Source organism: Salinimicrobium catena (assembly GCF_900102915.1).
Taxonomy (GTDB): domain Bacteria; phylum Bacteroidota; class Bacteroidia; order Flavobacteriales; family Flavobacteriaceae; genus Salinimicrobium; species Salinimicrobium catena.
Genome location: NZ_FNGG01000003.1, coordinates 294,459 through 352,129, shown reverse-complemented (window position 1 = coordinate 352,129; position 57,671 = coordinate 294,459). Strand labels below are relative to the sequence as shown.

Sequence of the window (57,671 nt, the reverse complement as noted above, 5' to 3'; positions counted from 1 at the left end):
TGGAAGAATGTTTTCCAGGACAGGTCCCAAGGTCATTACATAAAGCTTAAGGAAAGAAAAACAGGTAATATCCAAAATCATTTTATTCCCGATAACGCCTATGCTTTATTAGTAAAGGAAGGCACTACTGAAGGAAAGGTTTTTCAGAATATTAAGTACTCCAAAATTACGAGGCCTTTGAAAGAATGGTTAAGCGCAGCCGGGATAGATAAAAAAATATCATTCCATAATTTTCGTCATACATACGCAACATTACAATTATCAAAAGGGACTGACATTTATACCTTATCAAAAATGCTGGGACATAAAAACGTTGCCACAACCCAAATCTATGGGAAGGTGATGGACCGACAAAAAATTGAAGCTTCTAAGAAACTAAACCTGGAATTTGATGGACTATAAAAATATTTACCTGAATGCCTTTAAGAAGAATATAGAGGAAATAGATGCAGATGTTATTTCCGAAGTAATAAAAGTCAAAGAAAGAAATAAAGATTTTACCGCTGTAGCAAACGGTATTGAGAAGAACTTGCGTGAAAAAGCAAATCACCTAAGATCTTCAGTTCAGCACAGCTTCCCCGACTTATACAATAGATTTGAAAACAGGTTTAAGGAGTATTATTCGGATCACCTGACTTGCTATTTTAACTATGATTTCCCCGATTTAGAAGAGAAATATGGTGATTTAGCTTTGAAAGAATGTGCAATAGAGCTTGGTACTTTGGAAAGTTATTCGTTAGCTGCTAATAATTTCCCCAACTCCAAAACCTATTTAGAAACCATTTATGTTCTAAACAAAAATTACGATCAATACACGTTGAATTTTGATCCAAATGACAGCCCAGAGAAATCGGAGTTGTTTTACAAAATGCAAAAGGAACGGTTTCCCGGATATGGTGAAGAGCCGGGCTGGGAAGAAGTAGCCATAAAAGAAATAAAGAAAAAGGATACCGAAAAAGAAGATGGAACTGAAAAGGACAGATTAGAAAAAATAAAAGTCAAACCAGGAGACCTTTTTGAGCAGGCTGAAAAGCTCTATATACTTCACCTTCTTCATGAACTTATCAATCAAGGGTCAGAAATGACAACAACTGAATTTCTTCGAATACTGCACCTGACAGTGGATGTAATAGATACTTCTGCTGATTTAACAGGAAACCCTCCTAACTATAGAAGAATTAATGATGGGTTTTTGAAAGAGGAAACACCAAAGAAAAAAGTGGAAGTTATTGAAGGAGCTATTTCAAAACTTAATAGGCATGAAACACCCAGATTAAAGCAAATTTTGAAAGACAAATTAAAAGCGGTAACGAAAAAATAAAAGAACATTCCTCATTGTATTCCCTAAAGCAGCTACAAAAATAGCTGCTTTTTTTAATGGTTATCCCCTCTACTTTACCTCATTAACCATTAAAGATCAAACTCTTACTCTTGCAAACAAATTTTCAAGCGATCAGCAAAACCAAGAAGCTCAGCGACTATATTTCAGTTCTTCGTACCACAATAAATATTAAAATAAGTAAGAATATGAGAAAAGTAGTTTATGAAGTAACTGAAGAAAACGCACACCTAATTGCTAAGATGCTCCTGAAGTATGTCCGGGAGGAAGAATTATTGCAGGAAGATCAATATTTGACTATTGATGAATTATGCGAATTGATCGGCTATAAAAAGACTTCAATTTACGGCCTGGTCCAAAAAAAGAAAATACCGTTTCACAAAAAAGGAAAACTCTATTTCCTTAAATCAGAAATAATGGATTGGCTAAAGAATGGGAAAAAAACCACATCTGAGGAAATCCAACAAAGGGCAAATGACTATCTAATTAAAAACCATATTTAAACGTTAATCATACGTAAAATTTACGCTTATGGATAAATATTTATACGATTGTGATTACTGTGGAAAGAGCTATAAGCCGAAAAGAAGAGGTGTTCAACGCTTTTGCAGTGACAGTTGTCGAGTCGGTTCACATAACAGAAAAAAGAAGTTGAATACACCAATGCAATCTCAAAAAGACATTGTTGAAAATATTAACAAAGAGAAAGAGGATAAGAAAATTACCTTAACCGGTATTGCTGAGGCTGGTTTAGGGACTATTGCAGCCGATGGCATAAAATCTCTTTTTACTAAGCATGAAGATAAACCGGTGACAAAAGGAGACTTAAGTGCTGCCACCGAACAAATTGTACAACAAATTAGAGCAGAAAGTTTACTAACGAGGTTAAGTCAGCCTAAAAAAGTTGATGATGATTTTGGAGCGGATTGGGTTTGAGAAAATTGAAGTTAAATAAACGAAGGTAGCCCCTAAAACCGGTTGTAACGGCAGCAACGTTTTCAACGGCGAATTGATCTCTCAACGACGCTACCACCCTCTTAAAAATTGGCTGGCCCCACCTATTTGAGATCCTATTAATTGTTAATTGAAAAGTGACAGTGTACCATGAGAGGCCATCACCGCCGCATTCCTTTTTGCCCTGGCAACCGGACGATCCGGCGGTGTTCCAGACTCGTTGTCAAAAAAGATCAGCTTAGGTGCTCCCTGCTTCCGGAGGTAATTACTAAGGATCTTATTGGTGTGGTAAGTAGCAGTTTGCCGCTTTAAAAAAACTTCGTAATCTTCTAATTTGCTTATTTGAGTTTCGGCATCAATAAATCCGAAACCCTGGTACTGACCCTCCTTGACCAGCACAAAAGCTTCTTCTTTAAAGCTTCGCCCCTTCTCCCTTATAACGAAGGTCGACGATTCTTCGGTTAAAGAAGCTATGGCTTTCCTTACTTTCTTATTGTAAGCCTCCACCTCCTCTTTTCCTGAACAAATGCCTTCACAGCTAACAATGCTGTAATGTGAACATTCCTCCACATTTGATTGCAAACTGCAATACTTTGGACATAGGTTAAATTCCCTGCACAGCTGTTCCAGCTTTTCCTGGGCCAAATAGCGGCTGTAAAAAATACCGACAGCTTCCCTGTTCTTATTCGTCTTTTCCATTGCCAGCTGCAGGATACCACGCTGATTGGTATAACTCACAAGCTGGTACACCGGACCCGGCCGTTTCTGCGCCCTGTTGAACTTGGGATAGTATTTCCTGATGCATTCGGCCTCCAGAAGAAGGGCAATTAATTCGTTGCCCGTAGATTCATGATCGATGTGGAAGGTTTCCTGGCCCAGCTGGTATTCTTTGCTCATGCGGTCATAGAAATGAGAGACCACTCGTTTTTTAATATCAACGGCTTTGCCCGCGTAGATCACCTTATGCTGCCGGTCTTTGAACAGGTAAATGCCTGGCGATGCAGGCAGCTCGTTGATCTGTTCTGCTTCAATATGCGGAGGTAAGGTAGCCTGACGCGAGCGGGCGTGCAGAAAAGAATTGATAACCTTAAAATTATCATCCAGAGACAGCAACCTTTGAAAAAGGATCACTGTGGCGTCTGTATCCCCTTCGGCCCGGTGCCGGTTGATAATAGGAATGTTGATGGAGTCACACAACCTTCCCAGGCTGTAAGAAAATAAACCAGGAATCAGTTTTCGGGAAAGACGTACGGTACAAAGCTTTTTACGGGTATATTCAAACCCCAGTTCCCGGAATTCATTCCGCAGCACATTGTAATCAAAATTCACGTTATGGGCCACAAAAATGGCATCACGGGTAAGCTCCTCTATGTTTTTCGCCACCTCATGAAATTTCGGCGCATCTTCCAGCATAGAGTTGTCAATTCCGGTAAGAGCGGTGATGTAACGGGGGATCTCCTCTTCAGGATTGATGAGGCTCGTAAATTTATCTATGATTACCGGCCCTCGAAGTAGCACAATGCAGATCTCGGTCAGACGATTTCCGTTTATACCTCCGCCCGTGGTTTCCACATCAATAACCGCAAATAACTGATTTTCCATAGCTCCACTTCCTAGGCAGTAAATTTAGAAATTTATATGAAATTGTAGGAAAAAATCCAATTAAATGGAAAAAATCCTATATAGAGGGGGCTTTACATACCAATGATAGCCTATCCTTTTCATTAAATATAGACTGGCCCTTTTCCTTAAATAGTAGTAAGTATTTATACATGACTCAGGGTTAGATAAATAGCTTTAAGTTACGCTTCAAATACGTAATTTCGCAAGGCTTACATTTTCGCCATCTTTGATCTACATCTCCAATACAAAAGCGACCTTCTCTTTTTTCAAAAATGTCTAATCCCCGGCCAAGGATAATTTTGAATCCATTATTCGCCTCAATGTATCGATCATGGTGTCTTTCGAGTGTATAAGTTAAATTAATACCCATCTCCTGTACAACGGCAGCTATTTCTTCAAAGCTTTCTATACTTTGGCTCTGAAAATCCTTAGAATTCCAGGAAACCACCTTGAGATTTATTGTCTTACCTGATTCATTACTATTCCCCAGCATAACGCAGAATTCCAACAAGTTACTGAACTGATAAGGCAATCTTATCCATGGATCCTGTAGCTTGATAATATCTGCTCCCTTCAAATGTCCTTCAAAAAGTTTCTTATAGGTGATATTTGTTTGATCCTGTTTAATTATACGCTGCTTCTGTAAATCAGTATCTAAATTGGGGACCGAAGTAAAAGATATAAGTTCAGGTTTTGAATATGAAGATTTTGGAGTTTTTTTATCAGCTTTCATCTCTTCAGGGATGGTAACCTTTTGTACTACAAAAGGTTTAAAGTCTACACCTGTTCCTCCCGTGGAAATGTCTGTTAAGTACCTATCCTGGGGATCACTCGAAATAAGTAGGTCTGCAGCATTCTTGGATTCCCAAATCCGAAAATATTGATCAGGATTTATGAAAGTATTAGCTGGAATCTTAAGCCACATAACTTCATCTTGCTCCACTAATATAATGTTCCACTCTTTTTTAAAGTTAGGTCGCTTGATATTCATCCACCAAGCAGCTCTGGTACCACTTACACTGACACTGGCAAAGGTAGTGTTCTTAGTATTTAATTCATCCACCTCTATTGTATTGTTGATAAGCTTTATTGCCTCTTTCTTTACCATCTTCAAAAATTTACTAATGTCTTTAGGGGAATTAAATAGAAATTTAAAAAAAAATGAAGACTGTCGAGGAATTAAACTAATAAAATGTCTGAATTTGGAATTTTATAAAAGCAGCAGCAAAATTGATTGGTATTGCCTTAACAAAGCAAGAAATTAGAAACGAGTGCAACTTCTGACTCGGTGGTCCAAACAATGGTATGTGAATGTTTAGGGACGTGAAGCTACAGTAAAGCGGCTAAAATAATGGTGAGTTTTAGAACCCTAAAAAATTATAATACTTCTTTCCTCTTCAATTCTTCCCTATGCTTCCTTAAATATTTCTTCATGCCTTCATTAACTTCAATCTTAGTGCTTAATGGAAGGTTTATAATTTGGAGATTTTTATCATCAATTTTATTTGAGAAAATAATTGATCCGTCATCTTGGAAGGAAATTAGATGCTTATCGAAGAGAGCATCAACAAAAGGTGAAAGGAGTATACCATTATCAGGATCTAATCTTTCTTCATCTGTAGCTTTGCTCCAGGGTACAATATGAGATGCAATAAGAATTTCAGAAATATCACAACGAGTTACTGGGCATCTCTTTTTCCATTTTTCAAAAATTTGATCCCTATAAAATCCTTGTCCGACGCGTGAAGTTATAAGTCCCCTTCTTTCTGTCTTGTTTGGTTTAGTCCTGGTCGAGCGACTTTTGCTATTAAAAATTATGGGATCGGGAGAATTACCACCACTTCCTGGTCTCCAGGAATATATTTCTTTTAGTTTGGGATTAGTAGTTGTAGCATCAAAATCTACACTTTTAAAGAGAATATGAACCGGTTTGGACGTTTCAGGAATATGATTTAAGAACTCCAATTTTCCGCAGTAAATATATGGTTGAGTAATACCTTTTATTCTTGAATTTAACCTGACAAATAAGAGCGGTACTGAATCACCCCTAGTTATTCTTTCTATTCCTGGGGTTTGCATATGTTCCCGATTTTCAGAATCCCAATGAAAGATTTCTCCTTCGAAAAAATCATTATAATGTAAATTCTTAGCGGTAGAACTCTTATTTAAATTAACGAACAGTAAATCATAACCCATTCCTTTAAGATGGTAACGACCTTTTTGTACACCTTTAATTTCAGGTACCTTAAATACAGAAACAAGATCCTTTTTTGAATATGGTGCTCCGAGAATTAAATCATTGGACATAGAAAACTATTTTTAAAAGTTACGACAACCTGCTTCAAGTAAAACCTTATATGTACTATCTAATAAGGAAGATTGGGGAACAAAAATCACCAACCCATCCCTTCCCCTGGTTAAAAGGACCCGATAGCATTCTTTTTCAGATTGTCAGGATCTTTGGCTTTATAATTTGGCCCTTTGTTTTTCCATCCATTGTCATAGATCCAATCAGCCTCCCAAGCAACTATGGGCATATCGAGCTCTAAACCCTGGCAACCGAATTCAGTCACTACCATATTTAAGTTGCAACAATAAGACCCGCTTGAAGAGTCAACATAATATGCCGGATTAAAACGGGTTGAATTGAAATCATTTTTGACTCCAAATCTTGGCAGTAACTGGGATTTTGAACTGGCCATTAAACCAAAAGTCTTATCATTTTCTCCTTCATATTTCTGCTTTACGTAGGACTTCGCTTTTTCCAAGTCACGGGTAACATATAATGGATAACCTTCTTTAAATAAATCAGCAGACAATAAATACGATTCTTCAGGTTGATTCTCTAACAATGCTTCTACCCACTGTTGAAGGGTTAGCGCTTGGTGTGTTCTGAGGGAAGTTGTAAGATTAAAATCTTCATCTGTGGAAACTGGTGATCCTAAAAAATGGTCAGCAAGCTTCTCTGGACAATGAATCTTCCATTGATTATTAGATACTGAAATTGCCTCTGTCCACAAATCCATTCCACTCTCCTCCCCCAGATGTATTTCTTGTCCTTCTCCAATAAGACCAATTAAAAGACAGTTCTCTTTTCGATCTCCAATATTTATGAAATCGACAGGTTCCGAATTGTTTCCCTCTCGATGGGAAGCGATTACTCTTTCAGCATCCCATGCACGTTGAGCTTCATCATAAATGATTACATCCTCTTTTGGCAGTTGTTTGCTATGAGCATATTGTTTTAAGAAGCCGTTCACATCTTGCACAAAGTGTGTGCTTTTTAAACTTTTCTGAAGAACTTGCACCAACGGTCTATTGCCAGATAAAAAAACTGCTGTTTGATCATTTTCCTGAACGTATTCCTCAAATACGAATTGGAGCCCTACTAAAGTTTTACCTGCACCTGGAACCCCGGTAATAAGAGCAAGATGGTGGTCTTTATTCTTTTTTGATTCTCGTAGAATTTGGTGTAGCTTTTTTAGGGTATTGGGTATTCCTGCACTCTGAGATCTTTTAATTTTGGGGAAACTCTTCTCTTTATATAACAGCTGAGCTGCTTGAACAAGGGACGGAAGTGGAGAGTATTCACTCTCAAACCACTTTTCAATTCGAACAAACGGATCTTTGATTAAAGAAAGAAGGAGGTGGCATAGTTGATCTCCCGTAACAATTTCTACTCCGTCGATATTCTTGTGAATACCGGTTCCTTGACCTAAAACTAAAACTGGAATTACCTGAAGATTTCGAGACTCTAAATGATAATGTTCAAGGTCCCGAGCGTAATGTTTTACCTGGTCTACTTGTGCCAGGCTTTCCCTGGCATAACCTTTAAATTCTAAAACTATAAGATTATTACCGCTCAGCATTAAAACATCAGGACGCCTACCTCTTTCTCTTGGCAACTCGTATTCAAATATCAAATGAGCTTTGGGTGAATAATCTTCTAATGTTTTAAAGCACTCTCTTAGAATATTGAAACAGTCAAACCACGCCTTGCGCTGCGGACCATTCGCTGCCTGTTGCATGCACTGCAAGTGATGCTTCTTAAGTCTTTCTCCCCAGGTCGCAACATCAACTGAGAGAAATTCGTTTATAGAATATACAGTTTGTTCAAATGCTGTTTCTTTCATTTAAAGCTTTTGCTATCGGAATATCGGCTGGTGCTAATTGATAGTCCAGTAGGTTTTCGACTTTGACCCATTCAATTTTATCATGATCATTAAGACAAAAATTTTCAGGTTCTTCTACCTTACAGAAATAGGATTTTAGAGTGATGTTTTTCTCCTTATATTGGTGATGATTCAGCATAAAGAAATTTATGACGGAAACATTTATTCCCAACTCCTCCATCAGCTCTCTTCTTAGACAGTCTTCTTCTTTTTCGTTTTTCTCCACCTTTCCACCAGGGAATTCCCAGTAGCCAGCTAAATGTTTGCTAGCCGCACGACGAGCAATAAGAATCTTATTCTCCTCCCCAATTATAATGGCCGCAGTTACGAGAAAACCTTTTGCCATATTAAGAGCTAATGTACTTTTTAGCTTCATTCCAGTTCTCTTTTAAGATAGGCTTAGAAACAGAAGTATTCCCATTAGAAGATTCTCCAGAAAAATGGCAAAACTTTTCACTGTAGTCCTTGTCCTTATACCTGTTCCACTGGCGAAATGCTTTATCTGAAAGAGGCTTTTTAGGGTTAAAAGGTATTTCTACACCTGTTCTGATACAATACCCTGTAACACCGTTGACTTCAGCTTGAACCCCTTTTGATCGAGGTTTTACCTTCTTCTTTTCAGTATTTAAAATTTGCTCAGATAGCTCATCGACTTCTGTTTCAAAGGCAACATATTTTTTAAACACTTTACTTAACATGCCCCCGTCCTGATAAACAGGTTTGTTCGAAAAGACAGTTCTACTGTTCCCTGTGACTTTTTGAAAATATTCTTGTGCATCACGATCTAAAGTCAAACCCGTCAAATTATTTGAAATATCTCCCAATAATGAAGACTCAGTAAGAATCCCAAACTCAATATTGTTGTTCTGGGAAAAATCATAAAGGTTCATGGAGCTTAAAATTGCTGTCTTTTCATTTGCATAATACTTCGCATGAAGCCTCTCATTATACTTAATGGTGATGTTAGGTAATTCTTTTAAGAAATTAAATTCTTCAGGACCCAGGCTTTTCTCTAATCTTTTTTCATTTTTTCCAAAAACTACGGTAATTGCAATTTTATGAGGATGTTCTTTTGACTTTAACTCATCCTTTAATCTGGAATGTAATTTAATGAAAGGTGAAATTATAACTAATTGTTGATTAGCTTCTCTAAAAACTCTTCCTATCTCTGCATTTAAATTATCATCATGTAAAAATGTTGCCATTATATATTATATTTAATGTTAATTTTCGTCTATCCAGCCATAGATTTGCCTACTTATTTCCCTTTGCCAATAACTTATATCTGAAAATGATTTTTGAGTTATAACCGCACATTCTTTCTCTCCTAAACTCTGAAAAGATTTTTCATAGTAAAATCCCGATTTAATTTTCGAATACTCTCCTGGGTAAACTAATGCTACTTTTTTGGAATGAAAATATTCTTTATAAACATATAGCTGTCTTAAATCATCTGCTGAGGGATTTGAAGCTTTTAGATTCTTCCATTTAGTATCCACTACTACACAGGACTCTTTCCCTTTATTAAGTACAATATCTGGTCTAATAGTAGTTTTATAGCCTAATTTAGGTTTCCAAAAGTTTTTCTGGTTTTGTGCTGTAACTGTATCTCCCTTTCTAAGGTTTCTTTTCAGGCTCACATACACGAATTTCTCCCAGAGTAGATTCATATCAAACATTAATGCTAGGACATTATTTCTACCCTTACTTACGTCGGGATGGAAATTTAAAAGGATAAGTTTTGCAATATCTAAAGCATTACGATAGATTTCAGTTTTTCTAGTTAATTGAAAATTAAAATGTTCTTCTGTGACTTTTATATCTGCTACTTCTGGAAAATTCAAACCAAGAGATCCTAGTCGACTTTTTAAATCTGAATTATCATTTATTCTTTGTAATAGACGGACCGTTTTCTGAAGAATCTGATGTATTAGATGATCCTTGTCATAAACAGTTTTGGAGATATAGAATCGCTCCTGATGAACAATGTTTAAGCGGGTATGTTTAGCAAATTTTATAGGCCCTTTGAGAGCCGTTGAATTTTTCTCAATTCTCCTGTACTTTTTGATTAACCCTCTGTGAATTAAATATTCAACTTCATTCACAAAAAGCTCAAAGTACAAATCTAGAATTGAATTACTTTTCAACTTTAAAGTTGAAGATGAGGGTGCATGAACTTTAAATAGTCCTACGCTCTTCAACATATTTATAAGAATATCATGCCAATCTTTACGGTTGCTCGATTTATCTGCTTTAGGAAGTACTTCAATGGTCAAATTACCCACCTTTATTACTCCTACATATTCTGTGAACTGAACTCCCTTATGAATGAGTTTATAATAAGGAACGCCTTTTTCACCATAAAATTCCTGCAACATTTTTAATTGAGCTTGGGAAAGTTGATCATCCTTTAGACCAATCTTAAGCTTTTCATGTTCAAAAACCTGTATTGGGAAATTTGCGTTCACCATTATTGGATTAAATTCTTTAAAGCCAAAATAAAGGCTTGATCATCCATTTTCTTTACATTCTTCAAATGATAAACAGGACGCTCATTGAAACCATTTTGATAATCAAAGTCAGCAAAAATATCGTCGTCATCTTCATTGGAATCAATTACTTCAAAAAAACTTTTACCTATAACCAATCCAATTTTCCCGAAGTCTCCAAAGAAATATTCTTGTAAAAGCGGCAGTATCTTATTATGAAAAACAAGTTTCAAATCTTTGACAGAATGTAAATTCATAAAAAAACTATGACCAATCATGTGGTCTTTATCCAGTAATTTTTCTATCCTTTTGTTGATTTTATCTAAAAGAATATTCAGTTCTATTTTGTCGATTTCTATCAAACCATTTCCCTCTTTTATTATTTCAGAATTTGGCGGTATTTCTTCAAAGCTAAAACGTCTTCTTAATGCAGTATCTAAGGCTTCAACACTTCTATCGGCTGTGTTCATTGTCCCCAGAATATAAAGATTAGGTGGCACTCCGAATTGTTCCTTACTGTATGGTAATTGGGCAACCAAACCTTCCTCTCTTCCTAACCTTTTATCATCTTCAATTAACGTGATCAATTCACCAAAGACCGCAGAGACATTACCCCTATTAATTTCATCAATTATAAGAACATAGTTTTCACCATCCTTTCCTTTATAGTCAGATTTCTTAAGCTTCTTTACAATTTCATACTTATCCTCCCAATCAATAGTTCGTGCCTTTGCTTGTTCAACATTTTTAAAGTACTTGTTTCTTATCTCGTTTAAAACAGCCCAATTGACTGTTGAATTACTACCTCCAATAATTTCCCTAAATTCTGAATCAATATTGTTTACACTGCCTAGATCTGGTAACCCATTGTGCAGTCTAGAAAGCCGAGACTTGGAAACTGTATATGTAAGATCTCTACCGGGATGTTTAATGTTGAAGTTTCCTTGTTGAGAAATTGAATCAACGATAACCTTCCCTCCATTCTTAGTGGCTAATTCTACTGCTACTTCTTTAGAAAGTTTTTCTTCTACATCATCTTTAAATTTGTCAAAAGCTAAATTGAAATCAAGAAGGTTTTCGGTTTCTGATGATTTGTCCTTTTCAGCTAAAGCAAAAGAAGCATTGACAGATATTTTCTTAAAGATACCGGGTTCGATTTTAAAGATAACCGGGTGACCTTCTTGTGCTGGTTCTTGAGGTTTAATTCCTTCGATAAAATCTTCATAGGCCATGCTTTGATGAAAAGTGGTGAAGACGATTCTTTCCTTTTTTACAAGATTGTCAAATTCAATTATGGCTTCTTGCCTTTGAGCTGGCACTTCAACACCACAGATCTCTAATGCCTTGTTAATTGTGTTATACGTCTTACCAGTTCCAGGAGGACCAAATAAAATCCTATTTAAAGGCCTTTTTGCTCCCTTTCTTTTATTGTCAAGATCTTTCGCCATAGTAGATTCATTATTTCCAGATTCATTCCCTAAAACATTTTCAATTTTCTGGATTAAATTATAGTCCTCCAGAGGATAAAAAGTTGTATTTCTTCCCGTTTTATTTTTAAAGGGAGGATCAAAAACCTTCCAATCAACACCTTTCTCGTGTGCAAAGTCTTCTGCCTCATTATAGGTATAACCTTCCGTCACTTCTCCTATTCCATATATATTATCCCCATCTTGTGCTAGAACAATGTCACCGATACTTAAATCGTTATAAAAGGCAAAGATTTCTCCTGCCTTCCGACTGGTTAACTGGTTATTTTTCAACTCTATTTTTTTCTCCTTAAAAACGTTGTAGAGTTCCTTTTGGGATTGAACATTAAGGTCATCTAGATCCCCTAGATTAGACCAACCAATCGCTACTCTATTCTTTTCTTTCATATTAGCCCAGTAGCTGGTATCGTCAGCTTTAGTACCAATTCTCCAGTATCTCCTATTCCTACCAATATTTCGATCAAGTACCCCATACAAAATATCTTGAGCAAGAATTAAGTGATTCGGATCTTCAAATACCCCCTCTGGCAGCTTTGCTTTAAAAAGCTCTAATAATTCTTGATCTTCTTTGATGTAATCTTCTATAAAACCTTCCACCAATTCAAGGTAATGAACAAACTTTTCTCCCTTTGGCTTAGGTTTTACTCCAATCAGTTTACAAAGCTGAACGTAAAATGAATTCTTATAAAAGGTATATTTTTCTGGATTATGAAAAGTCAGTAATGTCGAAATCGTCCTTTCATCTTGGTGATGTCCCAATTTTTTATCTGGAACAAGTTGTCGGTATAATGCTAAAGATTCTCTATCGTATCTGATCACCCTTTCTTTTAGATCCAGAGATTCATCAAATAGCATGAGTAACAGAGCTCGAAAATCCTCTTGTCTATCCTTCGCTAAATGAGACATCGCCCTATAGGCATTGTAATATAATAGATTAGCGAAATCAACAGATTTGATTTCATTATAAAGATTACCAGCATGAGGATTGGGTTTACCTTTATATTGTGCTAACAATTTCCATTTATATTCTTCGTCTTCTAATCCATTCTTTCTTATGTAAGCTTTGTATTTTTTAATTACGTTAGCAAGTGGATCGTTATTCTGCCCTTTATCGAATATTTCAAAGCCCATTCTCTCAAGGAATTTATTTGTCGGTGGTCCACCTCCATATCCCCACCAATCTTCACCATCATATTCTTGACGGGCAAACCTCATGACCTCCTTTGGGGGATAATGTTTACCATTAATCACTACATCCCATCTTGTAGATGGATTTAATGATGGATTATCATTATCTATTCTTTCAATGCCTTTTAAGACATGTTCTTTTTGTATTCGTTTGGGATGGAAGCTCATGCTAAGTTAAATGGGATGATTAAATTAATTGACCTTTAAAAACTTTGTCCAGAATACTTTTCTTCAAAGCCTTTAAGCTTGTGATTTTTATTTCAGTTTCTTTTTGTAAAGAGGTGGTGTGCATCTGAATCTTTCGAATCCGGTCCACTTCTTTTCGTTGAACCTTTAAGTCTGGTAAAGGAATTTTCCAATCTTCAAGAAATTTCTTAGGCACTCTTTGTAAACCACCTGAACCGGTCATGTTTTCCTTTCCAGTCACTCTAAATTGTTCACTTAAAAGAGCAAAATATATCCATTCTGCTAAAACTCCTTCTTTAGGTCTTAAAACGTAATATTCGGAAGAGCCGAACCCAATCCCATTGACAAGATTAGTGGCAAGACCTGCTTTTCCATTTTCAAAACAGGGGGTAACTTTTGCTAAAATCACATCTCCTTCAGCAAAATAAGTATAGCCTTTGTACACTTCAGATAACTGCTTTACCTCTTGAGGTCGAAAATTTATGTTGTGCTCGTTCAAATCTTTCATAGGCAAAAAAGAAACTTCTATATCTGATTCTAGATGACTGATCTCTGACTTTTTAGGACCAATTACACATGCATCTTTTAACGAAACTCCATTAGACATATAGATTCTGTTCAAAATACTGCCCATCAAAGCTCTACTATTCTCAATATTTTCCTCAAGTAATTTTATTGCTTTATCAACATTTTCAAAGAGGGATACAATTCTATTGACCAGGTGCTTTTGATTCTGCAGGGAAGGCACTAAGATTGGATAATCTTCAAGTGCTTTTTTGTTTACCCCTGATTGACCCGCAGATCTTTGAGAGAGAGAAATTATATAGTCTTGTATTGAAGGATTGTCTAAAAAATAGAAAAGAAAATCTTTACTCAGAATGGATTCATCCGGTATTGCTTTCATCAAAGCAACGTTGTAGGCACCTTCCAAACCTCTAAGAATTTGAAAAACTGGTGGACCATACCTCCCAATCATAACATCATCCTTGGAGCAAAATTTTTTAGTTTTTTCTTTATCAACATAGACTTTATGAGAGTCAGATTTATAGTCTCTTATTTGAATTAACCTAACATATCCTTCCTTACACGTATCTGAGAAATTAGATTTTGGGGGCTGGCTACCTCCAGAAAATTCAACAATATCAGATAACTTGTATTCTTTCCACTTATTCATTAATCAAATTTTCGATCTTTTCCATTAATTCTGATATTCTATTATTATTCTGCTTTATCTTACTTAAAAGTTTGTCTGGTGACAAATGATCAACTTCCACAACTTTATGAGGATTCTTTGCACTCAAATCATAATCTTTTAATTCAGAAACAGGAACAGTCCAATCAAAACGCTCTTCTTCTGTTTTGGCATTCCTATGATTGCGCTTTTTAACATTTCTATACAGCTCTACAAACTCCTGCAAATGACCGTACTCGATAGGCTTATTTTTCGTCAGCTTGTAGGGTGGTGTAACATCATAGTACCATATTGACGAGGTAGAACCTGAACGATCAAAAAACAGGATATTGGTCTTTACGCCACTATAGGGAAGAAAAACCCCGCTCGGTAAGCTTACTATTGTATGAACATTAAATCCTTCTAATAAATCTTGTTTGACCTTAGTAAATGCAGCATTTGTTTGAAATAACACTCCTTCAGGAATTATAATGGCTGCTCGTCCTTCAAGTTTCAGCATCTTCATAAAATGCTGTAAAAAAAGAATTTCTGTAGCATTACTTTCTACTGGAAAATTCTGCTGAATCTGTTTCTTCTCTTTTCCTCCAAAAGGAGGATTAGCAACAATAACAGAATGTCTATCTTTTTCTTGAATATCTCGTATATTTTGGGTGAGGGTGTTTCCCTTGTATACATTGGGACTTTCAATGCCATGCAAAATCATATTCATCATTCCCATGACATATCCAAGGGATGTCTTCTCCTGACCATAAAAAGTTTCGGTTTGAATCTTTTCCCAATCCGAAGCTGACAGCTTTTCTTTTTTTTCAGGAGAAGTCATATATTCAAATGCTTCCACTAAAAAACCGGCACTTCCAACAGCTCCATCATAAACAGTGTCACCAACCTTAGGATCAACAGCTTCCACCATTGCTCTTATTACGGCTCTAGGAGTATAAAATTCCCCAGAATTACCCCCGTCAGAACCCATTCCTTTTAGAAGAGTTTCATATATCTGGGATAATTCAAACAATTCACTAGAGCTTTGAAAATCAAGAGTATCAATAATATCCAAAATTTCTCTAAGTGTATGACCACTCGCAATTCGATTATCTAAATATTCGAAAATGGCTCCAATTTTATATTTTATTGATTTTGGATCATTAGTATTTGCTTTAAATCCTTTTAAATATGGAAAGAAAGTAATGTTTACAAATTCCATGAGGTCCTTACCCGTCAGAGCTCGTTTGAGATCCAACCTCCCATTTTTATCTTTTGGACTTGCCCAAGAGTCCCATCTAAGGTCTCTTCTAATTACATACTCGTAATCTTTACCTTCAAGAATAGCCTCATCAGCTCTGTTTTCTTCATAATCATTAAGAAATTTTAAAAAAAGGATCCATGATATCTGTTCAGTATAGTGCATCGCACCACTAATGCCATCATCTCGTCTAAGGATATCAGTGATCCGGTCTATTTTATTTTGTACTTCACTCATTAAATTTTTCCTTTTAGGAATTTATATACATTTTCAATATCTACTGATATTTCGTCTCTTGGAATTTCTGCTATAATAGCAGCCAACTTATTATAATCTACCCCTCCGTCATTTGTGGGCATTGAGCTAATATTATCCTTAAGGTATAGAGGCTGCAACAACTTCTTTGTGTCTAACTCTCTGACATTATCATTATCTGCCGGATCTCCCGGTTTCAACTGGTATAAAGGAGGTAGATGTTTATTTATTTCATCAAGTTTATCATGTTTTGAAAGCATAGTAAAGCTCAAAAGATAATTTTCTATTTCTCTTCTTTTCCAACTCATTAAATAGGCATGCTTATTTCCATTTCCTCTTAGCCTTATCCGGCTTTGTCTACCCATTGGAGCAGAATTAATGACCAAACCTGTATCTGTTACATCTCTTATAGACAAGTTGTCTCTGTCACAGAGAAGAAAAATGTTAGCGGTTTGAGGATTTGTATGCTGCTTCCTAAAGGCCTCAACCCAATCTAGCTTTGGACCTCCAAACCTTTCAGCGTAACTATTAAAGCCCGAGCTACATTTTATATAATGAATTTGTTCTTGAACATTTAGATCAAAATCCTCTATTTTTCTTTTACACAACTCCAGAAAAATGAACCAGTCAAAATAATCCTCAACTAAAGCAATATTTTTTATTTGTCCTGCAATGGATAATTTATAATTGGCGCTATCAGCCAAAGCTTCTAACCTATCCAATACCTTATTGGCAACAATTTCCTTATCAATGGCTCCATTCTCTACTAATTTTAAATTTGTAAACTCATTGAGAATAATCGAATCGGCAGAATGTGTTGTTGTAATCAACTTACCTTTAATTTTTCTCACTGTCTCCCATATTACTTTGATGTTATTATAATGTATATGAGAATCAATTTCATCCAATAAAAACAATGTGTTCTCCTCATCAAACAAATCGAGTAAACTATAAATAGACATCAACTGAAACTCTCCATCAGAATAAGAATCTAATTCTAATCCTTCTATTTCAATTTCAGTAGAATCAATATCTATAAATTGATTTCTAACCGCCCAACTTAAAAAGGCAAACAGTCGGGTAACATTGCTATATTCTATTGGAATAGAATCTGCTGTAAAACTTACGTTTTGTTTCTCAATAGACTTTTCAAAATCATAATCAGCTTTTACGTATCTATCAGCAAAAATTTGAAGGTATCTGTGAAAGAAGGTATTTCTAATTGTTCTTATTCCAGGCTCTAGAGCCTCTTTCTTTATGATGTTTTCAATTTTGTCCACATAAGATTTAGGAATACGGAAGTCCAATGAAATTTTCAAGGTAGATAAATCCTTTCCTCTAAAATAATCAATTATATATCCTTCCTGATTTAAACCAACTGCAAAGAAAATTAGTAACCTACTAAATTTATAATCAAAATAAACAGCTTTGAATTTAGAATCAATAACTTCATCCTCTGTGTTATCTTCTTCAGGGTCTAAAGAATAAACTTGATTCGATTTTTGATATTTCTGGTAAATTTTGGAAAACGATTCATTTTGACCAGAAGAGTAAGAAACTATCCTACTGGGTGATTCTTGAGGTGATTGAAAAACACTTTCAAGAATTGATGACTTACCAGAACCATTCCCCCCTATTAGCACCTTAACTTTTGAATCGGATAGATCAAGATCAAATTCTTGATCTATCATCTTATGAGGTCGAACTTTTACTTCCATTAACTAGCTCTATATATATTTTTTTGAAGCTTATAAAAAGCTTGTAATAGGGATTTCATGTCTCCAAAAGCTGCTTTTGCATCTTTAGGAGTACCTAACTTTAAGTTCACCAAATCTGCTAACTTATTTCGACCGAGTTCCTCTACTCCATACTTTTCATAATGATTTATTATGTAGAGTAGAAAATCGCGTGCCCTCAAATCTTTATAAACAGAAAGAAACGAGTTGTCCTCTTTCACTGAAGTTGCCCTGTCTTTTCGAGTTTTTAATTCTGAACTAAATGAAATGTGTGCTAATACATCGAATAAGTCACACTCTGGTGAAGCTATCATTTCTCTAAGGGTCTCTAGCTGCTCCCTGTCAAATCCTAATTCTCCTAATTGCACAAGTAGAGCATCTCTAGTATCAGGATTTGACCACATCTTTCTTAAGTGTTCCTCATCTTGATAAACTGAAGGTAGCTCTCCTACCAATTTCTCAAGAAATTCTCGTGCAGTAAGAGGTTTTCCAGAATCACTGATATATCTAATTTCGACATCAGTCACCTTTAATACTCTACCATTGTTTAACTCAATAATTAATTTTTCCTTCTTACCTTCTCCTTCCTCATCTTCTTTTTCTTTTTGTTTCTTCCTCTTTTTTCCAGACTCCTTTTCGCCTTTTGTTCCAGTCTCATCTGTGTCAGTCTCATCGTCGGGAGGACCATCCCAATCTTCGTCATAAAATTTATCTGTCGCACCGACAAAATCTATTATTGTAAAAAAGTCTTTGCCTTCAAAAATCCTAGTGCCTCGACCAATAATTTGCTTAAATTCTACAGTTGACTCAATAGGAGTAGTGAGTACAATATTCCGCACATTTCGGGCATCCACACCAGTGGTTAACATCTTAGAAGAGGTAAGAATTACAGGAATGTCTTTATCGTTATCTTGAAACGCCTCTAGAAATGTTCGACCTACCTTACCTTCATCTGAGGTTACCCTCACACAGTAGTATGGATCTCGTATTTCTTTATGCACATTTATTTTATCTCTAAGATCCAAAGCATGATCTTGATCAGCACAAAATACAATGGTTTTATCCATTCGATTTATGTTATTCAAAATTGCTCTTGCTATAAGATCGGTCCGTTGGATAATTATCAGATTCTTGTCAAAATCATTTAAACTATAAAGATCCTTTTTAACCTCTCCCTGAATAACACGATTGTCACTAGTGTGTATATATTCATCTATGTTGGTTCTTACCCTTTTCACCTTATAAGGTGTTAGAAACCCATCTGAAATGCCATCTTTTAGAGAATATTCAAAAACAGGTTTTCCAAAGTATTTATAAGTATCAACATTATCTTTCTTTTTCGGAGTTGCGGTTAGTCCCAGATGCACAGCCGGAGCGAAATGGTCCAGAATTGCTCTCCAAGAGCCTTCTTCGTTCGCACTGCCTCTATGGCACTCATCAATAATTATTAGATCAAAAAAGTCAGAAGGATATTCCTTGTAGTAACCTCCTATATCTTCTCTTTCTGCTATTGCTTGATAAATAGCAAAAAAGATATATGCATTAGTTGGAACCACCCCATTCCTTCTTCTTACTTCTTCACCGTCAATTTTAACCAGATCATTCTCATAAGGATTGAAGGTATTTATTGCTTGATCAGCTAAAACATTCCTATCGGCCAAAAATAGAATCCGAGGCCTACGGTCCTGCGAATCTACATTCCATTTGGCTTGTAAAAGTTTGTGAACAATTTGGAAAGAGATAAAAGTTTTTCCAGTACCAGTAGCCAAGGTAAGTAAGATCCTCTTCTTTCCTTCTGCAATACTTTCCAATACCTTATTAACTGCAATTTCTTGATAGTACCGTGGTCGCATGGCACCGGTGAGAAGAAACGGAATATTGTGAAACTTTTCTTTTAATTGAAGGTTGTCACTGTATATTCTCTCATACAAAGTCTTAGGAGTGGGAAAGTTTTCAATATAATCTCCACCACCTATTTCCGTGTCAAATTCATAAATTTTATCTCCGTTGGTAGCATAAACAAATCTAATTCGGAGTTTTAACGCATAATTTATTGCTTGCTGCAGACCTTTTGTAGGATGATCAGTAAATTTTTTGGCCTCAACAATGGCTAAGTTTGTGTTGTTATATTTGAGTAAATAATCGAGGAAAAGCCTTTTTCCTCTTCTGTTCCCCACTAGCTTTCTTCCATCAGTGAAATAATATTCCCTTTCTATCTTATCTGAACCCCAATCACTTGCAGCAAGTTTTGGATCAATAAAATTAGCTCTAGTATCTGCTTCTGAAATAGCTCTTGTCATAGGTTCTTCTATTCACAAGTCTGGGTAGGGAGCAACTTGGATTAAGTTTGATAAATATAAAATAATCTTAAAACAATTAGTAAGTAAAAATGGACAAAGTCTCTTATAATACTTAAGCTTTGGCGAAAAGAACCTGTGAAATTCCTCCACCCATAACTCTAAATTTTTTCCTAAATTTCCAAGCACCAGCTTGATTAGGAATTCAATGAAGAGTCATTTTACTTTAGAACTTTAATACTATTATGAAAATCAGAAGATTAACCATTCGTTCGTTTAGAGGTATTCCTGATGAACAATCGTTCAATTTTATGGATAGTCGTCAAAATCCTGTTTCTACACTAATATTTGGTGATAATGGATCTGGTAAATCTTCAATTATTGATGCAATAGAATATAATCTTCAAGGTAAAATTGAGAGAAGTGACTCATTAAAAAATGAATTCCGCCCGTCACCCATTTCTTTTCAAGGAGAAGAGGAAGAGGGATCCTATACCTCCTGCTGGTTTTCCGATGACACGAGACATACCAGGACTATAAATGTAAATTACAATGAAGAAAAAGATAAGCTAGTTTATTCAAAGGCACCAACCGGTATCCATCACAATTTTCAAATAGCCCCCATTGTTCTCAGAAGGAATGATATAATTAGCTACTCTACTACACCTGTCCAAAGTAAACAACTGCTACTCTGGAAATTTATATACAAAACTGAGGGAGCAACAAATGAGGATCATGTAATAGATCATGTTCAGCTTCAGAATTTGGATAAAGAAAGAATTCGTTTGAAAGGCAGGAGGCGTAAGAATCTTCAAAATTTGGCTGAAACCTTGGGAATGGATCCGGACAAAATTCCTTCAGCTGGAAGTAATGATTTCTCATTATTTATAAAAAACAATATTAGGCGTGGTTTAAATAGAAAACAGTACCAACAACTCAAAACTAAAGGAAGGTTAAAGGGAGTAAATGAGAAGGGTCTGGAAATTGCCTCCTCAGTGGTTCGCATTACGGAACAAATCCGAGAAGTAGAAACTCAAATCAAAAACATAAAAAAACTCGGTTCAGCATCAAAAAGCACCAGGAAGGAACAAATAAAAAAATTTTTTAGTGAAGCATCTAGTCACTTGACAACAGCCTTCAAGAAAATAAGTCCTATAAACTTCGTCGAAGAAATAAATGTTTTTATAGGTGAATTGACAGAGGTTTCATTTGAAATAAAAGTGAAATTAAAAAATGGTAAAGAAGTGACACCAAATTCGGTGTTCAGTGAGGCGAATCTTGACTTATTAATTTTATTATTATACACTTCTCTTATAAAAGAATCTATCAAGTTTGGACAGAGCAAAGTACTTATTTTAGATGATGTCTTACAAAGTGTGGATTCCTCCATTCGCTTAAATTTCCTAGAGTATCTTTTGAAGGAATTTAAAGATTGGCAAATTATCATCTCAGCTCATGATAGATTATGGTTAAACCAGATTCGCAATGTTTTTAGACGAAATGCCCATAAGTTCAAGGAAATTGAAATTTTCAAATGGAATTTCGATACCGGCCCTCAAATTTTAGAAATTGATAGTGATGAAGCTGAAAACCCACTGTTAATTGCAACCAAAACCAAAAATACCCAGATAATAGCTTCTCAAACAGGACTTTTTTTAGAAACTATTTGTCATAAATTAAGCATGAGTTTAAATACTTCTATTCAAAGAAAATACGAAGACAAGTATACAATAGGAGATCTTTGGCCTGGAATTAAGAAATTTTTCAAAAAGACTGAGCTGAGGGAATTAACTCAGGAAATTGACAAATATCTTCATATCAGAAATCTCTTGGGTGCTCACTACAATGAATGGGCAGTATCATTGAGTTCGCATGAAGTTTTGAGTTTTTCTTCTAATGTGCTCAACTTTTATAATAAAATCTTTTGCCAGAAATGTAGAACGTGGATAAATGGCAAGAAAACTTGTGCTTGCGGATCCTTATCTTTAAATTAAACATTAATGGTAGAATTTCAAGTAAATGACCCCTCTCTAGAATCTCAATGGAGAGCAATAATACTCTTCGGTAAGAATTCAGCAACCTATAAATTTGCCTTTGCCAAAAGTCTTTTAGAATTAGCGTCAAAGGAAACTACCAGAATTTCCTTATCTGATTTAGCCAAACCTTTTGCAACTAATATAGTAGATCATTTAAGAGTTAATGACAAACAGGGCAATTCAAGCTCGAGCAAATTTTTAAATTCCTGCCGCAGCTTTATACAAGATGAAATTAACGAAGAGGAGCTTCTAATAACAACAGAAAGGTTAGGTTTTGCCAATGTTATTGATGCATTTCAAAATGTTAATGGAGATACAATCCCTTCTCCTTTCTATGAGAAAGATTTTTCAGTTGGAAAGAAAGAAATTGTAGTTCGGGATGAGTTATTAAAACTCAAAGAAAATTTTCACTTCCAAAATTTTGATCAAGAAGTAGAAGCAAGATGGAATCTAGTGGAAACGGCCTGGAATCTTCAGATAAATCCGAATCTTTTGGAGGTACAATATGATGAAGATAGATCGCTCTTTTTCCTTCAGAATGATATTATGAGGCGGAGGAATGTAACTTCAGTGAGAGATGCTTTAAACGGTTATCAAAAGGGAAAATGTTTTTATAGTTTTCAGGATATTTCAATAAATCCACTGAGCAAAAACTTATGCCAAGTCGACCACTTTCTTCCTCACGCAAATAAACTATATCACCATCGTAATGGAACTAATTTAAACGGCGTTTGGAACCTTGTACTTGCAGATAAGGACATTAATAACAATAAGAAAGCTAGGATTCCAGAAAAGCGATTTCTCCAACGCTTATATAACCGAAATGAATTTTATATTAATAGTAAACATCCCCTAGCAGAGACAATAATAAACCAAACGGGAAAATCTCCCGAACAACGAAGGTCATTTTTGGAAAAACAATATAATTTAGCTCTAAACTTTTCCCTCCATACTTGGAAGCCGGAAATAGAATTAAAAGGAAATTTTTAATGAGTGTTTTTGCTGAAATATCCGATGATAGAATAATCCACAAAGGGAAATCTTTTTTTATAATTAAAGATAAATATCCTGTGTCCCCTGGCCACCTTCTTATTATTTCTAATGAACAAAAAAGGGATTATTTTGAGTTAAATCAAGCTGAGCTACAAGAGTTAACCAATCTCATTATAATTGGAAAAGAACTCATTGAAAAGGAATTCGATCCCCAAGGTTACAATATAGGAATGAACTGTGGAGCAGTGGCTGGACAAACCGTTATACACTTCCATTGTCATTTAATTCCAAGGTATAGTGGAGATATGGCAGACCCTCGAGGTGGTGTTAGGCATTGTGTGGAAGGAAAAGGGTATTATAATTTTTAATATCACATTCCAGTGTTGAAACTCGAAAAAAGGGTAACCTCAAAAATTAAAAATAGAACAATGATTCATCTTTTCAAATGCCAGATTAAGAATTGATGCTTTCCTTAATTTCTCTTCTCAAATCTTCTCTCAGAATTGCGTAATAGCAGACCCGATATAAGAAATCTTGCACATTTTTCTGGTGAAAGTAAAGACCATCCTTTGCTAACAATTCCCCTAAAAAAACAGAACCGTTGCGAATTAGAAATCCGGCCTTAGATTCAACAAAATCTAATACTTCTCTATTCTTTATCCTACCTCTTTTTCCAACGGTTAAACTTCCATCATGTATTATTTCAAATTTATTTTTATCTCCAGTTATAAACTTATCTAATTTTAATTCTAATGAATGTCCCTTGCGGTTATCTACGCCGACCATTAAATAAGTACCCCACTCATTCTGATGATATATAGAAAAACTTACAACTTGATGATTTCCATTCGGGTGTTTAATAAGAAAGAACCTGTAATATCCGAGAAGACCACTGCTAAAAGCATAACCATAGTCAGCGAAGCGAATTCCACAATCTTCAATTATAGAAAATCGATCAAACTTTATTGGCTGTAGTTTATTTGCCGTATCATAGAACAAATCCGCAAGCCGCACAATAATTGGAGTAAGGTCTTTGCACGTGTGCGGTGAAATAATTTGTTTTCGAACAAATTTTTCAAAAATAAATCTCTTGAATATTTGATGGTACTTTGTTCTCACCCATTCCTTTTTTTGAGCTCGTCTAACTTCAACTTCTTTTCCTGTAATTAATTCATACAAGTTCGGAAGCCGAATTATCTCCTGATCTTTTTTATAGTTATATATTTTCGTTTCCTTCCCGTTCGTTAAGCCCCCATATTTCGGCTTAATGACTTTTTGATACCTTTTCAATTGCTGCTCGCATCTAAAATCAAGGGCCACTCCGTAAGCTTTACACTCAATCAGAATGAGTGGAGCAGGATTTCTATTCAGCGGCTGATCATAGACAATGATATCTGCACGCCCTTTTTGTCCTTTTTTGAAATAAGATAGTGGCACTTCTACACCTATGTTTTCTAAAGGAAAATGAAGTGTGTGATGAAGGTAAGAGATTAATTTCTGCCTTAAAATTTCCTCTGGCAATGCTTGAATAGGTTTCTGTCTCACAGAACATAGAAAATGATCTATATCATTATGGCGGATAATTGCTGGAGATTTTATTTGGTCAGATTTAAAATGCATTTTCGATTTGCTATTTACCCACGGTCTCGATTATCGCAGGTCATGGAAGGGAGTACGCGGATTGTCGGTTTCCCGTATTTCTTAATTGGTTCTAAATGATACTTTTTGATAATAACCGTTATTTACGATCCATCGTTATTGTACACTGGCTTTAAATATCAACATCACTAAAATTAGTAATTGGAAAATTTCCGTCATCATCACTATTCATAATTATGGAGTTAATCTCTGAAATATCTTTTTTATTAAATTTTTGAATTTTTGATATCAGTTGTTTGGATGTAGTGCTATCCAAATTATAAACTATCTGTTCTTCTCACAACAATCTTAAAATCCGCTGTTCTATTATTAATTTCTGATAACTGCCTAATAGCATTTAAACTTAAGTCATTACTTCTCTCGATCATATCTTCTTCATCTAAAATATTTGTATCGTCAAATGCTATCTGATAATAATCGACTGCCCTTTTAATTTGAGTGACGTTAAATAATGTATATCTCGATAAATCATGTTTGCAGCAGACAATTTCTCGCCAAGGTATAGAATAATGAGGATGAAAATCATAAAATGTTGGATTTCGTTTTATTGCAATTTTTTCGACATCTTCTGGATCAACTAAGGAACATCCAAACTGAGATTCTTTGAATTTTCTATTGCAAGAATCGCTTCCAAAATATGAATAATCTATAATACCATTATAAAATAAGTATTTTCCAATACAACCTGCCTGTACTTCTAATCTTTGTAGTTTATTCCACTGATATTCATTCTTTTTTATATCAGCAGTACCAAGATATTTTTTATTTAATTTTAGCACTTTAGCTTGTAATGCATACCAGATAAAATTTCCAGAACTTGTTTCTACAAATATGTCTATATCACTACCATTGTCTATTTCCTTATATCCTGGATTTGACCATACTCCAAAGTTTGGGATCTTTTTGTGATGGTAGCGAATTGTGGCAATGATATCATTTGTAATTCCAATTTCAGAGACGTTTATTCCAGTTGAATGATTATATATAACTTTATTCCATATTTCTTCTGAGATTGATTCAAATAACTTGCATCTGTTTGTTGAGGAAATTTTTAGCACTTTAAAGATTTAGGTTGTTTAGGTTTTAAGACATTACTGCTAACGTCCCCGGTTAACGCAAGTTGCGATTTGGGAAAGGTAGTTTATTGGTTAAATAATCTTTTTAAAGGTAGTCAAAAATGTCATTTATGAAGGTTCTGCCGCTATTTGCTCGTTAAGCGATGTTGTGTGTGTATTTAATTATTTATTTCACTTACGGTTTCTTCACAGGTTTCCATAATTGTTCTTAGGTCACTTCTAAAAAACTCTCTTCTTGAGGTCAATCTGTATTTTTCCAATTTCTCATGAATCTGCTTTTCAGCCGCAATACAATCTTTTGTTTGATAACTGTTGATTATGAAGAATTTGTCGGGTGAACTGGTGTTGGATAATTCTCTTTTTCTTTTTTCAGTAGTCCTTTTTGTAAGACCAACTTTAAAAATGTTTTCTTCATGTACAGGCTGCCTCATAATATAAATGTAGCCCGCATTCTCACCTTCAAAATTTTCAACTTGTTCTATCTTAGTTACTCCTTTAGAAGAAGAATAATATATATCATTTCTCTCTACCCAAGTTTTACCAACAATTTTATTTCCTTTTTTATCGAAACCCTCCTCGTCAATATTTAGCCTTTTCCAAAAACCTGTTTTTTCCACTTTAAAGCTTTCATCCGTGAGTTCATCACTTTTAATAACAGCTTGTTCGTTTGATTCAAGGTAGTATAATGGTTTTGCGAATATTTTATATTTACCATTGACAGATGAAAACTCTCTTTTAGACAATGGACCTTTAATTATAGTATTTAAATTAGTTTCATAGGTTACATCAACTATTCTTTCTTCGTTTTTGAATACATAATGTGGAAGTGCTAAACAATATTTTGCAAAATCAAAAATAGCATCATAATTGTTTAGTTCTTTAACGTAATTTTCATAATACTCCTTGAGATCTTCTTCAGCCCAATTTTCTCGACTGGGTAAAACTGCATTAAAATCATCAGTTAACATTTTGAAAGTCAAATTTTCATCTCGTGCAACGAAACGTATATCTATACTATTCTTTTGTAAATCAAATAGAATTCCAATATTGTGTGCCCACAAGTCATCCCTTTCTTTGAAATAAACAACGCCTGGTTCAACTTTATTTTCAAGTTTCATTCCAAGAGCCTTTTTAAATGGGTTTAATGATTGCTCAATTTTCTCTCTTGTTTTTTCTTTAAAGTAATTTTCAGCCTCTTGTTTATCAAAAGATTCACCCGCTTGAATTAGTATTGATACTTCATTACCTTGTCTTGCTAAGGATAATCCACCGACTATGAAAGTTTTCCCATTATTAGAAAAATTAACTTCATCACACCCTGATGTAAAAGTGAAATGATAAATAACTTTTTCAGGAATACTTTCGTAGAAGTCAATTGTATCTAATTCAAAATCTTTTTCTGTAACAAAATCTAAAAAATCCACTAGAGAAACTCCATATGATTCTTCCTCAGAAAGTAATTGTAATATTGAGTTATGATGATTATAAATAAAAAACGGCTCTAATGTGTTAAATGATGTAGGAAATGATTGTGGTCCATATTTTAGAAATCTGTCGGCATATTCCATTAAATAATACCTTAATGTATTCTCATTTAATTCTTCCAAACCATTATTAAGTTGAACGACTACAATTTTTCGTCCTGTATCAAATTGCTTTTTTAGCTTTTTCCATAATTTAGGATTATTGATTTTTAGTCTTTCAATATCAACTTTGTCGGTTGAAGTATTAAATTTTGGAAATATATTTTTTGTTCTCATTTATAGCCAATCCTGTTTATTACCGCACACCACATGTTAATTCTATCAAATATATCTTTTTATCTACCGAAAATAAAGGGATAACACGACATTTTGTAGGATTTTTTTCACAGGCATCACTCCTTGAATTTCGCGCATTTGTACCTCAAAATCGCAAAAAAGTGAAATTTCACCATTTGTACCTGAAGAAAGACTAATTATGTTCTCCCCTACTCTTTTCCAAAAATCGAGCAATTATAGGGGCTAGAAAGGGAGAGATCACCGGCGAAATCACTATCTTTGATTTTGGTAGAGTCAAATGCTAATTTTTGTGTTACTTTCCGGACCCTTTTGTACCCAATAATCACCTAAACCCTTGTCTTTCCTAAAAAAATAAATTCTGTATTGGAAACTCCAAGAGCACAATCCGTTAACAAGAAATTATCCACCCTAATTTTTCCTTCCAAAGCGTAAAATTTTAAAGCCTTGACATTTATCATGTTACGCCCCTAATATTTGATTTAATTTTAGGAAACTGACATTTGACTTCCCCTCAAACCTACCATCATTTTGCTTAGACTAATAAGTTTGAATTGGATATTCCTTGTCCACGCTGGTTTTATGAGGCCAGGTGAGAATTAATTGTTTGATCAAGAACCTAAAATAATTTAATCATGAAAAGATCAATTTTTTTAATAGTAGTACTGTTTTTTCTGGGCCTAATGCCACAGGAGAAGGTACAGGCACAGACAGAAGACACTTATGAGGCCATGGAAGGCGTCAGCTCGGTAAATACTGTCTTTGATTTTAGGATCAGTGATCCGGTTATAGCACTGAGTCACCTGAACCTCATTCATGGAATGTTAGAGGATCCGAACATGATCATAAATGGAGAACAACCTGAAATTATTATTGTACTTGTTGGTCCCTCTGTTAATCTTGTGTCGACTGAAAAAATGAAAGACAATCCGGCGGCGAAAGATAAAATTGCCAAAAAGATATCGGACATGACTGCAGACGGCATTAGATTCGAGATCTGTATGACAGCCGCGCATGCTTTTGGAGTTCCTGCCGATTCTGTTCTACCGGAGATCGTGCAGGTGAAAAACGGGTGGATATCCCTGGTTGGATACCAACAGCAAGGCTACTCAATGATCGCTGATTTTTAACAGGGACAAATATTGCAGTGCCTTTGTGAAGAAACATTTTAGGAGGGTTGCTTAATTTTGGATTAACCCCTACCTCTGTTGGGTCCACGCCTTATTCAATCCCTAATTTCTTCCTGGCTCTCAATAAATTGATCTTCCAATCCATTACGTATTTATCCTTTTCATAGTCCGGATTCTTATTGGTCAATTCTAAGAAAGATTGTACTAAACCATCCCATTCTTCAAGTTGTCCTCTTGGATGTAAGTCCCAGCCAATTTCTTCTATTGTCCAGTTTGACTTGGCTGAATTACGGATCATAGAAGTTGTGATCCAGTTGTCATAACTATCCTGTCCTCCTCTTGCGATCGGGATCAAATGGTCGCTCGTGGGAAACAGGTCCCAGTAGATCATGTGGGTAGCGGACATTTTCCAGTTCCTGTGATACTTAAAGATATCTGGAAATTCATTCGTTAATAATTTGATCAATCCGGGGAACAGTAGTCTTTTGCCAGAATACCTATCAATGAACCCATCTCTTAAAAAGACTTTACACATCTGATATCTTGAATACTGTCTTTTCTGAGGCGAGCTATCAACGAAAGGGAAATTCTCCATTGCCATATCAACACAATCCTGCCTCCTATCGTCCAGTAATAAGCCGCAAAGATTTTTGATCAATAAAGCTTTATCCATTTAGTTCCTGTTTTAAGCCTATTCCAACGGCAGATCCAGCATCCCTCCTTTGGCCTCAATTTTCCTGATCTCCTTTAAAAGTCTTCTTTCCTTTTCATTGCTGGGTTTCTTGCGACCTAAAGCCAGGTCTATGATAAGGCTTTGCATCCCGCCGATTCGTCCAGGTTTATCTGACGTGGGTAATTGAGGTTCTCTTTTTTTACCAAAGGCATAATATTCCTCCTCTGTGATAAATTCTAATTCCGATGAAAGTACCACCTGTAAAACGATATTGCTATGTTGAACCGGCATATATTCTTCTTCTCCTGAAAACATTAAATAAGTCTCATATCCATATTGCCCAACTGGGACGGTCCTCACAACACAATCCTCTAAAGGGTGTTTGCAGAAAACCTTTCTCGTTCGAAATATTTCAGTGTCCATAGTACCAATTTATTCTATTCATTATTAATTATGTATCACATTTAAACTTTAGTCTTTTGAGTTCATCGCCCAATTCACTGAATTCCTCTTTCCCGTATCCCGCACCGTATCTGATTCTTTAAGCATTTCCACCCGGTTTTGGTCACCTTCTATGAAAATAGCTGCGGAAGCGATGTTCCCGAACCTGTTATTCCGGATCTCATTTTCGTCACTCCCCGGGGAAAGCCAGATGCCCGAGCCGTTTGCGCTGCGCCAGGTTTCAGGATCTCCGCCCAGGATGGGAATTGCTGCGATCGCGTTGCCGGGGAAGGGCTTGCGGCGGGAGATCCCAGAGATGCTATTGTTCACGATCTTGTTGTTGGTCCCCCCGCGGATCTCGATCCCCAGCCCCTCGGCCCCCTGTATGGTATTACCTTCGATGAGATTATTCTCCCAATGACCGCGGAGCGCCAGCGAAACCCCAACTACCGTGGAGTCCCCCTCAATATTTCCGGTTAAAAAATCCGGAAACACAAAAGGTCGGGCCCGTTTTACAATGATCGTATTATTGCTGATCACATTGTTGCGGCAAGGGATATCGGGAAGATCGGCGGTCATCATGATCCCTTCGGTGATCCCTTCAATGTAATTCCCGGAGACCACGTTGTTCTCACAGGAACGGCGTCCATTTTTTGCACTTTCATGCAGCTCCAGAGGCCGGACAAGATGAATGGCTTCCGCAGGAAACCCAAAACCCTGTACCTCCCGGGGTTCCGGGGCGGTAATTTCATTGTCGAGGATGTGAACGGTATTGCCGTAAACTGCAAGGGAGTGCCAGTTGTTCCGGAACCGGTTATTACGAATTATGGTTGGCTCAGACCAGTAACCGTGTACCCGCAAGGCATTGGAATTCCCAATAAAGGTATTTCCTTCGATTCGCTGTCCTCCTTCCCCCGGCATCATTTTCGGCATAGTTTCCCAGCAGCAACCAATATGCAGCGCCCAGAAGAGATCTTCAAAGGTAAGGTCAAGAACCGCCTGCCCTCCTGCAGCCAATTCCAGTCCGTTACACTTGTACCCAAATTCCTGAATATCCTCAATGGAAAATTCCCCCTTGCTACATCCGCGCAAAATGGTACCCTCCGGGTGGCCTTTAAGGGTTACATCAGGCACCGTGATCCTGATGATCTCCCCTCCCATAAAATAGGTTCCCGGTGCGAACCGGATAGTTCCTCCCGGCTCTGCTTCTTTCAGGGCGCTAAGAATACTGGCACGATCTGTCTCCCGATCACCGGTAGGAGGTGCGACAAACACAGTATCTGACATTTCGGAAATCTCCGGAACCCTATCCGTTTCAGCTTTTATTTGATCGGCGGAAACCTTTAAAAACACTATCGAAACAAGCAGTAATAACCCGGCAAAAACAGGCCCTGTAAAAGAAGATCTTTTCATGATGAAGCTGGTTACTAAAACAAAAAAAATGGTCAGGGAGGCAGGGAAACAGGGGGGGGGAGGAAAAAAATCAAGCTGGAAACCAGCTGTATAAATATACAGTTTATATTGAAAAAACAATCAGGATCTTCTGGGCATTAGATTTCGGGAATACATTTAAAGCCTCACAAAAACCCCAACTCCTTGGCTCTGTTTATGAGGGTTATATCCCTTACATCTTCTACTTCAAAGACCTCTCGCATGAATTTTTTTCGTTTTTCGATCGATGCCAGGGAGAGGGGAACGAACTGCGGGATCTCTTTGGACTTCAAGCCCCGGGATAAGTGTAAAAGTATATCCCGGTCTGTCCTGGTGATGTTGTAATCGTGGACGATCTGCTTCCGCATGAGGTCCTGGATAGTTTGACTGCTGTATGTCTTCCCATGAAGCATACTGTCAAAAGCTTCTAAAAACTGGCTGGAGGAAACATCACTTTTTACCATAAAAGCCTCGGGTTTGAGACTTTTAAAAATGGTAAGCAACCTCAAATTCTCTACGAACATGGTGAGTACCGCCAGTTGAGTAGCAGGAGAGACTTTCCTGATCTTTCTTCCTATATCCTCACCAGACAAGAATTCACCGTCCCTGGATGGGGGTAAGCCAATATCCAGAAAAATTATGTCATAGGCCAGACTAGTGAGGGAAGCTTCTAATTTTGCATTCGCTTCTTCACAGGAATTCGCGGTATCTATTCTCATCGCCACATCTTCAGCCCTGTTGTCCAGAAGAATTTTTTTATAGCCTTCCAGGATGATGGGGTGATCATCTACCATCAAGATATTCAGTTCTTTTTTCATTCGTAACGCTTTATAGGGATTTCGAGTTCGATCTGCGTACCATTCCTGTCAGATGACAGACTTAAATGGCCATCAAGCCTTGTAATTCGGGATTTGATATTTTTTAATCCTATTCCTTTTCTTTTCTCACTTACTTCAAAGCCTTTCCCGTTATCAAAAATCACGATTTCCAGGCGATCATCGTACTTATTACAGGTAATGGACACCAGGTTCGCATCGGCATGTTTGATAACGTTATTTATAGCCTCCTGAAAGATCCTGAAAACATTGATCTTGATCTCGCTACTCAATTCATCCCAGGCAATCTGCTCTTCATTTACGAATAAAAGTTCAAACCGGCCTATCTTCTTTTGCTCTGCCAGATATTCCTGGAGGACGTCCAGAAAGCTTTGCTTGGGAGAAAAGAATTCTGCATTCAATTCATGGGAAAGGGTCCTGATCTCTTCTTCTATGAGCCTCAGGTCATTCAGGTATTTCTTTTTGCTTTCCAGGGATTCCAGGTCTGACTTTCCAAAGAGATTTTCCAACATCAAGCGGGTACCGAATAATTTTCCCAGGATTCCGTCATGAAGTTCCCTGGAAATCCTTTCCTTTTCCTGATGGCGCCCCTCTTCCAGTTTATTTTGCTGGGCAAGAAGTAAATTGTAGATCTCTTCGTTAGACTTTTGCTGTACCTGCTCCAGTTCCAGCTTTTTGTTTTTGGATTTTTGTCTCCAGATGACAAGGATCAACAGAACCATAAAGACGGTACCTCCCGCTCCCCCTATGATCCATTTCCTTTGCTCATTTAAATAACGGTTCTCAGCAATGAATTCATCGGTTTCCAGTTCAATACGTGCAAACTTGCTCCGTACCCTCCTTTCGTTTTGCTCCAAACTGTCATGGAGGTTAATGTAATCTCTTAGATATTCATTCGATTTCTCTTCGTCTGTTCTCGACAGGAACAATAGTGATTGCAAGATATCCCTGTGAAAATGCATATTCTCTGCTAATCCTTTGGCCTGAAGGAAGTACTTCTTTCCTGTCAGAGTATCACCTAGTGAAAGAAAGTACTCTCCGAGATGAAGTTTGTTTATAACTATACCCGCTTCGTGATCATCTTTTTCACGTAGTTGCAAAGACTCCAGCATTTCCGCCAGTGCCTCTTTACTTTGGCCTGCCTTAAACTTGGAGTAGGCCAAATTATCTTTAAGCATGGCGTAAAGACGTAAGTCATTAGTTTCAATATCTTGAATTTCCAATGCCTGTTGGTAATGGTCTATACCCTCTTGATAAAGTCCCATTTTTTCGTAAACAACCCCTATGTTGTTTAAAGAAGTAGCCTCTAAGTATTTATCGGATAATTGTATAGCACTATTCAGTGCTTTACTATGGTATTCGATAGCATTATCATGTTCCGAAAGTTGATTATATAGTATCCCTAAATTATTATATCCAATGTATATCTGCCTGTGTTTTTTGAGAGGAAGAACAATCTGGAGGGCCGTTAGCGTATTAGCTTCACTGTTGGAGTAGTCTTTGATATTCTTTTGCAGTATAGCAATGTTGAGGAGCATTCGGGCATATCGATATTTTTCTCCTTTAATGTTGTAGTAATGTGCTGCTTTTCTATAGTGATAAAAGGCGCTATCTATTTGCTCGCCCCTATTAAAGAAATTTCCTAGATCCCAATGGGCTTCTGCGGTTTTTAAAGTGTCACGAAGAGCAGTAGAAAGTTGGAAAGTCTTGTCATTCCAGTACCGGAACTCAGCAGGTTTATTTTCTGAGTAAAAATGATATGAAAGTTCAAATAAGAGATCATTTTTTTCAGGCGAATCCTGCAATTCTTGAATTACCTCCCGAATGGAGTCTTTATTAGGACTATTGAGGTAAAAGGTTTTTCCTTTGTTTCCAGGTTCTACTGCTTTACCTTCAGGTTTAATTGTACATGCAAAAACAGAGTTTAGAAAAAGACCAATACAGAAAAAGGGGATAAAAGAAATTTTTACCCCCCGTAAATTATTCAGAAATGATCTAATCTTTCTTGTCATCAATAACGTCGTGCTCGTTCCCCCCTGTATCACCGAATATCTCAGTTGGAACGATTTCCTCATTATTGCCTACAGGTTCCATAGGCATTTCTTCCGGCTCACAGGAATAAAAAAGTGCAACAGTAAAAGTACAAAAAAAGAATCTGGATAAGGTTTTCATAATAGATGTTTTAAGTTATTGGAAATAAAGATTTAAACGTTTTCTGTTTTTAATTCCCCGCCCCGAAAAAAATTCAAAGCCAATTGAGGAAGTATATTTTTTATTCTAAGTAGTTACCGTTTAGAAAAAAAGGTACTGAAAAAGTACCCTTTTAACGGCTGATTAAGATTAAGCGAAATGAACCTAACACTGTTATTTTCTGCACCCTACTGCAGAGATCACCGGTCAATAAAATCATTTCTCCTGAAATAAATATAGATTTCAGGAAATAAAAAGAAGAAAATTTTCCCGTAGAATATTTACGGCTTCCATGGAATCTATGATCAAAGAAAAAAAAAACACCGCCGAAGCGGTGCTTTTCACATAACATGTTCAGTTTCTAATGAACAATAATAGGATCTGGGTTACTATCAAGATCTCCGCTCACATATCCGTCTGTAGAAGCATTACCTAAAAGCAGTACACCCGCTGCATGAGGAGCAGCCATAGAAGTACCACTGATCGTATTATAACCGCCGTCCTTCCAGGTAGATTTGATGTTCACTCCCGGTGCGCAATAATCTACAGGTGGATTTGCGTAGTTTGAGAAATACGCAAAAACATCGCTGCTGTCCATTGCAGAAATGGTATAAATGTTAGCACCATTTACTCTTGCAGGAGAATGGTTGTTAGCGTCATCACTATCATTACCTGCAGCAAGAGAAAAGATGATCCCGTTCTGAGAAGCAGCAAGTACCGCATCGTCAAGGGCCTGTGAAACTGGTCCTCCAAGACTCATATTAGCTACATCACCACTGCTTCCGTTTGCAGCTACGTGATCCACTCCGGCGATCACTCCCGAATAGGATCCACTTCCTCTGCTGTCGAGAACCTTAACAGGGATCACTGTAGCTCCGGGAGCCACTCCTATTACTCCTACACTGTTGTTCAATGCGGCGATAGTCCCGGCAACGTGTGAGCCATGTCCATTTCCGTCATCAAGAGATTTTCCATCTCTCCCTCTGGTGAAGGCATTAAATCCTCTTGAAGCATCTACATTAAGATCTTCATGATCAAGATCGATACCGGTGTCGATCACCCAGGCCACACCGCTACCTGTGTATCCTGTCACCCCGTTAACCCGGGTGATTCCATAGGGAGTTTCTTGTGCAGCACTTGCGGAAACTTCACCATCTCCACCCGGAGGTGCAAGAGTGATTACCCTATCCTGTTCCACATAGGCAATGTCGTTGTTTCTTTTCAAAGCAGCAGCCTGGGCTTCAGTTAAACGTAAGGCAGCTCCATTAATGGCGTTACCGTAAACATTAAGAATTTCAGCATCTGTGATGCCGGCTCCGGCTAAGATACTTTGAGTTTTGTCCTGTACAGCCTTTTTGTTTGAAGCAGGATCTCCTTTTTGTTTTGTTTGATCTTTGTAAACCACGATATACTGTCCTGCAATAGGTTCATCGAAAGTATTTAGTGCGTTTTCAGGGGTAGGCTCGGTTACCGCCTCCTCTTTAGAACATGAAGTCATCAGGGCCACAGTAAATAGAACTGCCAGCGCTTTGTAGGAATTTTTAAACATATTAAAAAGTATTTAGATTAATAAGATCCCAAACATAACCTTCCCTTTAACCAATACTGGAAATAAACCCGTACAACAATTACGGATTGATGGTTTTAATATAATTTTAACAGATTAGTAATTAGCTAATTACACCCGAACGATTCGTAAAGAATCAATCTGGTTTTCAAAATGAAGATTGATCTGGATGTGGAGGTTTTAGAATTTTAATTTTTGAAGCTGGAAATAGATCCTTTTAGAAAATAGATATAAAAATAACACCCCTTTTATCAAGAGGTGTTTTTTTAATGGCAGCAATTAAAGCTGTTAAATTACTCTGTTACCGTCTCTTCTTCAACTTCCTCCTTTATTGCTTCAGCATCATCAATAACACCGAATTTCTCCAGCTGCTCTTCTTCTCCCATGAAGTATGGAAAGACATCCAGGATAGGGGACTCTGTGATCGCCGGGATGGAATAATCTCCCATTGTATCGGCCATGGCTTTTTCAGTGTTCTCAAAAGCTTCTTTCACATCATTGGCCTGCACCAGCAGGTACATATTAATCTTCCTTTCCTTGCCGCTTTCCTCATCAAGGGCAACCAAAGAAACCTTGGATTTGAACCAGCGGTCTGAATTCTCAAAAGGGTGCACCTCAGAGAAATTGGCGACCTTGATGTTCATGATCCTGAAATCTTCTTCGGTGTAAGCCTTCATTTCCTCAGTGATCCTGGCTTCGGCCTCGGTATAGGAAACCGCGTCTAAAAGATAGGTGTCGGTAGTTACTTTCTGCTCTCCTGTTTCGTGTGTTTTTCTGTATTTCACCTTACATTCATACCAAATTACGCTCATATCTGTTTTTTTAGGGAGCCAAATATAATCCGATTCGGCAGGACTCCTAAAGAATCAGACAAAGAGATATTCACAATTTGAAGTGGGAATTTAGAAGTTAGAATCTGGAAGTTGGATGCTGGATGCTGGATTCTGGAGGCTTGAAGTTAGAATCTGGAAGTTGGAAGTTGGAAGTTGGAATTTTAAAGCTTTCCCGCAGATCCCGCTGATTTTGGCAGAATTTAATTAAGTCTTTATTCTCTTTTCTTTGCTCTTTTGTCTGAAAATATAGATTCTCCGCTGAATCCTGTTTTCAGTTTTCCGTTTTTTGTTCTTTTAATCGAACAGCTTTAAACTTTAAACCAGGAAATTCTAAAACAATCTTGAATTTTGAATCCAGAATTTTGAATTCCAAAATCGTTTCCCGCAGATCGCGCTGATTTCCGCAAATCTTTTAAATCAAGTCTCTTTTCTCTATTCTCTTATCTTTCATCTCTTCCAACCCTGAACAATGAATAATAAACCATGAATTTCAAATCTCTGACTTCAACACTGTATGGAATTTTAGATCCAGAATTTTGAATTGATCAGTTCTCGGCAACACTCCTGAGTTCAGAAAAGGCCTTGGGCCAGGTGTTGTCCATATATTGCTCGTATTCCTCATCCACATCCATGTCTACCGTGAGCTCGGTCTTGCCGTCTCCAGCCGGGATTAGCGTATAGATCTCGTGGGCATCTGCCCAGGGCTTTACCTTTTCGCTCTCGTAATCTTCATTGCCGTCTTTATCCACGATCCCCAGATGCCGAATGTCCATGAACTCGTTATCTCTTTTCTTATCTACGCGAGAGACCATGCCTTCGTTCTCCCCGTTGAGGAAAAGGATCTTTCCGCCCTCCTCCCAGGTGGTCACTGCCCGGGATCCCGGACTAAAAGGAGCGGTCCACTTGGGGAAAGTATCCTCTCCCCATAAAGCCGCCCAAACTTTTTCCCGAGGGGCGTTTATGGTGGTTTGATAGGTTTTTCGTTTCATAATGGTAAGATATTTAGCTTCGGAAGATTTTCCGAAAATCATTTAACTTCTTATAAAACTACTGTTTAATAGCACACGACAGAATAAGGGAAATCTCCCGTTTTCAGTTTGAAAGCTGGAAGCTGGAAGCTGGAGGTTGGAAGCTGGAGGCTGGAAGCTGGAGGCTGGAAGCTGGAGGCTGGAAGCTGAAGCTTGAAGGTGGAATTTGGAATTTGGAATTTGGAATTTGGAATTTTGAATTTCTATTTCTGCGCAGATCCCCGCAAAATTCTGTTCTCTGATTTCCGTTTTCTGTTTTTTAACTCCAAAACCTTGAACCAGGAACTTCAAAATCTTGAACTTCCAACCTCTAACTTCCATACCTTAGGGTTTTGGCGGCAGGGCAAAGGCAGTAGCCTCATGCTCAAAATGATTCCTGTGAGCCCCGTCGCAAAAAGGTTTGTTCTTGGAAAGTCCGCAGCGGCACAGGCTTACCCTGTCCCTTCCGCCCAGGTCATAGGCGTTCCCGTTCTTGTCCACGATCTCAAAATCTCCGTCGATCAGCAGGGAACCGTTGTTGTTTACTTTAATGGTTGTTTTAGACATGCTCGTATTTTTTTGGTCAGCTAATTTAGTAAAAACAAAAAACACGCCTGCAGGCGTGTTTTTTGTTCTAAAAATTATTTTCGGTTAGAGACTTCCAGTAGTCGCCTCTATCACGTCTTCAATATCATCGGGTACCAGGTCAAAAAAGTCGTAACCGGTAGCGGCCTCGATCTGGTCCACACTCGTCTGGTAGAGGGTCCAGTCAGAAGATACGCTTTGGCTGTTGGGCATATCCACCGCGATCACCTGGGTAGAGGTGGTCACCCTGTTCACGTCATCGTCACCGTCTGGGATGATCATGATCACCTTCCAGGTATTTGACGGCACCTGTACGTTCCCGTTAGCGATATAGTCGGCAGGCCCGTTAGAACCGTCCCCTCCTATTCCGTAGCCGCCAGAGATGATGTAGATCTCATAACCCCCGCTCAGCATAGAACGGCAGTAGCTCTCCAGGCTGGCCCAGCCTATCCTGTTGTTATTGGGGGCCTGGGGCATCATGTTGGTCATAAAAAAGGTATTCGAATTGTCATCTACAGAGAGCGTCCTGTCTGCCGAAGGACATAGGTGCCCCCGGTCAAACCCGCTGTACTGGTAGTCTGTTGCCTCTACCTGGTACCAGCCGGCCGGCAGGCTGCTGTCTGCCCTAAAATCGTCCTGTCGCGAAGCCTCCCCCAGCCAGGCCTCATCCAGATGCCAGCTCACCCAGTTCGCAGTTCCTTTATCGCGGCTGTAAGACATCACGTATTCCTCTTTTTCGAGCAGGTAGTTGTTGGGAAAGTTGATATCTGTTACGGCTGCGGAAGGATTCCCCATGGTAAAATGCACCTCGCCCGAGATGGTGGATCCGTCGCCCCCGGTATCACCGCCTCCAGAAGACTCCTGGGTGCCGCCGATAGTGAAGTTGTCGATATTGATGCGGTCGCCGCTACCGGAAAGCTTGACGATCCTGAAACGCACTGCTGCGGAAAAATTCACCTCAAAAACCACATTTTCAAGTGTGGTGGCTGATGTGGTCTGCGCTGCGCCCACCGTGGTCCAGCTTGCACCCGAATCCTCTGATGCCTGTAACTCCCAGCTGCTCGCTCCGTCAGTTCCATATACCGCGTGGTCAAAGCTTACCGAAGTAGCCCCGGTCACGTCATAGTTCATCTGCAGGGTTCCATAATCGCGAATTCGCACCGACTTTGTACCGGTTTTTCGGTCATTGTCCAAAGAACCGATAAGGGCCTCATCAAGGAACCAGGTTCCCGTGAGCAGGTCTACCGTACCTGCGGCATAACTGCCTTTGGAGCCGCTTTCGTAGTCCTCGGTAATTTCCACTCCGGGTCCCGGCACCACCCCGCTAAAAGGTTCTACCAGTATGTCATCAATGTTCAGTCTTTCTGAAGTACCGTCTGTTTTCCTGATCTCAAAACGCACATTCCCCGCTGTATTTATGGGGAAGGACTGGCTTTGCAGGTTCTTGTTCTTTACTAGGATCTCGCTGCCGCTCTGCTGCCAGGTTATTCCCCCGTCACTCGAAAAATAAAGGCTGAAGCTGGTATTCCTGTCCTTGCCGAATTTGGCATAGCTCAGGCTCACGTTGTCGGCGCCTTCTGTAAGGTCAAAATTCATGCTGATCTTTCCGTTGCCTCTAAGGCGTACGGATTGTGATCCATTTTTCGCGTCAGATGAAAGGGTTCCCAGAAGGGCTTCATCAAAATACCAGGTACCGTCAGGAAAGCTTACCTCTTCCGCGGAATAGGAATTTTTAAAGGCATTTTCAAAATTTTCAAGGTAATTTCCCGAAGCATCAACGGTAAAGTTCAGACTTACAAATTCGTTGCCGGCGGCCTCATCTGCAGGAGAACAGGCATTGACCAGGAACAATACCTGCAGTAAGAACAGGCTTTTTAAAAGGTAGGGGTGTTTCATGTTGTTGTTTTGTTTAGAGTTATCTTCCAAAACTACCCCATTTCCGCAGTCGGGGAAATTTCCTACATCTGAAGTTATAAAATGTTATTAACGAAAAATACCGTCTTACCTCTTATCTGTTCTCTCCTCTTTTATCTATTTTTCATTTTATTTTAAGAAGGGCCGGATTTAATTTTTATAAATTATAATCTGGTAATAAATGATCTATGTTCGGCATTAGTGACATTCCGAAGTTTTTGCTGGCCTTTTTCCTGGTGCTGCCGGTGATCTCCATACTGCATGAAGCAGGGCACGTCTTCTTCGCCTGGCTTATGGGCGCAAAGAACATCAGGCTCATTGTAGGCAGCGGAAAACCTGTTTTTAAAAAAGGTTTGCTGGAGGTAAGGAAATTCTACTTCTGGTATGGGTTCTGTAGTTTTGAGAACATCAAACGCAAGGAAAAGCTGGCGAACATCCTCATTTTTTCGGGAGGCGCGATCTTTAACCTGCTGAGTACCATCGCGGTGATCTTACTGGTAGAGAACAAGGTACTGGAGGCAGGAATGGTCACTTACCAGTTCACCTATTTCTCCATGTATTACATCTTTTTCGCCCTTCTGCCTATGCTGTATCCCGGCGGATATCCCAGCGACGGCAAGATCATGCTCGACCTGATAAAAGGAAAGGATGAAGTGATCAAAGAAAGGACCTACCGTGTACTTTGGAAGCCCGAAGAGGAAGAATGGCAGGTACTGGACCAGAACAAGGCAGTGATCGCCGGGCACCAGGGGGAAGACGATGCCCTCGAAGAAGCCCGAAAGATCGCAAAGAAGCACCGCCCCAGCAGGATCCTTTATTGTAAGGACGGGGAAGAAAAAGAGATCCAGAACTACCCCAGGATCCCCTTATAGCTTATTTCACCACCCACAGGGGCACGTCCAGATTGGCGTTGAACAGCTCCTCGGTCACCGTACCTACCGCAAAGGGCGAAAAAGTGTTTCCGCCTTTGTCTGAGATCACCAGCATATCAACTTCAGAATTTCGCAGGTTGGCGATGATCTTTTGCGCGGCCCCAGATTCCCTTCCCATAAAGATCAGCGGCTCTATGGCTTCGGAATAATTCAGTTTTTTCAGGAATTTATCGAACTTTTCCTTCACGTGTTTTTCCACTTTTGGCCCCATAGATTCGGGAGAAACATAGGGAGAGAACTGCACCGGCACACTGTACACATGTACAACCTTGAGATCTACCTGGTGACCTTCCTGCAGGTCTTTGGTGACCCTGAAGACCTTCCGGGAGTCCTGAGAAAAATCGGTTCCTGCCCAGATGTTCTTTATGCTTTCCCGGGCTGCTCCGGGTACCGCCAAGATATCGCAGCGCAGCAGGCGCAGCAGCTTTCCGCTCACCACTCCTGTTCCCTTTTCATGCTTCTTGTTCCCCAGGATTGCCAGATCTATGCTGTATTTTTCGGCGATGTACTTGATAAGGGACTCGCTGTAAGGGTCTTCAGAGATCAACACCTCCCAGTTCGCGGGAGCTTTAAAATGCTCCTTCACCTTCTCATTGAGCTCATCGCCTATCACTTCGTCAAGGTTCACATCCTTCAGGTGCTCCTCAAAAAGCTCTGAGATCTCATATTTTTTGATGTTATGCACAAAATACACGTTCTCTGCCTTCAATCTTTCCGCAATAAAAGAAGCGTAGCTTATTAGCTTTTCATCCAGGTGGGAAAGGTCAAGCGCGACGAGTATGTTCTTGATCTTTTTCATAACGGGTTATCGTCTTTTGGTTTGGTTCCTCGTTTTTTAATGATATCTGAAATGACTTCTTCGTAGCTTTCCAGTTCCTTCTGAGCCTTTTTCTCTTCCATTTTAAGGTACTCGTCCCTTACGCCGGTGTAGAGCGAGTAACACATGAACAGGAGGATGAACGCGAACGGAAGCCCGGTGACAATTGAGGCTGTTTGCAGGGCCTGTAATCCGCCGCCTATCAGCAGCACAGCCGCGACAGCACCCTCAGCTACAGCCCAGAATACCCGCTGTCCTACCGGGGCGTCTATCTTTCCGCCAGATGTAAGACTATCCACCACCAGCGATCCTGAATCTGACGAGGTGACGAAAAATCCGGCGATGAGCACCACACCAATGATGTTGAGCACCACTGAGAAAGGAAAATCTTCCAGGAACACGAACAGTGCCGTGGCAACATTTTCGTCCACCGCATTGATGATGGTCTCATCTCCCATAAGCGACTGCTGAATAGAAGTGCTTCCGAAGGCAGAGATCCAGAAGAAAGTGATGACAGATGGCACTATGAGCACTCCTAAAATGAATTCCCTGATGCTTCGGCCTTTGGAAATACGGGCGATGAACATACCCACAAAAGGGGACCAGGCGATCCACCAGCCCCAGTAGAACACGGTCCAGGCGTTCTGCCAGTCATTTCCGGTGTAACTTTCGGTCCAGGAGGAGATCTCAAGAAAACTGTACAGGTAATTCCCGGTATTCTGCACAAAGGATTGAAATATAAAAATAGTAGGCCCCAGGATAAGCACCAGCAAGAGCATAAGCACTGCTATTCGCATGTTCCATTCGCTGAGAAATTTCACGCCCTTATCAACTCCCAATACCACCGATACTGTGGCTATGGCCGTAATGCCGGCAATGAGCAGCACCTGGGTGGTAATTCCGCTGTCAACGCCAAATACGTGAGCCAGCCCGGCGGCTATCTGCTGCACCCCCAGCCCCAGCGAAGTCGCCAGCCCGAAAAGGGTCGCCAGCACCGCGAAAATGTCAATAATATCTCCCCTTTTTCCGTAGATCTTATCTCCCAGAACAGGATAAAAGACCGACCTAATGGTTAGGGGTAAACCGTGGGAATAGGTAAAGTAAGCTAGGGATAATCCCACCAGGGCATAGATCCCCCAGGCGTGGAAGCCCCAGTGCAAAAAGGTAAAATTCATGGCTTCCTGCGCGGCTTCGGGCGTCCCGCCCTCTGTGAGCGGCGGACTCATAAAATGGGTCACCGGTTCGGCGATGCTCCAGAAGAGCAGCCCAATTCCCATTCCGGCGCTAAAAAGCATGGCGAACCAGGAGAGGGTTTTGAACTCGGGTTTGGCGTCCTTGCCCCCTATCCGAATCGACCCGAATTTACTAAAGGCCAGGTAGAGCACGAAAATGAGGAAAATATTGACGCACAAGACAAAGAACCAGCCCCCGTTATTGGAGACAAAAGCCTGTATGGTGTCAAAATATCCTTCGGCCTGCTCCCTGTAAATAAGGGTTAACGCAATGCTTATGATGATAATGATAGAAGAGGTGAAAAACACGGGACCGTTCACATCCAGTCCCATAATTGATTTTCGTTCATCACTTCTTACGATCTTTTTAGCCATGATCTTCTGTTTTTAATTTGCTTCAGTATTAAAAGTAATAACCGAAATTAATATTGAACCTCGCCTCCCATTTGGCATTGGGATTCCCGGCAGCGAAATCGTCCACGAAATTGCCGCCCAGCCAGGAGTGATTATAACCTGCGGCATAATCAATATAGGTGTACAGGTTTCCTGCGGTTACCAGCACGCCGGTTACGTTCATAAAGGAATCTTCAAAAGCAGCTTCCTTTTTCTGCATCCACCCAAAATCATTGTAGAACTGCAGGTTCGATATCGGTCCCCAGTCTACGGGAACATCCCGGGAAACGGCCAGGGTATATAGTTTAAAATCGGCTGCGACCTCATAGGGAGCGCCATAAGCAGCCATTGTAATGATTTTTTCTGAATTTCCAAATTCATTTTGAGGATTGTGGGCCACCAACATGGCTTCAGATTTTAGATTCCATGATTTATAAAAGGCTTCGTAGTGGAGGGCCAGCGCGTAATGATCTCCGGTTTCTTTGGTATTGATGTTGTAAAGTCCGCCATATTGCGCAGAAATCCCGAAGCGCGACTGCAGGCTGTCACCAACCTTATAGACGAACTTTATATTTCCCTGGTGCACCTCTTTATTGTTACCTGCCACATCATAAGAATACCTGCTGGGGGAGACAGCTGAAGTATTTCCAAAATTCAGCTCTTCCGCATTCTTGAAATAGGCCAGATGATACTCAATGTTCTCGCCCAGGTGAATAAGTTTTAACCCCATATCGTGATCATCTTCCAGCCCCATATAATAGCCAAGGTTGAAGAACCAGTTGTGGGAATTGTATTGCTGAATGCCAAAAGGCACCTGGGTAAGTCCCAGCTGCAGCTCATCCTGCTCATTGAACTTATAACCGAACCAGCCCTGCTTTAGCATCCCTCCACCAAAGGATTCGGAATAGTGGCGGAATTCGGCATTTACGTAGACGCCCTTGTAAGCCGCCACCGCATTGATTCGAAACATGTCATATCCAAAATCCCCTCCCCTGTTCTTTTGTTCGGGTTTCCAGGAAGAAAGATTGTAGTTGAAACGAAGGGCGCCACCAAGGTCCACTTCGGGAGATTCCTGTGCGGTGGAGAACAAACCAAGTAGTAAAAAAATGAGGGCCGGAAGTATAGAAATAGTTCGCTGCATGCTTCCCTGGTTGAGTTAGATCTCTAAGTTAGGTTTAAGTGCAGAAATGTAAAGAATTTTAAGCCCTAAAAGTTTGTTAAGTAGCTATACCTTAGCCCAATAAAACCAACTTCTCTTCTAAACCTCCCAACCGGGAAATGTGCCTTTGTATTTGCGGCCGATGGGGATCTCCACCTTTCCCAACTCTACATGATTGTTAGAGTAGGCCGTGATCTTTTTTACCGAAACGATAAAGGACCGGTGGATCCTTATAAATCTGTCTTTTGACAGCATTAGTTCCACTGCGTTAATAGCCTGTTTTACCCTAAGATCGGGTTCGTTGTGCCGATGAATGACAATGTGATCTTTAAAGCTTTCAATGTAAAGTATACTTTCGAGGGGCACCCGTACCGTTTTTCTCTCGGTCCTGAAGTACAGAAAATCAGATAAGGATACATTATCTTCCTGGCGGCTGCCATTATAGAACCGGTTAATGGCTTTTAAAAAACGCTCAAAAGAATAAGGTTTAATGAGAAAATCTATGGCGCCAAGATCAAAGGCTTCCGCAGCGAATTCTGGATGCGCGGTGGTAAATATGATCTTTGGTGCAGGTTGCAGGGTTTTAACAAAGTCTGTTCCTGCTAATGAAGGCATTTCTACATCCAGGAAAATAAGATCGGCCTTTTTCTTTCCCAGAAAGTCAATTGCCTGCAAGGCATTGCAGCAATTCCCCATCGTCTCGACCTGCGGCACAGATTCAAGATAACGGTGCAACACCTTTCGGGCCAGGGGGTCATCATCTACTATTAAAGCCTGGTACCGCATAGCTGCAATTTTAAAAGTACTCGCCATTCTATAAGGCGTACTTCTCCCCTCTACAAATATACTGTTGTTAAACACATCGGCAATATCTAACCTATTAAAAATCAGCTAAATATGAATAAGTGAAATAAGATGACGAAAAACCAATTTCTGACCCTCAACAGCAGAATTTATCTGTTTAAGGTGTAACCCGTTGGAACCCGGTCATTTGTCTTCATAATATTATCCAATATGTGCGATTCGATTTTTCAGAAGCTATTTGATCTAATTTTAAAGAAACCATTAAAAATTCACTGTTATGAAAAAGCCATTATTCTACCATTGCGCCTTTTTACTATTTCTGGGTGGGATGATCTCCTCCTGTTCCACAAACGAGGAAGCGGAAGTCTCTTCGGAAGCAAATTTGGTGCTGGAAAATGCTGTCGCAAAAAAAGAGAAGGAAAAAATCAATGTTTTTAAAGGTCCGCAGGTGCAGTATGGTGCCGGCAAAGCCAGGTCATGGATAAGCATAGATGCTGAAGGAAAACCTGTTGAGATCGCCCTCACGTTCACCCAGGAAGTTTTTGATGACCTAGAATCGCTATCGCCTACAGCCACGGTACTGCCTTTACATCAAAAAGCCAGGGAAGTTACACCTTTTGAACACATTGGGGTCAACTGGTCGCCTCACGGCCACTTACCCGTCTTTCTCGTGCCGCATTTTGACCTGCATTTTTACATGATCACCAATGAGGAGCGATTAGCAATTCCTGAGTATTCTCCTGAAACAGATGCCTTGTTCAACAATTACCCGCCCGCAGGTTACATGCCCGAAAATTATGTAACTCCCCCAGGAGAAGGATCTGTGTACCCGCAGATGGGAAAACACTGGCTGCCTATGCCTCTTGAGAATTATTTGCCGTTTACCAGTATCATGGTGCTGGGAAGTTATAATGGCGAGTTCACTTTTATTGAACCCATGATGACGGTCGACATGCTCATGTCCAGTCCTGACTTTAGCGACAGCTTTGCCCAACCCGAATATTTCCAGGAGTCCACCTATTACCCTACAGTTTACAACATTTACGAGGACCCCGAGACCCAGGATATCCATGTTACCCTCAGCGATTTTGTACTGAGGTAAAATCTAAAAGAAGGCAGCATCTCTCGGGGTGCTGCATTTTTTTACACTGTTTATAAATTACTGGTGGAGGACCAGGATAGGCAGCTCATTTGTTACCCTGGCATATAATCCTTTTTCTTTGTGCAAGAGTTCACTGCATATATTAATGTTCTTTCCTAAAAGCACAATAAGATCGAACTCCTGTTGAAGGGCCTCAAGCTGTTCTTCAGAAAAGGCTTCGGCAATAGGGATCTTCCTGGTTTCGATCTGCCGGTCCTGCAAAGGTTCAAAGAAGAGGTTCACAGATCCCCCTGATTCTGGACGGGTTTCATAACCTACTTCCATTACAGTGATCCCTGCATTGTTCGCGATCTGCGGACGCTGCAAAAATTTTAGATTTTCCTGGGGCAGGGAAACCCCATAGTCTATTGGAAAGAGCATGCGACGCGGAGTTCGATACCTGCTGTTCTCGGCTACAGCCAGTATGTTGCACTTCACTTTGGTGATCACCTCAAAGGTGTGATTGCCAATAATGGTATTTGGGGAATGCAGTTTATTAGCTGCTCCCATTACGATAAGGTCGATGTTCTTCTCGAGCACGAATTTTCGGGCCGCTCCCACCAGGTCATTTTCAGAATAAAGCACAGAAAATTTGTGCTCCTTGCATGTGGAGAGTTCCTGCAGCTCCAACACCCGCTGTTGCAGTAGGTTTATGGCGAGGTCCCGGGGGTGGTTCTCCGGGAATTCCGGCGGATGCTCAGGGTGGAACAGCTTTATATTGAGCAGGTAAAAATGCGCGGGGACATCTGCAAGAAACTGCACGGCATAAGTTCCCGCATTTTTGGCCACCCGGGAAAGGTCGGTCAATACTAAAACATTCATATCTCCGGTTTCACTTCAGTTAAAGCTGCGAAACTATACGAATAGAAGCAGGAGAATCATGATTAAGATCATCTTATCCTAATTTAATTGGAGCAAAATTTAAAAAATTTCAACCCGGATATTATGCAGATCGTGGATATTTTCTACACTTTTATCCAATAATTCCTCCCCATAACTGTGGAAAAATAAAGCCGGATTCTCGCGGCACTAATGCATGGGTGTTAAAAAGTTGGTAATTCCCAATGCAGGAATTTACCTGCATAAACCGCTTCAGACCTGAATTTATTGCTATATAATTAGTATTACCTTAATATTTATATAAGACCAGATATTTTTTGGGAAATAAAACGGAATTATTATTGTTTTTCTCTGCTTACAACCAAACAACCATAAATTATGAAAGCAAGAGAAAAACACTTAAAAGGAAAAGACGTTCTTGAGACTTACATGGCTCACATCAATTGGGACTGGTTGTTCTTTAAGGGCCAGTCTATTTTTGGCGGGATCCTGATCCTGGGACTGGTCGTTTTCCTGTTCTGGTTCGCCCGGTAATTTCAGGAATTCAGGTAATCAATATTATCCTCTTTCCCGCTATTTTCGAACCACTCGCTGTACATCACGTAATTTTGAGCGGTCTTTTGGAGATTGGATATTTGCTGAGGGGAAAGTTCCTTTACCTTTTTAGCCGGGATCCCGGCATAAATATGGCCGGCTTCACAAACAGTATTTTCGAGCACCACTGCCCCTGCTGCAATGATGCAATTTTCCTGAACCTCGGCATGATCCATCACTATGGCTCCCATTCCTATTAAGGCATTGTCGTGAACGGTGCACCCGTGCACAATGGCCCTGTGGCCGATGGAAACATTATTTCCAATCGTAGTGGCGGCTTTTTCATAAGTGCAATGAATTACCGCCCCGTCCTGAATGTTACTCTTACTACCAATGCGAATGGAATTCACGTCCCCGCGAATCACTGCCGTGAACCATACCGAACAATCTTCTTCCAGCACCACATCACCAACAATGGTAGCATTTTCGGCTATAAAACAACTTTTAGCAATGTTGGGCTCAATTCCCTTAACAGGTAAAATAACAGGCATAGGAAGATGATTTTTAATGAAAATGAAAATAAGAAAAATGAATGACAATTAAGCAGACCTATCAGGATTTAGACTGGGATGCGCATGTTCACCTTAAAGCCTTTTCCTTTTTCAGATCCTATCTCGATCTTTCCGTCTACCGAAGAGATCCGGTTCCTTACATTGATCAATCCGTTCCCGTTTTTCAAACTGCCGTCACAGCCTTTCCCGTTATCCTTATAATCAATATTGAGCCATTTGCCTTCCGTAGAAAAACTGATGGCTACGAATTGTGCGTCGCTGTGCTTTTTCATGTTGACCATGAGCTCCTGCAAAACCCGATAGATCACGATCTTCTTTTCCTCCTCCAGTCGCTGCCAGTTGACCGATCTTTCCCCTTTCAAAATGATCCTGGCTTTGCCGGCAAGACTGCTGATGATGGCCACCAGGCTGTCTATATATTCCGCGCCGGTATCAATGCTGCTGTTCTCCCTTGAAATATCACGGGTACGATAGTAGATCCTGGCCAGTTTGTCTTTTGTTTCGCGAGAAGCTTCCTGCTCCATGCTGCTCATTAGATCGTACATGTCATTGGCCAGCTCATCGTGAATACGTTTGGAGATGCGTCTTTCTGTGAGGTATATCCCCTTGATCCTTTCTCTTTTGCTCCTCTGCTTTAAGAAATAGAAAAGAATGGCGGCTGAAAGTGCAATGAAAATAGCGAGAAAAGAACTCAACAAATTTCTGTTTTCCAGTTTTTGTGCCTCCAGCGCCTGCTTATAATTGATCTCTTCAAGAGTGTTGATCTCCTGCTGCTTCTTTTTTTCATCCAACCTTATTTTGGCAAAATAGTTCTTTGCCTTAAGGTTTGCCTCGTCGATACTATCGTGCAGAAACATATATCTCTCCACGTAATTTTCTCTCTCTTTTCCTTTGGTAAGGGAGATCAATTTCTTTAAGGCGCTTACTTCTGAAACCACCGAAGTTGCTTCGGCCATTTCCAGACTTGCCCGGGCATATTTTAGGGCCTGGTCTTTGTTCTTATTCTCAAAATAATGAGTAAGGTGAGAATAATTGGTATTTAATCCTAAAGTATCTTTGATCTGCTCCCTCATTGCTAAAGCCTGAAAGAAAAGGGAATCAACCCGCTCTGTGGAATCTCTCAGCCATCGGGTGTAAGCAAGATTATCTATGAATCGGCTTTTTGAGGCAGTGTCAGGAATTTTTGAAGAGGCCAATTCCTCGAGGATCTCGATGGCATCGTCATATTTTTCCTGGTTCTTGTAAGCTATGGCAATATTGTGAAGAAATGTAAGGCTATCCCTTTTTCTGGCAGCGAAACTAAGGGCGTTCCTGAATTCTTTTATGGCATCTTCATTAAACCCCTGGTCCATATAGGCCAGGCCGATAAGATTATGAGCTGCACTGATAAATATAGAGTCTTTTCGCGGATTAAGATACTGTAGCGCCTCGGCCGCAGATTCCTGTGAGCCCGGATAGTCTCCCATATCGATCTGCACGTGAGCCAGGTCAAAACTGCGCCTCGCTGCCGGGGCTGTATCTCCCATGCTAAGGTTCAATTGCCGGGCAATAAATGCATTTTTAAAAGCCTGTTCCAGATCGTTCCGCTTTAGATCTACTCTATAATTGCGGTAGTAGCCCATGGCCAGAAAGTAGGTGTCTTTCTGAAATTCTGCCGCTTTGATGAGCTCCTTGATCCATTTTTCACTGCGTTCATAATCGCCCATTGCCTGCAATGCATAGACCTTTCCCTCCAGGAGTGCCACAAAGTTTGTGTCTTTTTTGCTCTTCACCGCATCGAGTCCCGCATTGTAAAGGCGTAGTTTCTCTTCAAGGTCTGAAGTATTGATTCCCTGCTCGTAATAATAACCGGCAGTACCAGGTTCTAAGGGCGCATTTTCAGGATCTTGCACTTCAATTTGCTCCTCACATCCGCCTGTAACAAAAAAAAGGAGACTGAGAACCAGGAAAATAGGGTGTCTTAGGAAATTCATAACACAAAATTAACAAAAAATACTGCTGTTAAATTAAATTTTCAGGGTGTTTTTTGAATATTTTTTATTGGCGGCTGTAGGGCGCCTAATCCACACGAAGCCTTATATTATCGGCTTTTTATCCTATTAATTTGTTTATCTGAAAATTTTCCGATATTTGCTCATATCGTTTAAAAACCCGATATTAAGCACATGATAGCAGTAATTACAGGAGATATCGTCAACTCCCGAAAACAACCGGCTACCCAATGGTTGCCTTTACTCAAGAAAATACTTTCCCACTACGGGAATAATCCTTCGCAATGGGAGATCTATCGTGGTGACAGTTTTCAGCTCACTATTTCCCCAGATAAAGCTCTTCTTGCAGCAGTCCATATCAAGGCTGGCATAAAAAAAATAAAAAACCTTGATGTACGCATCGCCATTGGCCTAGGAGAGCTCGAGCATAAGGCGAAGAAGGTGAGCGAGTCGAACGGCTCTGCTTTTGTACGATCGGGGGAGGGATTTGATACCCTAAAAAAGCAGAACATGGGCATCTTTACCGGCAATCCTGAAGAGGACGAATTGTTCAACCTACTGCTAGACCTGGCGCTGCTCTCCATGAACAACTGGAGTACCACAGTAGCCGAAGCTATACAGGCCGCCCTGGAAAACCCTGCAAAAAACCAGACAGAACTGGCAGAGATGCTGGGAAAATCTCAGAGCAGCCTGAGTGAAGCCCTCAAAAGAGGAGCCTATGATGAGATTTCCCGACTGGAAGAATTTTACCAAAAAAGAATAAACCGCTTATGATCACTTTTGCCCTAAAACTACTGTTAGCTCATATTCTTGGAGACTTTGTGCTGCAACCGGACCGCTGGATACGCGATAAAAGACAGCGCAAAATAAGATCGGCCTCTCTGTACCTGCACCTGGGAGTCCATGCTCTTGCTTTGCTCCTCCTGTTACAGTTCGATCTTACTTACTGGTTAGGTCTTTTAGGGATCCTTGTCACTCATTTTTTGATTGACCTTGGCAAACTACACCTGGAAGGCAGGTACAACAATAATCTTCTCTTCCTGCTGGACCAGCTTGCTCATGTCCTCGTACTGTGTGGAGTGGTTTATTTTTATTATCCTTTTGAAATAAATACCGGGTTCATTTTTTCCCCGGCCTCCCTCCTCTTGCTGTTGTCGATTTTGAGTGTGACCTCGGTTTCGGCTATTGCCATGCGCCTGCTAATGGACCGCTGGCAGCTTCCTGAAGACAATGAAGAGGATTCCCTGCCCAAAGCGGGAAAATATATTGGGATGCTGGAAAGGCTCCTGGTTTTCGGGTTCATCGTACTGCAGCAGTGGGCGGCCATTGGCTGGCTTATAGCGGCAAAATCCATTCTCAGGTTCAGTGACCTTTCCCGTGCAAAAGACCGCAAATTAACAGAATACGTGCTTATCGGCACTCTGCTGAGCTTTGGTCTGGCAATAGCCACAGGGCTTTTTTACCTTTTCATCAAAAACCTGCTGCGCTGATCTGTACTTATTTTCATAACTTGAAACTATGACTGGAAGCATGTTAGGATACGCGATAGTAAGTGGTGCAGTGCTGCTGGCAGTGATCATATTTACTGTGATCCAGCTGCGAAAGCAGGTGCGAAAAACCAGGAAAAAAGAAGAGAAAAAGAAGAAAGGGCTTTAGCCTTGTCCATTAACCCTTTCCGGCAGAATATCGGCAATATTTCCTCTCAAAATAACATTTGTTTAACTAAGGTTCTTCTCATCTGTAAGTAACTTCAAGGGTACTAATCAAAACCAGCTTTAGAGATGAAAAATTTAAGCCAAAAGATGCTCCCGGTGTTCCTGTTCCTGCTGTTCGTAGGGCTGGCAGGATGTGGCTCCGGAAAGACCGGAGATGATCTAATGAACGATGTTCGCGAAGAAAGAGAAATGATAAGGGAAAAATATCCCAACGCGGCAAGAATGTTTGATGAAGCCCAGGGATATGCCATTTTTCCGAATGTGGGAAAAGGAGCTTACATAGTGGGCGGCGCCTCGGGTAACGGGGCCGTATATGAGAACGGCAGGCATATTGGTTATGCCGATCTAAAACAGGTAGATGTGGGATTTCAATTAGGCGGGAAGGCCTTTGTGGAGATCCTTTTTTTCGAAAGTGCATCGGCTTTGCAGCGGTTCAAGGATGGGAACTTTGAACTTTCGGCAAATGCATCGGCAGTACTGCTGGACGAAGGGGTTTCGGGAGACATAGAATTTCAGGACGGTATAGCCATAGTCACTGTTCCAAAAGCCGGCGCTATGGCAGGAATTTCGGTAGGAGGTCAAAAATTCGATTTCAGGCCCTTATAAAACCAGCCAAAGAAAACGGCTTTTATCAAAAGCCGTTTTTATTTTAATTCAGTTTTATGTTACTGACTTTCAGAAGAATCAAAACCCAACCGCGATTAAGCCATGCGAAAAAGCCTGTTAAACCAATTGGTATTTTTATATTTATAATGTCTTTTAGAACCCCAATTTTATGAGCATTTTAGAAATAGCCGTACTAATATTCGCTGTACTGGCTCTGGTGCCTACATTAGCTTCTCTTACAAGATTTGACCAGTGGTGGGTGCGAGGATTTGATTTCCCGCGCTTACAAATATCTGTGCTTACCCTTTTTATTTTGGGTCTTGTGATATTGGTCTTTCCTATGTGGGGTACCTGGCAGGTGGTACTTGCTTCCCTCCTCTCTATAAGTTTTCTGTATCAGGCGGTAAAGATCTACCCATATACCATTCTGGCCCGTAAACAGGTCTATAGGCTGGAAGGAAGAGGTTCTGATACCCGCCTCTCTATCCTGGTAAGCAATGTGCTTACCCCGAACAAAAAATATGACAGGCTCTTAAAGCTGGTGAAATATTGGGATCCGGATATTCTCCTAACGCTTGAAACCGACAAGACGTGGGAAGAAAAACTTGAAGTGCTCGAAAACGATTATCCCTATACGGTAAAAATTCCCCAGGACAATCTCTACGGAATGCACCTGTTCTCTAAACTGGAGCTGGAAAATATTGAAGTGAAATTCCTTATTTCGGATGAGATCCCTTCTATTCACGGCTATGTCCTCCTGCGCAACGGGGAGAAAGTGAACATCCACTGCCTGCACCCCAAGCCTCCCAGCCCCAGTGAAGATGCCACTTCCACCAACAGGGATGCCGAATTACTGCTCATTGGAAAAGAAGTAAAAGAACAGGACTCCACCCTGGTTTTTGGTGACCTTAATGACGTGGCATGGTCTCGCACTACCAGGCTCTTTCAGCAAATAAGCGGACTCGTGGATCCCAGGATAGGCCGCGGATTTTACAATACCTACCACGCGGGAATCCCGGTTTTTAGATGGCCCCTGGACCATGTTTTTCACAGTAAGGATTTCGCCCTGCTTAAACTTAAAAGACTGCCAAATATAGGATCTGACCATTTTCCTATTTACATCGAGCTCAACCATGTTTCCATCGCCGAAAAGCTCAATGATGAACCCGAACAGGCCGACAGGGAAGAGGAAGAATGGGCAGAGGAAAAGATCGAAAAAGGAAGATAATCCTTTTTTCTTTTCCAGTTTTCTTTCAATTTTCACCACTACACTTAACTTATTAGTTAAGAATAACTTAAGAATACAAATATCCCATCAATATTTAGTAATTTAAATAGTATAACCAAACCTAAAAATGATGGAAACTCTAAAGACAAAGCTGCAACTAGGTATTCTTTTCCTATTTTCATTGCTCATCATAGGTTGTGATGCTGATGACAGAATTGACCTTACCGAAGATCCCGAAGAGAGACAGGAAGTATACCAGCAGATCATCAACGATGACGAGCTGTTACAGGAATTCCTTACCGAAATGCGCAATAGCGATCAGGCCATGGAGATGATGGCTGCCAACAGACCTATGATGCGCAATATGTACGGAAGGAACCAGATGAGAAGAATGATGATGAACAATCCGCAGGTGGTAGACACCATGATGCAGGGAATGATGATGGTGATGGAGCAGGATACTACCATGTTCCGCAGAAATCCAGAGCTTCACAGACGCATGCTGCAGCACATTATGGTGATGATGGAACGCGATACCAGCATGTACAGGCAAATGCAGGAAAGAATGCAGCAAAGACAAAGGAACAACACCCCGCAGTAGGTAAGTTCGTGGGTATTTGATTTTTATAGCCGGAGACCCTCCGGCTTTTGCTTTCCAAAAAAGTCAGTTTTAACTTAGAATTAAGTTTTAAGGTTGTAAATTGATCGGCTGTTCAATTCTGAAGCTTCAGAAATTACAGCAAAACCCCAATTAAAGTAAATTTATATGTCCCAGAAAACCGCTTCTGAATTAAATATACTGCCTACGCAACAACTCATTTTACTTGTAGATCCTGATAATGCCCATGTGAAATTTCTGAATGATGTCGGTGAGCAATACTGTGGCATGGATCTTTCTGCTCTTCAGAAAAAAGAGCTTTGCTTTTATAAGGAATTCGTTCATCCCGAAGATTATAACGGATATTTAAAACACCTGAAGCAGATCAACAGTGAGGGAGACACTATATACCCCTTACGCCTGAAAGGTAAGAACGATAAATGGGAGACCTTTATCTTTAAGGATCGTCTTTACCAGCCGCAGACCGAAAAGAAACAACAGGTACTTTCCCTTGCTTCTCCTGCCGGGGATAATTCCATAGAAGAGTCGCAGAATCCAGGTTATAATTCGTTGCAAACAGAATACGAGCACCTGATCAATTCTCTTCACGACGGGTTTGCTATCGTCGAAATGATCTATGGTAAAGACGGAATTCCACTTGATTATTTTTATTTAAAGACCAATCCTGCATTTCAGAAACATGTAGACTTCAAGAACGTGACAGGGAAAACGGTGAGGGAACTGGTAAAACAACCCAATGAGAAATGGCTCAATGCTTTTGCCAAAGTCGCAGAAACCGGGGAACCCGTCCGATTTAAAGAGTATAATGCCAATTTGGGGGATACCTGGCTGGATCTTTATGCTTTTAAGGTTGGGGAAAAGGACAGCCGTAGGATCGGGATCCTTTTCAGAAATATTACCGGAGAAAAGAAACAGGAGGAAGAACTTCAAAACAGGCTGGAACGTCACCATAAAGACCTGCAGGAGTCAAGGGATCTGCTGCAAAGCGTTTTCGACACCACCAACCTGGCTATTGCTGTTCTAAGAGCCATCTATGACGAAGAAGGGAGGATCAAAGATTTTATTTTCCTTAGAACGAATAAGGTGTTGCAGGAAATGTACCTGCAAGAGGAGATCATTGGCCGAACCTATCTTGAAACCACTAAGCACGGGGTTGAAATGGGAACCTTTGATGCTTATAAACAGGTAATGACCACAGGCGAGCCTCTTGATGACGAGGTTTATTTTGACAAGGAAGGTTATAACCACTGGTTTAGATTAACGGCAAGAGCGCAGAATGACCTGTTGATAGCTACTATAGAAGACATTAGCCAGAGAAAAGCAGAAGCCAAAGAACTGGAAGAAACCATGCGTTTCAAACAGGAGCTGGTAAGGGCAACGCCCGAGGTGATCATGATCATTAACCTGAACTCATATACTATAAGGTACATGAACAAAGACCTGGCCCCTGAAGCCGGGTTAATCAAAGATAATGTCGTTGGAAGAGAACTGCAGCAGGTTCTTCCTTACATCCATCCGCGCGACCGGGAAAAGATCATGCAGTTTCACCGGAATCTTCTCAAATCATCTGCAGAGGATATTATTGAAGAAGAGATCCGTCTTAAGTTAAAAGGATCTGCCTGGGAGTGGTTTAACCTCCGCGGAAAGATCTTTAAAAGACGTGACGCAGCGTGGGTAGATGAATATGTGCTTTTGATCAGGAACATTCATGAACAAAAGTATACTCAGAAAGCTTTGCTGAAGGCTGAAAAACTTTCGATTCAGGGGGAGATAGCCCGAACTTTTGCACATGAGCTCCGCAATCCGCTGGCCAGCATTGGTATGGTCGGAGAAGTGCTTAGCCGAAAATTAAAAGATTCCGTTGGAGAGAACTACAGTAACTACTTCAAGATCCTGAAGAGAAGTACCAAAACCCTGAACGACCTTGTAAATAACCTTTTGAATGCTTCGAATTACAGCCCCGCGGTATTAAAAGAAGAAGATCTGGCCATAATGATGGACAATACCATACATAAAGCCGCTGACAGGATCTATCTTTCAGGGATCAAAGTGGAAAAGAACTATAAAGGGAAATTCCCTGTACTGGCTGACAAGGAAAAGTTAGAGATCGCCCTTCTAAACCTGATAGTCAATGCCAGCGAAGCGACCACTCCCGAAGAAGGGAGAATAGAGATCGAGATCAAAAAACATAAGACCGATTTCATGCTGCGTATTTCCGACAACGGACAGGGGATGACCCAGGACCAGATAGATCATATCTTTGAAGCTTTCTACTCCAATAAAGAAACCGGAATGGGGATTGGAATGAGCTCGGTAAAAAGCATTTTAGAGGAACATGACGCTCCCATTAAAGTTAGTAGCAGACTCAATGAGGGTACCACTTTTATAATTTATTTTCCCAATGCAGAAGTGCATTGATTCAAAGAAACAGCGAAATTTCTCCCCAGCATTTTCCACAAATCTGGGGAAAAAATTCTCACGCATTTTGATGCCAAAGATCCTTTTTTGCAGTTGGAGAAATGTTTCACGAACCAGATATCAGGTGGTGATCCACCACACAAAAACCAACATCCCTACAAATACCAGGATGGCAAATACCAGGTGGCTCCTTAGGTACAGCCAATTCCAGTTGATCTGATAATCCTTCTCGAAATGCTCTAAAAGCTCATTCTCATTTTCATTATTGATTGGTTTCATAACGAACGATTTTAACCTGTACCGGTTAATCCTTCCAATATCGAACCAATCATAAGAATATGTTAATAATACTTTAGGTGACAG

Annotated in this window: 54 protein-coding genes (2 of these 54 cut by a window edge); 18 read left to right on the top strand and 36 right to left on the bottom strand. The window is 39.7% G+C overall.

Annotated features, from left to right (window positions below; genetic code table 11):
• The 4 genes from BLS64_RS09400 to BLS64_RS09385 all read left to right on the top strand — a co-directional run.
• On the top strand, nucleotides 1-402 hold the 3' portion of the coding sequence (locus tag BLS64_RS09400; RefSeq protein WP_093113257.1) for a site-specific integrase. 735 nt of this gene lie to the left of the window's left edge; only the last 402 of its 1,137 coding nucleotides appear in the window; its start codon lies off the left edge, out of view; it ends in the stop codon at nucleotides 400-402.
• On the top strand, nucleotides 392-1,321 hold the full coding sequence (locus BLS64_RS09395; RefSeq protein WP_093113256.1) for a hypothetical protein: 930 nt from the start codon (nucleotides 392-394) through the stop codon (nucleotides 1,319-1,321). The genes BLS64_RS09400 and BLS64_RS09395 overlap by 11 nt, the downstream gene beginning before the upstream one ends.
• Nucleotides 1,322-1,527: 206 nt before the next feature.
• Complete coding sequence (locus BLS64_RS09390; protein ID WP_143019297.1) at nucleotides 1,528-1,842, top strand: helix-turn-helix transcriptional regulator; 315 nt, start codon at nucleotides 1,528-1,530, stop codon at nucleotides 1,840-1,842.
• A 28-nt stretch (nucleotides 1,843-1,870) separates the two neighbouring features.
• Nucleotides 1,871-2,275 carry a hypothetical protein gene (locus BLS64_RS09385; RefSeq protein WP_093113254.1) on the top strand — a complete coding sequence of 135 codons (405 nt, stop codon included), beginning with the start codon at nucleotides 1,871-1,873 and terminating at the stop codon, nucleotides 2,273-2,275.
• 144 nt (nucleotides 2,276-2,419) lie between these two features.
• Here BLS64_RS09385 and BLS64_RS09380 read toward each other — a convergent pair whose 3' ends face one another.
• The 12 genes from BLS64_RS09380 to hsdR form a co-directional block, all read right to left on the bottom strand.
• The gene (locus BLS64_RS09380; protein ID WP_093113253.1) at nucleotides 2,420-3,895 is read right to left on the bottom strand and encodes an exonuclease domain-containing protein; all 1,476 of its coding nucleotides are present in this window, start codon (nucleotides 3,893-3,895) and stop codon (nucleotides 2,420-2,422) included.
• A 181-nt stretch (nucleotides 3,896-4,076) separates the two neighbouring features.
• Nucleotides 4,077-5,024: an MIT C-terminal domain-containing protein gene (locus BLS64_RS09375; RefSeq protein WP_093113252.1), complete on the bottom strand. Its 948-nt coding sequence runs from the start codon at nucleotides 5,022-5,024 to the stop codon at nucleotides 4,077-4,079.
• A 269-nt stretch (nucleotides 5,025-5,293) separates the two neighbouring features.
• Complete coding sequence (locus BLS64_RS09370; RefSeq protein ID WP_093113251.1) at nucleotides 5,294-6,223, bottom strand: DUF3427 domain-containing protein; 930 nt, start codon at nucleotides 6,221-6,223, stop codon at nucleotides 5,294-5,296.
• Between the two features lie 110 nt (nucleotides 6,224-6,333).
• Nucleotides 6,334-8,049 carry a DNA/RNA helicase domain-containing protein gene (locus tag BLS64_RS09365; protein ID WP_093113250.1) on the bottom strand — a complete coding sequence of 572 codons (1,716 nt, stop codon included), beginning with the start codon at nucleotides 8,047-8,049 and terminating at the stop codon, nucleotides 6,334-6,336.
• Entirely contained in the window at nucleotides 8,030-8,464 is a 435-nt protein-coding gene (gene mutT / locus BLS64_RS09360; protein WP_218124611.1) for an 8-oxo-dGTP diphosphatase MutT, read from the bottom strand. The genes BLS64_RS09365 and mutT overlap by 20 nt, the downstream gene beginning before the upstream one ends.
• Complete coding sequence (locus BLS64_RS09355; RefSeq protein ID WP_093113249.1) at nucleotides 8,436-9,293, bottom strand: phospholipase D family protein; 858 nt, start codon at nucleotides 9,291-9,293, stop codon at nucleotides 8,436-8,438. Before BLS64_RS09355 ends, mutT begins: the two co-directional genes overlap by 29 nt.
• 18 nt (nucleotides 9,294-9,311) lie before the next feature.
• Nucleotides 9,312-10,559, bottom strand: coding sequence for an McrC family protein (locus BLS64_RS09350; protein ID WP_093113248.1), 1,248 nt, complete (start codon nucleotides 10,557-10,559; stop codon nucleotides 9,312-9,314).
• Nucleotides 10,559-13,420 carry an McrB family protein gene (locus tag BLS64_RS09345; protein ID WP_093113247.1) on the bottom strand — a complete coding sequence of 954 codons (2,862 nt, stop codon included), beginning with the start codon at nucleotides 13,418-13,420 and terminating at the stop codon, nucleotides 10,559-10,561. The genes BLS64_RS09350 and BLS64_RS09345 overlap by 1 nt, the downstream gene beginning before the upstream one ends.
• 19 nt (nucleotides 13,421-13,439) lie before the next feature.
• Nucleotides 13,440-14,612 carry a restriction endonuclease subunit S gene (locus BLS64_RS15275; RefSeq protein WP_218124610.1) on the bottom strand — a complete coding sequence of 391 codons (1,173 nt, stop codon included), beginning with the start codon at nucleotides 14,610-14,612 and terminating at the stop codon, nucleotides 13,440-13,442.
• Nucleotides 14,605-16,107, bottom strand: a complete 1,503-nt coding sequence (locus BLS64_RS09330; protein WP_093113246.1) for a class I SAM-dependent DNA methyltransferase — start codon at nucleotides 16,105-16,107, stop codon at nucleotides 14,605-14,607. The genes BLS64_RS15275 and BLS64_RS09330 overlap by 8 nt, the downstream gene beginning before the upstream one ends.
• Nucleotides 16,107-17,843, bottom strand: a complete 1,737-nt coding sequence (locus tag BLS64_RS09325) for an AAA family ATPase (protein ID WP_093113245.1) — start codon at nucleotides 17,841-17,843, stop codon at nucleotides 16,107-16,109. Before BLS64_RS09325 ends, BLS64_RS09330 begins: the two co-directional genes overlap by 1 nt.
• Nucleotides 17,843-20,161 (bottom strand): EcoAI/FtnUII family type I restriction enzme subunit R, encoded by a 2,319-nt coding sequence (gene hsdR, locus BLS64_RS09320; protein WP_093113244.1) that lies wholly within the window; start codon nucleotides 20,159-20,161, stop codon nucleotides 17,843-17,845. The genes BLS64_RS09325 and hsdR overlap by 1 nt, the downstream gene beginning before the upstream one ends.
• Before the next feature lie 242 nt (nucleotides 20,162-20,403).
• Here hsdR and BLS64_RS09315 point away from each other — a divergent pair, with 242 nt between their 5' ends.
• Genes BLS64_RS09315 through BLS64_RS09305 form a run of 3 tightly spaced genes read left to right on the top strand, consistent with a single transcriptional unit; the run spans nucleotide 20,404 to nucleotide 23,555 of the window.
• Complete coding sequence (locus tag BLS64_RS09315) at nucleotides 20,404-22,152, top strand: AAA family ATPase (RefSeq protein ID WP_093113243.1); 1,749 nt, start codon at nucleotides 20,404-20,406, stop codon at nucleotides 22,150-22,152.
• 6 nt (nucleotides 22,153-22,158) lie between these two features.
• Nucleotides 22,159-23,184 (top strand): HNH endonuclease domain-containing protein, encoded by a 1,026-nt coding sequence (locus BLS64_RS09310; RefSeq protein ID WP_093113242.1) that lies wholly within the window; start codon nucleotides 22,159-22,161, stop codon nucleotides 23,182-23,184.
• Nucleotides 23,184-23,555, top strand: a complete 372-nt coding sequence (locus BLS64_RS09305) for an HIT family protein (RefSeq protein ID WP_093113241.1) — start codon at nucleotides 23,184-23,186, stop codon at nucleotides 23,553-23,555. Before BLS64_RS09310 ends, BLS64_RS09305 begins: the two co-directional genes overlap by 1 nt.
• 85 nt (nucleotides 23,556-23,640) lie before the next feature.
• On the opposite strand, the gene BLS64_RS09300 is transcribed toward BLS64_RS09305, so the two are convergent.
• The 3 genes from BLS64_RS09300 to BLS64_RS09290 all read right to left on the bottom strand — a co-directional run bounded on the left by BLS64_RS09300 (nucleotide 23,641) and on the right by BLS64_RS09290 (nucleotide 27,682).
• Nucleotides 23,641-24,807, bottom strand: coding sequence for a type I restriction enzyme HsdR N-terminal domain-containing protein (locus tag BLS64_RS09300; RefSeq protein ID WP_093113240.1), 1,167 nt, complete (start codon nucleotides 24,805-24,807; stop codon nucleotides 23,641-23,643).
• 296 nt (nucleotides 24,808-25,103) lie between these two features.
• On the bottom strand, nucleotides 25,104-25,904 hold the full coding sequence (locus tag BLS64_RS09295; RefSeq protein ID WP_093113239.1) for a hypothetical protein: 801 nt from the start codon (nucleotides 25,902-25,904) through the stop codon (nucleotides 25,104-25,106).
• Between the two features lie 176 nt (nucleotides 25,905-26,080).
• Complete coding sequence (locus BLS64_RS09290; RefSeq protein WP_093113238.1) at nucleotides 26,081-27,682, bottom strand: GIY-YIG nuclease family protein; 1,602 nt, start codon at nucleotides 27,680-27,682, stop codon at nucleotides 26,081-26,083.
• Between the two features lie 653 nt (nucleotides 27,683-28,335).
• On the opposite strand from BLS64_RS09290, the gene BLS64_RS09285 reads away from it, so the two are divergent.
• Nucleotides 28,336-28,830: a DsrE family protein gene (locus BLS64_RS09285; RefSeq protein WP_093113237.1), complete on the top strand. Its 495-nt coding sequence runs from the start codon at nucleotides 28,336-28,338 to the stop codon at nucleotides 28,828-28,830.
• Between the two features lie 91 nt (nucleotides 28,831-28,921).
• On the opposite strand, the gene BLS64_RS09280 is transcribed toward BLS64_RS09285, so the two are convergent.
• The 12 genes from BLS64_RS09280 to BLS64_RS09235 all read right to left on the bottom strand — a co-directional run bounded on the left by BLS64_RS09280 (nucleotide 28,922) and on the right by BLS64_RS09235 (nucleotide 40,289).
• Entirely contained in the window at nucleotides 28,922-29,503 is a 582-nt protein-coding gene (locus tag BLS64_RS09280; RefSeq protein ID WP_093113236.1) for an HNH endonuclease family protein, read from the bottom strand.
• 18 nt (nucleotides 29,504-29,521) lie between these two features.
• Nucleotides 29,522-29,818, bottom strand: coding sequence for a hypothetical protein (locus BLS64_RS09275; protein ID WP_093113235.1), 297 nt, complete (start codon nucleotides 29,816-29,818; stop codon nucleotides 29,522-29,524).
• Nucleotides 29,819-29,974: 156 nt separating this feature from the next.
• Nucleotides 29,975-31,231: a right-handed parallel beta-helix repeat-containing protein gene (locus BLS64_RS09270; RefSeq protein ID WP_176763466.1), complete on the bottom strand. Its 1,257-nt coding sequence runs from the start codon at nucleotides 31,229-31,231 to the stop codon at nucleotides 29,975-29,977.
• Between the two features lie 290 nt (nucleotides 31,232-31,521).
• Entirely contained in the window at nucleotides 31,522-32,193 is a 672-nt protein-coding gene (locus BLS64_RS09265; RefSeq protein WP_093113233.1) for a response regulator, read from the bottom strand.
• Nucleotides 32,190-34,016, bottom strand: a complete 1,827-nt coding sequence (locus tag BLS64_RS09260) for a tetratricopeptide repeat-containing sensor histidine kinase (RefSeq protein WP_176763465.1) — start codon at nucleotides 34,014-34,016, stop codon at nucleotides 32,190-32,192. Before BLS64_RS09260 ends, BLS64_RS09265 begins: the two co-directional genes overlap by 4 nt.
• A gap of 190 nt (nucleotides 34,017-34,206) precedes the next feature.
• Entirely contained in the window at nucleotides 34,207-34,383 is a 177-nt protein-coding gene (locus tag BLS64_RS15225; protein ID WP_176763464.1) for a hypothetical protein, read from the bottom strand.
• A 379-nt stretch (nucleotides 34,384-34,762) separates the two neighbouring features.
• Nucleotides 34,763-35,950 (bottom strand): S8 family peptidase, encoded by a 1,188-nt coding sequence (locus BLS64_RS09255; RefSeq protein WP_218124609.1) that lies wholly within the window; start codon nucleotides 35,948-35,950, stop codon nucleotides 34,763-34,765.
• A gap of 311 nt (nucleotides 35,951-36,261) precedes the next feature.
• On the bottom strand, nucleotides 36,262-36,780 hold the full coding sequence (locus tag BLS64_RS09250) for a DUF4494 domain-containing protein (protein WP_093113231.1): 519 nt from the start codon (nucleotides 36,778-36,780) through the stop codon (nucleotides 36,262-36,264).
• 566 nt (nucleotides 36,781-37,346) lie between these two features.
• Entirely contained in the window at nucleotides 37,347-37,790 is a 444-nt protein-coding gene (locus BLS64_RS09245; RefSeq protein ID WP_093113292.1) for an SRPBCC family protein, read from the bottom strand.
• Between the two features lie 42 nt (nucleotides 37,791-37,832).
• The gene (locus tag BLS64_RS15065) at nucleotides 37,833-38,150 is read right to left on the bottom strand and encodes a hypothetical protein (RefSeq protein WP_143019296.1); all 318 of its coding nucleotides are present in this window, start codon (nucleotides 38,148-38,150) and stop codon (nucleotides 37,833-37,835) included.
• 3 nt (nucleotides 38,151-38,153) lie between these two features.
• Nucleotides 38,154-38,375 carry a CDGSH iron-sulfur domain-containing protein gene (locus BLS64_RS09240; protein ID WP_093113230.1) on the bottom strand — a complete coding sequence of 74 codons (222 nt, stop codon included), beginning with the start codon at nucleotides 38,373-38,375 and terminating at the stop codon, nucleotides 38,154-38,156.
• An 84-nt stretch (nucleotides 38,376-38,459) separates the two neighbouring features.
• Complete coding sequence (locus tag BLS64_RS09235; protein WP_143019295.1) at nucleotides 38,460-40,289, bottom strand: DNA/RNA non-specific endonuclease; 1,830 nt, start codon at nucleotides 40,287-40,289, stop codon at nucleotides 38,460-38,462.
• A 206-nt stretch (nucleotides 40,290-40,495) separates the two neighbouring features.
• Between BLS64_RS09235 and BLS64_RS09230 the strand changes: the two genes are divergently transcribed.
• On the top strand, nucleotides 40,496-41,179 hold the full coding sequence (locus tag BLS64_RS09230; RefSeq protein ID WP_093113228.1) for a site-2 protease family protein: 684 nt from the start codon (nucleotides 40,496-40,498) through the stop codon (nucleotides 41,177-41,179).
• 1 nt (nucleotide 41,180) lies between these two features.
• On the opposite strand, the gene BLS64_RS09225 is transcribed toward BLS64_RS09230, so the two are convergent.
• The 4 genes from BLS64_RS09225 to BLS64_RS09210 all read right to left on the bottom strand — a co-directional run bounded on the left by BLS64_RS09225 (nucleotide 41,181) and on the right by BLS64_RS09210 (nucleotide 45,626).
• The gene (locus tag BLS64_RS09225) at nucleotides 41,181-42,038 is read right to left on the bottom strand and encodes a universal stress protein (protein ID WP_093113227.1); all 858 of its coding nucleotides are present in this window, start codon (nucleotides 42,036-42,038) and stop codon (nucleotides 41,181-41,183) included.
• Nucleotides 42,035-43,663 carry a BCCT family transporter gene (locus BLS64_RS09220; protein WP_093113226.1) on the bottom strand — a complete coding sequence of 543 codons (1,629 nt, stop codon included), beginning with the start codon at nucleotides 43,661-43,663 and terminating at the stop codon, nucleotides 42,035-42,037. The genes BLS64_RS09225 and BLS64_RS09220 overlap by 4 nt, the downstream gene beginning before the upstream one ends.
• A 28-nt stretch (nucleotides 43,664-43,691) precedes the next feature.
• The gene (locus BLS64_RS09215) at nucleotides 43,692-44,822 is read right to left on the bottom strand and encodes a hypothetical protein (protein ID WP_093113225.1); all 1,131 of its coding nucleotides are present in this window, start codon (nucleotides 44,820-44,822) and stop codon (nucleotides 43,692-43,694) included.
• Between the two features lie 117 nt (nucleotides 44,823-44,939).
• A complete protein-coding gene (locus BLS64_RS09210; protein ID WP_176763463.1) occupies nucleotides 44,940-45,626 on the bottom strand; it encodes a LytR/AlgR family response regulator transcription factor in 687 nt (228 codons plus the stop codon).
• A gap of 295 nt (nucleotides 45,627-45,921) precedes the next feature.
• Here BLS64_RS09210 and BLS64_RS09205 point away from each other — a divergent pair, with 295 nt between their 5' ends.
• Nucleotides 45,922-46,746, top strand: coding sequence for a DUF5602 domain-containing protein (locus BLS64_RS09205; RefSeq protein ID WP_143019293.1), 825 nt, complete (start codon nucleotides 45,922-45,924; stop codon nucleotides 46,744-46,746).
• A gap of 57 nt (nucleotides 46,747-46,803) precedes the next feature.
• Here BLS64_RS09205 and BLS64_RS09200 read toward each other — a convergent pair whose 3' ends face one another.
• Entirely contained in the window at nucleotides 46,804-47,607 is an 804-nt protein-coding gene (locus tag BLS64_RS09200) for a universal stress protein (RefSeq protein WP_093113222.1), read from the bottom strand.
• Between the two features lie 396 nt (nucleotides 47,608-48,003).
• Between BLS64_RS09200 and BLS64_RS15220 the strand changes: the two genes are divergently transcribed.
• Nucleotides 48,004-48,159 carry a hypothetical protein gene (locus BLS64_RS15220; RefSeq protein ID WP_176763462.1) on the top strand — a complete coding sequence of 52 codons (156 nt, stop codon included), beginning with the start codon at nucleotides 48,004-48,006 and terminating at the stop codon, nucleotides 48,157-48,159.
• A 2-nt stretch (nucleotides 48,160-48,161) separates the two neighbouring features.
• Here the strand turns inward: BLS64_RS15220 and BLS64_RS09195 are convergent, their stop codons facing one another.
• Nucleotides 48,162-48,710 carry a gamma carbonic anhydrase family protein gene (locus BLS64_RS09195; RefSeq protein WP_093113221.1) on the bottom strand — a complete coding sequence of 183 codons (549 nt, stop codon included), beginning with the start codon at nucleotides 48,708-48,710 and terminating at the stop codon, nucleotides 48,162-48,164.
• A 68-nt stretch (nucleotides 48,711-48,778) separates the two neighbouring features.
• Entirely contained in the window at nucleotides 48,779-50,704 is a 1,926-nt protein-coding gene (locus tag BLS64_RS09190; protein ID WP_093113220.1) for an ATP-binding protein, read from the bottom strand.
• Between the two features lie 192 nt (nucleotides 50,705-50,896).
• On the opposite strand from BLS64_RS09190, the gene BLS64_RS09185 reads away from it, so the two are divergent.
• The 7 genes from BLS64_RS09185 to BLS64_RS09160 all read left to right on the top strand — a co-directional run bounded on the left by BLS64_RS09185 (nucleotide 50,897) and on the right by BLS64_RS09160 (nucleotide 57,308).
• Nucleotides 50,897-51,496: a transcriptional regulator gene (locus BLS64_RS09185; RefSeq protein ID WP_093113219.1), complete on the top strand. Its 600-nt coding sequence runs from the start codon at nucleotides 50,897-50,899 to the stop codon at nucleotides 51,494-51,496.
• Nucleotides 51,493-52,212 (top strand): DUF3307 domain-containing protein, encoded by a 720-nt coding sequence (locus BLS64_RS09180; RefSeq protein ID WP_093113218.1) that lies wholly within the window; start codon nucleotides 51,493-51,495, stop codon nucleotides 52,210-52,212. Before BLS64_RS09185 ends, BLS64_RS09180 begins: the two co-directional genes overlap by 4 nt.
• A 28-nt stretch (nucleotides 52,213-52,240) precedes the next feature.
• Nucleotides 52,241-52,378 carry a hypothetical protein gene (locus BLS64_RS15215; protein WP_176763461.1) on the top strand — a complete coding sequence of 46 codons (138 nt, stop codon included), beginning with the start codon at nucleotides 52,241-52,243 and terminating at the stop codon, nucleotides 52,376-52,378.
• Between the two features lie 125 nt (nucleotides 52,379-52,503).
• Nucleotides 52,504-53,043: a lipid-binding SYLF domain-containing protein gene (locus BLS64_RS09175; RefSeq protein ID WP_093113217.1), complete on the top strand. Its 540-nt coding sequence runs from the start codon at nucleotides 52,504-52,506 to the stop codon at nucleotides 53,041-53,043.
• A 169-nt stretch (nucleotides 53,044-53,212) separates the two neighbouring features.
• Nucleotides 53,213-54,271 carry an endonuclease/exonuclease/phosphatase family protein gene (locus tag BLS64_RS09170; RefSeq protein WP_093113216.1) on the top strand — a complete coding sequence of 353 codons (1,059 nt, stop codon included), beginning with the start codon at nucleotides 53,213-53,215 and terminating at the stop codon, nucleotides 54,269-54,271.
• Nucleotides 54,272-54,398: 127 nt separating this feature from the next.
• Nucleotides 54,399-54,872 (top strand): hypothetical protein, encoded by a 474-nt coding sequence (locus BLS64_RS09165; RefSeq protein WP_093113215.1) that lies wholly within the window; start codon nucleotides 54,399-54,401, stop codon nucleotides 54,870-54,872.
• 165 nt (nucleotides 54,873-55,037) lie between these two features.
• Complete coding sequence (locus BLS64_RS09160; RefSeq protein ID WP_093113214.1) at nucleotides 55,038-57,308, top strand: PAS domain-containing sensor histidine kinase; 2,271 nt, start codon at nucleotides 55,038-55,040, stop codon at nucleotides 57,306-57,308.
• A gap of 120 nt (nucleotides 57,309-57,428) precedes the next feature.
• Here the strand turns inward: BLS64_RS09160 and BLS64_RS15210 are convergent, their stop codons facing one another.
• Nucleotides 57,429-57,587: a hypothetical protein gene (locus BLS64_RS15210; protein ID WP_176763460.1), complete on the bottom strand. Its 159-nt coding sequence runs from the start codon at nucleotides 57,585-57,587 to the stop codon at nucleotides 57,429-57,431.
• Between the two features lie 73 nt (nucleotides 57,588-57,660).
• Nucleotides 57,661-57,671 carry the final stretch of a flavin monoamine oxidase family protein gene (locus BLS64_RS09155; RefSeq protein WP_093113213.1) on the bottom strand. It continues 1,468 nt past the right edge of the window, so 11 of the gene's 1,479 nt are visible here — the last part of the coding sequence; its start codon lies off the right edge, out of view; the stop codon is at nucleotides 57,661-57,663.

Coding starts and splice junctions, on each gene's coding strand:
- BLS64_RS15065 (WP_143019296.1), bottom strand. CDS start 38,150: ATGGAAGTTAGAGGTTGGAAGTTCAAGATTTTGAAGTTCCTGGTTCAA.
- BLS64_RS09240 (WP_093113230.1), bottom strand. CDS start 38,375: ATGTCTAAAACAACCATTAAAGTAAACAACAACGGTTCCCTGCTGATC.
- BLS64_RS09235 (WP_143019295.1), bottom strand. CDS start 40,289: ATGAAACACCCCTACCTTTTAAAAAGCCTGTTCTTACTGCAGGTATTG.
- BLS64_RS09315 (WP_093113243.1), top strand. CDS start 20,404: ATGAAAATCAGAAGATTAACCATTCGTTCGTTTAGAGGTATTCCTGAT.
- BLS64_RS09210 (WP_176763463.1), bottom strand. CDS start 45,626: ATGCGGTACCAGGCTTTAATAGTAGATGATGACCCCCTGGCCCGAAAG.
- BLS64_RS09280 (WP_093113236.1), bottom strand. CDS start 29,503: ATGGATAAAGCTTTATTGATCAAAAATCTTTGCGGCTTATTACTGGAC.
- BLS64_RS09200 (WP_093113222.1), bottom strand. CDS start 47,607: ATGAATGTTTTAGTATTGACCGACCTTTCCCGGGTGGCCAAAAATGCG.
- BLS64_RS09275 (WP_093113235.1), bottom strand. CDS start 29,818: ATGTTTTCAGGAGAAGAAGAATATATGCCGGTTCAACATAGCAATATC.
- BLS64_RS09170 (WP_093113216.1), top strand. CDS start 53,213: ATGAGCATTTTAGAAATAGCCGTACTAATATTCGCTGTACTGGCTCTG.
- BLS64_RS09165 (WP_093113215.1), top strand. CDS start 54,399: ATGATGGAAACTCTAAAGACAAAGCTGCAACTAGGTATTCTTTTCCTA.
- BLS64_RS09395 (WP_093113256.1), top strand. CDS start 392: ATGGACTATAAAAATATTTACCTGAATGCCTTTAAGAAGAATATAGAG.
- BLS64_RS09190 (WP_093113220.1), bottom strand. CDS start 50,704: ATGAATTTCCTAAGACACCCTATTTTCCTGGTTCTCAGTCTCCTTTTT.
- BLS64_RS09185 (WP_093113219.1), top strand. CDS start 50,897: ATGATAGCAGTAATTACAGGAGATATCGTCAACTCCCGAAAACAACCG.
- BLS64_RS15220 (WP_176763462.1), top strand. CDS start 48,004: ATGAAAGCAAGAGAAAAACACTTAAAAGGAAAAGACGTTCTTGAGACT.
- BLS64_RS15215 (WP_176763461.1), top strand. CDS start 52,241: ATGACTGGAAGCATGTTAGGATACGCGATAGTAAGTGGTGCAGTGCTG.
- BLS64_RS09345 (WP_093113247.1), bottom strand. CDS start 13,420: ATGAGCTTCCATCCCAAACGAATACAAAAAGAACATGTCTTAAAAGGC.
- BLS64_RS09245 (WP_093113292.1), bottom strand. CDS start 37,790: ATGAAACGAAAAACCTATCAAACCACCATAAACGCCCCTCGGGAAAAA.
- BLS64_RS09365 (WP_093113250.1), bottom strand. CDS start 8,049: ATGAAAGAAACAGCATTTGAACAAACTGTATATTCTATAAACGAATTT.
- BLS64_RS09230 (WP_093113228.1), top strand. CDS start 40,496: ATGTTCGGCATTAGTGACATTCCGAAGTTTTTGCTGGCCTTTTTCCTG.
- BLS64_RS09325 (WP_093113245.1), bottom strand. CDS start 17,843: ATGGAAGTAAAAGTTCGACCTCATAAGATGATAGATCAAGAATTTGAT.
- BLS64_RS15210 (WP_176763460.1), bottom strand. CDS start 57,587: ATGAAACCAATCAATAATGAAAATGAGAATGAGCTTTTAGAGCATTTC.
- BLS64_RS09255 (WP_218124609.1), bottom strand. CDS start 35,950: ATGTTTAAAAATTCCTACAAAGCGCTGGCAGTTCTATTTACTGTGGCC.
- BLS64_RS09390 (WP_143019297.1), top strand. CDS start 1,528: ATGAGAAAAGTAGTTTATGAAGTAACTGAAGAAAACGCACACCTAATT.
- BLS64_RS09355 (WP_093113249.1), bottom strand. CDS start 9,293: ATGGCAACATTTTTACATGATGATAATTTAAATGCAGAGATAGGAAGA.
- BLS64_RS09205 (WP_143019293.1), top strand. CDS start 45,922: ATGAAAAAGCCATTATTCTACCATTGCGCCTTTTTACTATTTCTGGGT.
- BLS64_RS09195 (WP_093113221.1), bottom strand. CDS start 48,710: ATGCCTGTTATTTTACCTGTTAAGGGAATTGAGCCCAACATTGCTAAA.
- BLS64_RS09350 (WP_093113248.1), bottom strand. CDS start 10,559: ATGGTGAACGCAAATTTCCCAATACAGGTTTTTGAACATGAAAAGCTT.
- BLS64_RS09380 (WP_093113253.1), bottom strand. CDS start 3,895: ATGGAAAATCAGTTATTTGCGGTTATTGATGTGGAAACCACGGGCGGA.
- BLS64_RS09225 (WP_093113227.1), bottom strand. CDS start 42,038: ATGAAAAAGATCAAGAACATACTCGTCGCGCTTGACCTTTCCCACCTG.
- BLS64_RS15275 (WP_218124610.1), bottom strand. CDS start 14,612: ATGAATAAGTGGAAAGAATACAAGTTATCTGATATTGTTGAATTTTCT.
- BLS64_RS09385 (WP_093113254.1), top strand. CDS start 1,871: ATGGATAAATATTTATACGATTGTGATTACTGTGGAAAGAGCTATAAG.
- hsdR (WP_093113244.1), bottom strand. CDS start 20,161: ATGACAAGAGCTATTTCAGAAGCAGATACTAGAGCTAATTTTATTGAT.
- BLS64_RS09160 (WP_093113214.1), top strand. CDS start 55,038: ATGTCCCAGAAAACCGCTTCTGAATTAAATATACTGCCTACGCAACAA.
- BLS64_RS09220 (WP_093113226.1), bottom strand. CDS start 43,663: ATGGCTAAAAAGATCGTAAGAAGTGATGAACGAAAATCAATTATGGGA.
- BLS64_RS09180 (WP_093113218.1), top strand. CDS start 51,493: ATGATCACTTTTGCCCTAAAACTACTGTTAGCTCATATTCTTGGAGAC.
- BLS64_RS09305 (WP_093113241.1), top strand. CDS start 23,184: ATGAGTGTTTTTGCTGAAATATCCGATGATAGAATAATCCACAAAGGG.
- BLS64_RS09310 (WP_093113242.1), top strand. CDS start 22,159: ATGGTAGAATTTCAAGTAAATGACCCCTCTCTAGAATCTCAATGGAGA.
- BLS64_RS09265 (WP_093113233.1), bottom strand. CDS start 32,193: ATGAAAAAAGAACTGAATATCTTGATGGTAGATGATCACCCCATCATC.
- BLS64_RS09215 (WP_093113225.1), bottom strand. CDS start 44,822: ATGCAGCGAACTATTTCTATACTTCCGGCCCTCATTTTTTTACTACTT.
- BLS64_RS09270 (WP_176763466.1), bottom strand. CDS start 31,231: ATGTCAGATACTGTGTTTGTCGCACCTCCTACCGGTGATCGGGAGACA.
- BLS64_RS09370 (WP_093113251.1), bottom strand. CDS start 6,223: ATGTCCAATGATTTAATTCTCGGAGCACCATATTCAAAAAAGGATCTT.
- BLS64_RS09290 (WP_093113238.1), bottom strand. CDS start 27,682: ATGAGAACAAAAAATATATTTCCAAAATTTAATACTTCAACCGACAAA.
- BLS64_RS09250 (WP_093113231.1), bottom strand. CDS start 36,780: ATGAGCGTAATTTGGTATGAATGTAAGGTGAAATACAGAAAAACACAC.
- BLS64_RS09330 (WP_093113246.1), bottom strand. CDS start 16,107: ATGAGTGAAGTACAAAATAAAATAGACCGGATCACTGATATCCTTAGA.
- mutT (WP_218124611.1), bottom strand. CDS start 8,464: ATGAAGCTAAAAAGTACATTAGCTCTTAATATGGCAAAAGGTTTTCTC.
- BLS64_RS15225 (WP_176763464.1), bottom strand. CDS start 34,383: ATGAAAACCTTATCCAGATTCTTTTTTTGTACTTTTACTGTTGCACTT.
- BLS64_RS09285 (WP_093113237.1), top strand. CDS start 28,336: ATGAAAAGATCAATTTTTTTAATAGTAGTACTGTTTTTTCTGGGCCTA.
- BLS64_RS09175 (WP_093113217.1), top strand. CDS start 52,504: ATGAAAAATTTAAGCCAAAAGATGCTCCCGGTGTTCCTGTTCCTGCTG.
- BLS64_RS09300 (WP_093113240.1), bottom strand. CDS start 24,807: ATGCATTTTAAATCTGACCAAATAAAATCTCCAGCAATTATCCGCCAT.
- BLS64_RS09375 (WP_093113252.1), bottom strand. CDS start 5,024: ATGGTAAAGAAAGAGGCAATAAAGCTTATCAACAATACAATAGAGGTG.